Origin of the sequence: Salinispora pacifica CNR114, from assembly GCF_000514775.1 — a bacterium.
Lineage (GTDB): Bacteria > Actinomycetota > Actinomycetes > Mycobacteriales > Micromonosporaceae > Micromonospora > Micromonospora pacifica.
Genome location: NZ_AZWO01000001.1, coordinates 227827 through 284109, shown reverse-complemented (window position 1 = coordinate 284109; position 56283 = coordinate 227827). Strand labels below are relative to the sequence as shown.

Annotated in this window: 56 protein-coding genes and 2 tRNA genes (2 of these 58 cut by a window edge); 25 read left to right on the top strand and 33 right to left on the bottom strand. The window is 70.4% G+C overall.

All coding sequences use genetic code 11. From position 1 onward, the window contains the following. From B118_RS0101415 to B118_RS0101395, 5 genes are all read right to left on the bottom strand, one after another. On the bottom strand, window positions 1-311 hold the beginning of the coding sequence (locus B118_RS0101415; protein ID WP_018222802.1) for a patatin-like phospholipase family protein. Its footprint begins 520 nt before the window's first position; 311 of the gene's 831 nt are visible here — the first part of the coding sequence; the start codon lies at window positions 309-311; its stop codon lies beyond the left edge, outside the window. Window positions 312-395: 84 nt separating this feature from the next. After that, a complete protein-coding gene (locus B118_RS0101410; protein ID WP_420329446.1) occupies window positions 396-1502 on the bottom strand; it encodes a glycosyltransferase family 4 protein in 1107 nt (368 codons plus the stop codon). A 256-nt stretch (window positions 1503-1758) separates the two neighbouring features. Next, entirely contained in the window at window positions 1759-3315 is a 1557-nt protein-coding gene (locus B118_RS0101405) for a S1C family serine protease (protein ID WP_018810080.1), read from the bottom strand. A 61-nt stretch (window positions 3316-3376) separates the two neighbouring features. Next, window positions 3377-4933: a sensor histidine kinase gene (locus B118_RS0101400; RefSeq protein ID WP_018810081.1), complete on the bottom strand. Its 1557-nt coding sequence runs from the start codon at window positions 4931-4933 to the stop codon at window positions 3377-3379. Continuing rightward, on the bottom strand, window positions 4930-5631 hold the full coding sequence (locus B118_RS0101395; protein WP_018222798.1) for a response regulator transcription factor: 702 nt from the start codon (window positions 5629-5631) through the stop codon (window positions 4930-4932). Before B118_RS0101395 ends, B118_RS0101400 begins: the two co-directional genes overlap by 4 nt. Before the next feature lie 157 nt (window positions 5632-5788). On the opposite strand from B118_RS0101395, the gene B118_RS0101390 reads away from it, so the two are divergent. From B118_RS0101390 to B118_RS0101360, 7 genes are all read left to right on the top strand, one after another. Continuing rightward, the gene (locus B118_RS0101390; protein WP_026270415.1) at window positions 5789-6475 is read left to right on the top strand and encodes a hypothetical protein; all 687 of its coding nucleotides are present in this window, start codon (window positions 5789-5791) and stop codon (window positions 6473-6475) included. A gap of 98 nt (window positions 6476-6573) precedes the next feature. Continuing rightward, window positions 6574-7509, top strand: coding sequence for an ATP-binding cassette domain-containing protein (locus tag B118_RS0101385; protein ID WP_018810083.1), 936 nt, complete (start codon window positions 6574-6576; stop codon window positions 7507-7509). Continuing rightward, window positions 7506-8330 carry an ABC transporter permease subunit gene (locus B118_RS0101380; RefSeq protein WP_028192276.1) on the top strand — a complete coding sequence of 275 codons (825 nt, stop codon included), beginning with the start codon at window positions 7506-7508 and terminating at the stop codon, window positions 8328-8330. The genes B118_RS0101385 and B118_RS0101380 overlap by 4 nt, the downstream gene beginning before the upstream one ends. A gap of 263 nt (window positions 8331-8593) precedes the next feature. Beyond that, window positions 8594-12319, top strand: a complete 3726-nt coding sequence (locus B118_RS0101375) for a multifunctional oxoglutarate decarboxylase/oxoglutarate dehydrogenase thiamine pyrophosphate-binding subunit/dihydrolipoyllysine-residue succinyltransferase subunit (RefSeq protein ID WP_018222794.1) — start codon at window positions 8594-8596, stop codon at window positions 12317-12319. A gap of 61 nt (window positions 12320-12380) precedes the next feature. Continuing rightward, entirely contained in the window at window positions 12381-12575 is a 195-nt protein-coding gene (locus B118_RS0101370) for a DUF6104 family protein (protein WP_018222793.1), read from the top strand. A gap of 171 nt (window positions 12576-12746) precedes the next feature. Further along, entirely contained in the window at window positions 12747-14822 is a 2076-nt protein-coding gene (gene pta / locus B118_RS0101365) for a phosphate acetyltransferase (protein WP_018810085.1), read from the top strand. Further along, window positions 14819-15934, top strand: a complete 1116-nt coding sequence (locus tag B118_RS0101360; RefSeq protein WP_018810086.1) for an acetate/propionate family kinase — start codon at window positions 14819-14821, stop codon at window positions 15932-15934. The genes pta and B118_RS0101360 overlap by 4 nt, the downstream gene beginning before the upstream one ends. Before the next feature lie 6 nt (window positions 15935-15940). Here the strand turns inward: B118_RS0101360 and B118_RS0101355 are convergent, their stop codons facing one another. From B118_RS0101355 to B118_RS0101345, 3 genes are all read right to left on the bottom strand, one after another. Continuing rightward, entirely contained in the window at window positions 15941-16903 is a 963-nt protein-coding gene (locus tag B118_RS0101355; RefSeq protein WP_018222790.1) for a zinc-binding dehydrogenase, read from the bottom strand. A gap of 151 nt (window positions 16904-17054) precedes the next feature. Beyond that, complete coding sequence (locus tag B118_RS0101350) at window positions 17055-18230, bottom strand: NAD(P)-dependent malic enzyme (protein WP_018222789.1); 1176 nt, start codon at window positions 18228-18230, stop codon at window positions 17055-17057. 142 nt (window positions 18231-18372) lie between these two features. Beyond that, window positions 18373-18774: a S24/S26 family peptidase gene (locus B118_RS0101345; RefSeq protein ID WP_018222788.1), complete on the bottom strand. Its 402-nt coding sequence runs from the start codon at window positions 18772-18774 to the stop codon at window positions 18373-18375. A 24-nt stretch (window positions 18775-18798) separates the two neighbouring features. On the opposite strand from B118_RS0101345, the gene sodN reads away from it, so the two are divergent. Together sodN and B118_RS0101335 are read left to right on the top strand one after the other, a co-directional pair. Continuing rightward, window positions 18799-19203, top strand: coding sequence for a superoxide dismutase, Ni (gene sodN, locus B118_RS0101340; RefSeq protein ID WP_018216841.1), 405 nt, complete (start codon window positions 18799-18801; stop codon window positions 19201-19203). 128 nt (window positions 19204-19331) lie between these two features. Then, window positions 19332-19733: an ATP-binding protein gene (locus B118_RS0101335; RefSeq protein WP_018222787.1), complete on the top strand. Its 402-nt coding sequence runs from the start codon at window positions 19332-19334 to the stop codon at window positions 19731-19733. Window positions 19734-19797: 64 nt separating this feature from the next. Here B118_RS0101335 and B118_RS0101330 read toward each other — a convergent pair whose 3' ends face one another. After that, window positions 19798-20187 carry a hypothetical protein gene (locus B118_RS0101330; RefSeq protein WP_018222786.1) on the bottom strand — a complete coding sequence of 130 codons (390 nt, stop codon included), beginning with the start codon at window positions 20185-20187 and terminating at the stop codon, window positions 19798-19800. Window positions 20188-20229: 42 nt separating this feature from the next. Here B118_RS0101330 and B118_RS0101325 point away from each other — a divergent pair, with 42 nt between their 5' ends. Beyond that, window positions 20230-21180: a diacylglycerol/lipid kinase family protein gene (locus B118_RS0101325; RefSeq protein WP_018222785.1), complete on the top strand. Its 951-nt coding sequence runs from the start codon at window positions 20230-20232 to the stop codon at window positions 21178-21180. A gap of 425 nt (window positions 21181-21605) precedes the next feature. Next, the gene (locus B118_RS0101320) at window positions 21606-21863 is read left to right on the top strand and encodes a WhiB family transcriptional regulator (protein WP_026185721.1); all 258 of its coding nucleotides are present in this window, start codon (window positions 21606-21608) and stop codon (window positions 21861-21863) included. 109 nt (window positions 21864-21972) lie between these two features. Here B118_RS0101320 and B118_RS0101315 read toward each other — a convergent pair whose 3' ends face one another. Genes B118_RS0101315 through B118_RS0101300 form a run of 4 tightly spaced genes read right to left on the bottom strand, consistent with a single transcriptional unit; the run spans window position 21973 to window position 25347 of the window. Then, entirely contained in the window at window positions 21973-22734 is a 762-nt protein-coding gene (locus tag B118_RS0101315) for a sirohydrochlorin chelatase (RefSeq protein WP_026185720.1), read from the bottom strand. Then, on the bottom strand, window positions 22716-23471 hold the full coding sequence (locus B118_RS0101310) for a phosphoadenylyl-sulfate reductase (RefSeq protein WP_018222783.1): 756 nt from the start codon (window positions 23469-23471) through the stop codon (window positions 22716-22718). The genes B118_RS0101315 and B118_RS0101310 overlap by 19 nt, the downstream gene beginning before the upstream one ends. Next, entirely contained in the window at window positions 23468-23626 is a 159-nt protein-coding gene (locus B118_RS32290) for a hypothetical protein (RefSeq protein WP_018222782.1), read from the bottom strand. The genes B118_RS0101310 and B118_RS32290 overlap by 4 nt, the downstream gene beginning before the upstream one ends. After that, entirely contained in the window at window positions 23623-25347 is a 1725-nt protein-coding gene (locus B118_RS0101300; RefSeq protein ID WP_018810089.1) for a nitrite/sulfite reductase, read from the bottom strand. The genes B118_RS32290 and B118_RS0101300 overlap by 4 nt, the downstream gene beginning before the upstream one ends. Window positions 25348-25669: 322 nt before the next feature. Here B118_RS0101300 and B118_RS0101295 point away from each other — a divergent pair, with 322 nt between their 5' ends. Then, complete coding sequence (locus B118_RS0101295) at window positions 25670-27118, top strand: glycosyltransferase family 39 protein (RefSeq protein ID WP_018810090.1); 1449 nt, start codon at window positions 25670-25672, stop codon at window positions 27116-27118. Window positions 27119-27206: 88 nt separating this feature from the next. Here B118_RS0101295 and B118_RS0101290 read toward each other — a convergent pair whose 3' ends face one another. Both B118_RS0101290 and B118_RS0101285 read right to left on the bottom strand, forming a co-directional pair. Further along, complete coding sequence (locus tag B118_RS0101290; protein ID WP_018222779.1) at window positions 27207-28733, bottom strand: sensor histidine kinase; 1527 nt, start codon at window positions 28731-28733, stop codon at window positions 27207-27209. Window positions 28734-28758: 25 nt separating this feature from the next. Beyond that, the gene (locus tag B118_RS0101285) at window positions 28759-29790 is read right to left on the bottom strand and encodes an SIS domain-containing protein (protein ID WP_018222778.1); all 1032 of its coding nucleotides are present in this window, start codon (window positions 29788-29790) and stop codon (window positions 28759-28761) included. A 185-nt stretch (window positions 29791-29975) separates the two neighbouring features. Between B118_RS0101285 and B118_RS0101280 the strand changes: the two genes are divergently transcribed. Beyond that, window positions 29976-31790 carry a tetratricopeptide repeat protein gene (locus B118_RS0101280; protein ID WP_018810091.1) on the top strand — a complete coding sequence of 605 codons (1815 nt, stop codon included), beginning with the start codon at window positions 29976-29978 and terminating at the stop codon, window positions 31788-31790. Window positions 31791-31811: 21 nt separating this feature from the next. On the opposite strand, the gene B118_RS0101275 is transcribed toward B118_RS0101280, so the two are convergent. Further along, a complete protein-coding gene (locus B118_RS0101275) occupies window positions 31812-33389 on the bottom strand; it encodes an MDR family MFS transporter (RefSeq protein ID WP_018222776.1) in 1578 nt (525 codons plus the stop codon). Window positions 33390-33492: 103 nt separating this feature from the next. Here B118_RS0101275 and B118_RS0101270 point away from each other — a divergent pair, with 103 nt between their 5' ends. Further along, window positions 33493-34083, top strand: coding sequence for a TetR/AcrR family transcriptional regulator (locus B118_RS0101270; RefSeq protein ID WP_018810093.1), 591 nt, complete (start codon window positions 33493-33495; stop codon window positions 34081-34083). 13 nt (window positions 34084-34096) lie between these two features. Here B118_RS0101270 and B118_RS0101265 read toward each other — a convergent pair whose 3' ends face one another. Both B118_RS0101265 and B118_RS0101260 read right to left on the bottom strand, forming a co-directional pair. Beyond that, entirely contained in the window at window positions 34097-34600 is a 504-nt protein-coding gene (locus B118_RS0101265) for a GNAT family N-acetyltransferase (protein ID WP_018222774.1), read from the bottom strand. Next, entirely contained in the window at window positions 34597-34818 is a 222-nt protein-coding gene (locus B118_RS0101260; protein WP_018216856.1) for a biotin/lipoyl-binding carrier protein, read from the bottom strand. Before B118_RS0101260 ends, B118_RS0101265 begins: the two co-directional genes overlap by 4 nt. A 264-nt stretch (window positions 34819-35082) precedes the next feature. On the opposite strand from B118_RS0101260, the gene B118_RS33805 reads away from it, so the two are divergent. Beyond that, window positions 35083-35157 (top strand): 50S ribosomal protein bL37, encoded by a 75-nt coding sequence (locus B118_RS33805; protein WP_372492465.1) that lies wholly within the window; start codon window positions 35083-35085, stop codon window positions 35155-35157. Between the two features lie 97 nt (window positions 35158-35254). On the opposite strand, the gene rsrA is transcribed toward B118_RS33805, so the two are convergent. From rsrA to B118_RS0101235, 5 genes are all read right to left on the bottom strand, one after another. Continuing rightward, window positions 35255-35542: a mycothiol system anti-sigma-R factor gene (rsrA, locus tag B118_RS0101255; protein ID WP_018810094.1), complete on the bottom strand. Its 288-nt coding sequence runs from the start codon at window positions 35540-35542 to the stop codon at window positions 35255-35257. 1 nt (window position 35543) lies between these two features. Continuing rightward, window positions 35544-36350, bottom strand: coding sequence for a sigma-70 family RNA polymerase sigma factor (locus B118_RS0101250; RefSeq protein WP_018810095.1), 807 nt, complete (start codon window positions 36348-36350; stop codon window positions 35544-35546). Between the two features lie 205 nt (window positions 36351-36555). Continuing rightward, on the bottom strand, window positions 36556-37224 hold the full coding sequence (locus B118_RS0101245; protein ID WP_018222771.1) for an alpha/beta hydrolase family protein: 669 nt from the start codon (window positions 37222-37224) through the stop codon (window positions 36556-36558). A 52-nt stretch (window positions 37225-37276) separates the two neighbouring features. Continuing rightward, on the bottom strand, window positions 37277-37666 hold the full coding sequence (locus B118_RS0101240) for a WhiB family transcriptional regulator (RefSeq protein ID WP_026185718.1): 390 nt from the start codon (window positions 37664-37666) through the stop codon (window positions 37277-37279). A 191-nt stretch (window positions 37667-37857) separates the two neighbouring features. Next, window positions 37858-38577, bottom strand: a complete 720-nt coding sequence (locus B118_RS0101235) for an SOS response-associated peptidase (RefSeq protein WP_196230317.1) — start codon at window positions 38575-38577, stop codon at window positions 37858-37860. Between the two features lie 105 nt (window positions 38578-38682). Here B118_RS0101235 and aroA point away from each other — a divergent pair, with 105 nt between their 5' ends. Genes aroA through B118_RS0101215 form a run of 4 tightly spaced genes read left to right on the top strand, consistent with a single transcriptional unit; the run spans window position 38683 to window position 42905 of the window. Next, window positions 38683-39984, top strand: coding sequence for a 3-phosphoshikimate 1-carboxyvinyltransferase (gene aroA, locus B118_RS0101230; protein ID WP_018810096.1), 1302 nt, complete (start codon window positions 38683-38685; stop codon window positions 39982-39984). After that, window positions 39954-41078, top strand: coding sequence for a ribosome small subunit-dependent GTPase A (gene rsgA / locus B118_RS0101225; protein WP_018222767.1), 1125 nt, complete (start codon window positions 39954-39956; stop codon window positions 41076-41078). The genes aroA and rsgA overlap by 31 nt, the downstream gene beginning before the upstream one ends. 25 nt (window positions 41079-41103) lie before the next feature. Beyond that, on the top strand, window positions 41104-41922 hold the full coding sequence (gene hisN / locus B118_RS0101220; RefSeq protein ID WP_018810097.1) for a histidinol-phosphatase: 819 nt from the start codon (window positions 41104-41106) through the stop codon (window positions 41920-41922). A 59-nt stretch (window positions 41923-41981) separates the two neighbouring features. Continuing rightward, on the top strand, window positions 41982-42905 hold the full coding sequence (locus tag B118_RS0101215; protein WP_018222765.1) for a hypothetical protein: 924 nt from the start codon (window positions 41982-41984) through the stop codon (window positions 42903-42905). Here B118_RS0101215 and B118_RS0101210 read toward each other — a convergent pair. Beyond that, complete coding sequence (locus tag B118_RS0101210; protein WP_026270418.1) at window positions 42860-44062, bottom strand: glycosyltransferase; 1203 nt, start codon at window positions 44060-44062, stop codon at window positions 42860-42862. The two genes, B118_RS0101215 and B118_RS0101210, sit on opposite strands and share 46 nt — an antisense overlap. Window positions 44063-44237: 175 nt before the next feature. Between B118_RS0101210 and B118_RS0101205 the strand changes: the two genes are divergently transcribed. Then, on the top strand, window positions 44238-44810 hold the full coding sequence (locus B118_RS0101205) for a DUF5709 domain-containing protein (RefSeq protein ID WP_018810099.1): 573 nt from the start codon (window positions 44238-44240) through the stop codon (window positions 44808-44810). Between the two features lie 94 nt (window positions 44811-44904). Continuing rightward, entirely contained in the window at window positions 44905-45360 is a 456-nt protein-coding gene (locus B118_RS0101200; protein WP_026185714.1) for an ATP-binding protein, read from the top strand. Between the two features lie 16 nt (window positions 45361-45376). Here B118_RS0101200 and B118_RS0101195 read toward each other — a convergent pair whose 3' ends face one another. From B118_RS0101195 to B118_RS0101180, 4 genes are all read right to left on the bottom strand, one after another. Beyond that, window positions 45377-46315 (bottom strand): ribose-phosphate diphosphokinase, encoded by a 939-nt coding sequence (locus B118_RS0101195; RefSeq protein WP_018222761.1) that lies wholly within the window; start codon window positions 46313-46315, stop codon window positions 45377-45379. Window positions 46316-46337: 22 nt separating this feature from the next. Further along, window positions 46338-47171 (bottom strand): phosphoribosylaminoimidazolesuccinocarboxamide synthase, encoded by an 834-nt coding sequence (locus B118_RS0101190; protein ID WP_018810100.1) that lies wholly within the window; start codon window positions 47169-47171, stop codon window positions 46338-46340. A gap of 134 nt (window positions 47172-47305) precedes the next feature. Then, window positions 47306-47548, bottom strand: coding sequence for a hypothetical protein (locus B118_RS0101185; protein ID WP_018222759.1), 243 nt, complete (start codon window positions 47546-47548; stop codon window positions 47306-47308). Between the two features lie 76 nt (window positions 47549-47624). Beyond that, window positions 47625-47698, bottom strand: a tRNA-Met gene (locus B118_RS0101180). A 118-nt stretch (window positions 47699-47816) separates the two neighbouring features. Here B118_RS0101180 and B118_RS0101175 point away from each other — a divergent pair. Then, window positions 47817-48431 (top strand): dihydrofolate reductase family protein, encoded by a 615-nt coding sequence (locus tag B118_RS0101175; RefSeq protein ID WP_027645151.1) that lies wholly within the window; start codon window positions 47817-47819, stop codon window positions 48429-48431. 83 nt (window positions 48432-48514) lie between these two features. On the opposite strand, the gene B118_RS0101170 is transcribed toward B118_RS0101175, so the two are convergent. The 3 genes from B118_RS0101170 to B118_RS0101160 all read right to left on the bottom strand — a co-directional run bounded on the left by B118_RS0101170 (window position 48515) and on the right by B118_RS0101160 (window position 52807). Further along, a tRNA-Met gene (locus tag B118_RS0101170) sits at window positions 48515-48588 on the bottom strand. A gap of 117 nt (window positions 48589-48705) precedes the next feature. Then, complete coding sequence (locus B118_RS0101165; RefSeq protein WP_080644967.1) at window positions 48706-51684, bottom strand: UPF0182 family membrane protein; 2979 nt, start codon at window positions 51682-51684, stop codon at window positions 48706-48708. 109 nt (window positions 51685-51793) lie between these two features. Beyond that, window positions 51794-52807 (bottom strand): YlbL family protein, encoded by a 1014-nt coding sequence (locus B118_RS0101160; RefSeq protein WP_026270419.1) that lies wholly within the window; start codon window positions 52805-52807, stop codon window positions 51794-51796. Between the two features lie 182 nt (window positions 52808-52989). Here B118_RS0101160 and B118_RS27775 point away from each other — a divergent pair, with 182 nt between their 5' ends. After that, entirely contained in the window at window positions 52990-54207 is a 1218-nt protein-coding gene (locus tag B118_RS27775; RefSeq protein ID WP_018222755.1) for a zinc-dependent metalloprotease, read from the top strand. A 41-nt stretch (window positions 54208-54248) separates the two neighbouring features. Here the strand turns inward: B118_RS27775 and B118_RS0101150 are convergent, their stop codons facing one another. Both B118_RS0101150 and B118_RS0101145 read right to left on the bottom strand, forming a co-directional pair. Next, on the bottom strand, window positions 54249-54911 hold the full coding sequence (locus B118_RS0101150; RefSeq protein ID WP_018222754.1) for a hypothetical protein: 663 nt from the start codon (window positions 54909-54911) through the stop codon (window positions 54249-54251). 29 nt (window positions 54912-54940) lie between these two features. After that, a complete protein-coding gene (locus B118_RS0101145; RefSeq protein WP_018222753.1) occupies window positions 54941-55459 on the bottom strand; it encodes a M48 metallopeptidase family protein in 519 nt (172 codons plus the stop codon). Window positions 55460-55936: 477 nt separating this feature from the next. Here B118_RS0101145 and B118_RS32285 point away from each other — a divergent pair, with 477 nt between their 5' ends. Both B118_RS32285 and B118_RS0101135 read left to right on the top strand, forming a co-directional pair. Next, window positions 55937-56104 carry a DUF5679 domain-containing protein gene (locus B118_RS32285; protein ID WP_012014940.1) on the top strand — a complete coding sequence of 56 codons (168 nt, stop codon included), beginning with the start codon at window positions 55937-55939 and terminating at the stop codon, window positions 56102-56104. A gap of 178 nt (window positions 56105-56282) precedes the next feature. Continuing rightward, window position 56283: a 1-nt sliver of a thiamine biosynthesis protein ThiF gene (locus tag B118_RS0101135; protein ID WP_027647241.1), read on the top strand. Its footprint extends 1052 nt past the window's final position; just 1 of its 1053 coding nucleotides falls inside the window; its start codon straddles the right edge of the window (only 1 of its three bases is visible, at window position 56283); its stop codon lies off the right edge, out of view.

Here is a 56283-nt window from a genome sequence, read left to right as displayed (position 1 = left end):
CGCTCCAACAGTTTGCGCAGTGGCCGCGGCGAGTGCAGATGGGTACGCGCGGCGAATCGGCGTAGCTGTCGGGCCACGGAGTCGCCGTACACCTCGCTCGCCTCGGGAGAGGCCCAGAGCCGGACCAGCCGGTCGGTGACCGTGGTGGACGGATCGGCGGCCACCAGCACCCCGTTGACCGCACCAATCGAGGTGCCGAACACCAGGTCGGGTCGAATGTCGGCGCGGAACAGCGCGCGCAGCATGCCGACCTCGACCGCACCGAGAACGCCGCCGCCACCGAGCACGAACGCCACCGGACCCCCAGCCATAGCTGCCATCCTGGCATGGGCTACGCCGCCGCCCCGGGGGCCCGTCACCGGCCTCCCCTGCGCGGACTGATCCGGCCGCCGCCCTCAACGGAAGGTGGTGGGGGCGGGTTCGCGCGCGGGGACCACCGCCGAGACGAACCGCTGCAGCACCGCCTCGTAGCCGTCAACCAGCCGGGCGATGGAGAAGTTCTCCGCCACATGCGCGACGCAGACCGCCGGGTCCAGTCCGCCCACCCTCCGCAGCGCCCCCGGCAACTCGTCCCCGCTCTCGCAGATCAGACCGGTTCGGCCCGACATGATCAACTCCGGCACGGCACCTCGACGTAGCGCCACCACCGGCGTCCCGGTGGCCATCGCCTCCAGCATGACGACACCGAACGGCTCCTCCCACTGGATCGGCAGCACCAGACAGCGGGCGTCGAGAAGCAGGCGGAACGAGTCCCGCCGATCGGCGTCGAGGATGACGGTGACATCATCGCCGAGCATCGGCCGGACGACCTCGTCGAAGTAGCGACGTTCGGCCGGTTCGTTGCACTTGCCGGCGAGGATCAGTGGCAGACCGGCCGCTCGGCAGGCACGAATGGCGAGGTCGGGTCCCTTGTCCGGACTGAACCGGGCCAGCCAGAGCACCGGCCCCCGACCCGGCGTCAGCTTGTGCGGGATATCTCCGATGTCCAGCCCGTTGTGCACGGTGCCGACCCAGGGCAGCCGCGGGTTGAGCCGCCGTTGGGCGTGGGAGATGGCCACCAGACCAACGCCTTGGTCGATATCCCCAAGAACGGTGCCGTACTCCCCGACCGGGTTGCCGTGCACGGTGGCGACGGTGGGCACGGACCGGCGTCCGGCCAACAGGGGTCCGATCGTGGTGTGGTCGTGGACCACGTCGAAGTGTTCCGGAGTGACGGACTGATTCACCTGAACGAGGTGGGCCAGCTCGGGCAGCGCCTCACCCATCCGGTGAAACTTCAGCTCGGCGTCGGTCGAGACGTAGCGGGCGGTCGTCCCGGTCTGCTCACCCGCCCCGAAGAGGGTCACCGGGTGGCCCCGGGCGGTCAGCCCGTCCACGAGGCCAGCGACGACGTGCTCCAAGCCGCCGTAGCCGGCTGGCGGCACCGACAGCCACGGCGGGACCACCATCGCGATCCGTAGTGGCCGCCCGGCCACGCTGCCGTCCCCGCGGTTGCGCGCCACGAGTCCCCCTCCGGGGCCGTTGGTGGGCACCGCCATGCCCGCCCCCAGCACGGCTGCCAGTCGGGGGCGGGTTCCCGGTTGCCACCCGACTAAACCGGACAAGCCGGGCGCATCCTCGCCGCTCCGGCCGGCCCTGGTTCACCCACCGCCAGCGGACGCGGCGGGTGGTGGAGCCAACCCCCTTGGCTCCACCACCCGCCGCAGGAGGGAGGAGGAAAGTCCCGATCGCAGTGACGCCCTGGATGGGCATCACTCCTTAGGACGCTTCAGCGAGCGTCACGGTTGCCGTCGCTTCAACATTGTTTCGCTTGTAGGTCACATCCACCCGGTCGCCCACCTTCCCGGCCTGGACCACGGCGACCAGATCTTCGGAGTCGCTGATCACCTTCTCGCCGAACCGGATGATGACGTCGCCCTGCTGGAAACCCGCCCGCTCGGCAGCGCCGCCGGGGAGAACCTCGGCCACCAGCGCGCCGCCGCCCTCAGCGGCGATGACGCTGACGCCGAGGGTGGGGTGGCTGACCTTCTCACCCCGTTGCAGCTTCTCGGCTACGTCCTCGGCCTTGTTGCTGGGGATGGCGAAGCCGACCCCGATGTTGCCGGTGCTGCCCTGGCCGCTGGTGGCGATCGCGGTGTTGATCCCGATCACCTCACCTCGGGTGTTGACCAACGCCCCACCGGAGTTGCCGGGGTTGATCGGCGCGTCGGTCTGCAACAGCCCCGAAATCGAGGTAACTCCCACCGTCGGGTCCTGCTCCGAACCGCCGGCCTGGATAGTGCGGTCCCGCGCGCTGAGGATGCCGGCGGTCACCGACCCCTGCAGGCCCAGTGGACTACCGAGGGCGAGGACCTGATCGCCGACCTGCATCGCGTCGCTGTCGCCGAACTCCGCCGGCGTCAGGTCGCTCACCCCGGCGGCCTTCACCACCGCCAGGTCGGTCTTGGGGTCGGTGCCGGTGATCTCCGCCGACACCGTCTCGCCGTCGGCGAGGGTCACCAGCACGGTGCCGCCGCTGGCGGTGGCGATCACGTGGTTGTTGGTCAGCACATATCCGTCGGCGGTGAGGATCACGCCCGAGCCCCCGCCGGTGTCGGTACCGATCGACACCACGCTGGGCTGCACCGCGGCGGCGATCCGCGGCAGGTCGGCGCTGTCGATGATCGGGGCCGCGGAGTAGGTGCGCGTGACGCCGGAACCATCGCTCAGGGCGAGTGCGAGCGCACCGCCGGCGACACCGGAGCCGAACATCAGGGCGAGCACCGCGACGCCCGCGCCGACGAATTTCGCGACCCGGCTGCCCGGATTCGGACCCGTTCGCGGCGCCACCCACGGTGGCATGGGCTGCCCGGCCAGTTGCGCTGGCTGACCCGGGTAGAACGGGGCTCCGTACCCGCCCGGCTGCCCCCCGCTCCCGGCGCTGGACTGCGGCCCGTACCAGACAGCGCCGGGATGTTGTGCCGAGTAGCCGGGTGGATAGGGGTGCCCACCGGGCGGCGCGGTGACGGGCGCGGCGCCGAGCCGGGGGGCGAGCGGCGCCGCGGGGCCGGCCGACGACGGAGCGTCCGGGGCCGAGGACGGCGACACCTCGGTGCGGTCGGCCGACGACGGAGCGTCCGGGGCCGAGGACGGCGACACCTCGGCACGGTCGGCCGGGGTGTCGGCGGACAGCGCGGCACTGCGGTCCGTACCGGGGGTAGCGGCCGAAGAGTCGGACTGGGTGCGCTCGGGGCGAGACAGATCGACAGTGGGATGCGACGGCTCGGCGTCCCCGGGGGTCTGCCGACGCTGCGGGTCGGACTCGTAGTCGGTCATGGAACCACCTTCTCCCCTACCACTTCGATCAGCCTGAAGCCCAGCTGTGGATTGGCTGAAATTACACCTCGTCACCGTCCGGTGCCGGCGCCAGGGGCAGCCGGACCCGAAAGGTCGCGCCTCCGCCCGGAGTCTGCGCCACCTCCACCGTGCCCTGATGGGCGGCGACCAGGGCGGCGACGATCGCCAGGCCCAGCCCGGTCCCGGTGTTGCCACCGGCCCGTCGGGTCCGGGCCGCGTCCACTCGGTAGAAGCGCTCGAACACCCGCTCGGCCTGCTCACCGGAGAGCCCCGGCCCGGTGTCGGCGACCTCCACCACCGCCAACTGATCGGGCTCGGAACGCAGCCGTAGCGTCACCGAAGCCCCCGGTGGGGTGTGCGTCAGGGCATTAGTCATCAGGTTGCCGATCACCTGCCGCAGTCGTGCGTCGTCGCCGTAGACCACCAGCGGCCCGGCGCCCGGGATGATGTCCAGTTCGATCCGCCGGTCCGGCGCCACCGCCCGGGCCGCCGCCACCGCGTCGGCAGCCAGCACCGGCAGCTCGACCGGGGCCGGCGACAGCGGACGCTCCCGGTCCAGCCGGGCGAGCAGCAGCAGATCCTCCACCAGCAGCCCCATCCGGGCCGCCTCGTCCTCGATCCGACGCAGCAGGTCGCCGGTCTGCTCAGGATCCCGCGCAGCGCCCTGCCGATACAGCTCGGCGAAGCCCCGGATGGTGGTCAGTGGGGTACGCAGCTCATGCGAGGCGTCCGCGACGAACTGCCGCATCCGCTCCTCGGATCGACGGGCGCGGGACTCGGACGCCTGGGCGTGCGCCGCGGCGTCCCGAGCGGTGGTTTCGGCGGCGCGGGCGGCGGTCTCCGAGGCGGCGCGGGCGGTGAAGGCCGCCTCGATCTGGGTGAGCATCATGTTGAGCGCCCGGGACAGCCGCCCCAGCTCCGAGGTCGGTTGTGGGTTACCCGCCTCGGGGTCCGGCACCCGGCGGGTCAGGTCGCCGCCGGCGATCGCGGCGGCGGTCTGCTCGATCTCGTCGAGGGGCTTCAGGCTGGCCCGGACGATGCCCGCGCCGATCGAGGCGAGCAGGAGCAGCACCGACGTGCCCACCAGCAGGTCGATCCAGACCAGCCGCTTGACGGCTCGATCCACGTCGGTCAGGTGCCGCCCAACGACCAGCCAATCTCCGCTCGGCAGCTCCGTGTACAGCATTCGCCAGTGCACATCGTTGCCCTCCGCGCGCACGGTGAACGGCTCACCGGCCAGGCGCCGAAACCCCGCGGCGTCCGCCGGCACCGGGGGCAGGTCCCGACTCTCGAACCGGTCTTGGTCGTACCCGCCGTTGGCCAGCCCGGTTCTGGCGCTCGTCACGACGATCAAATAGTCCGTCGGAAAGACGGTTAGACGATCCGACACGTTGAACTCGCCGCGGGTTTCGAGGTTCCTGGTGGTGACCCTCAACCCCTCGTCCACCTGATTGATGAGGTAGCTCCGGAGGAAGACAGCGGTCAACGTGCTGATCACCAGGAGCGCGACCGCCACCAGAGTGAGGACCGCGGCGATCAGCTTGACCCGGAGCGGGATCCGGCGCAGCCCGGCCTTCGCCTGCGAAACGGCGTTCACGCTGCCGGCTTGCGGAGCACGTACCCGACCCCGCGGAGGGTGTGGATCAACCGGGGCTGGGTGTTGTCGACCTTGCGCCGAAGATACGAGATGTACGACTCAACGATGTTGTCGTCGCCCCGGAAGTCGTAGTTCCAGACGTGATCGAGGATCTGCGCCTTGGAGAGCACCCGGTTGGCGTTCAGCATCAGATACCGCAGCAGCTTGAACTCCGTCGGGGAGAGCTGCACCCGCTGCCCCGCCCGGTGCACCTCGTGGGCCTCCTCGTCGAGTTCGAGGTCGGCGAAGGTGAGCCGGGCCGGGGCCTGCTCACCGCTGACGCTGCGGCGCAGTACCGCCCGGATCCGGGCGGTCAACTCCTCCAGGCTGAACGGCTTGGTCACGTAGTCGTCGCCGCCCAGGGTCAGGCCGCGGATCTTGTCGTCGGTGGCGTCCCGCGCGGTCAGGAAGACGACCGGGGTACGGGCGCCCCCCTCGCGCAGTAACCGGATGACCTCGAACCCGTCCAGGTCCGGCAGCATGATGTCCAGCACGACCAGATCGGGGCGGTGGGTCTTCGCCGTGCTCAGCGCGGCGCTACCACTTGTCGCGGTCGCCACGTCGAAACCAGCGAAGCGCAGGCTCGCGGAGAGCAGCTCCAGAATGTTCGGGTCGTCCTCGACGACGAGCAGTCGGGCCTCGGTCTGGGTAGCCGCCATACGACCATCATCCGCGCCCCGACTGCGACATGCCTGGGTAGTTCCTGAAAAGACGCTGTGAGTGGAGGCACCGGCCACCCTGGGCGGCCGCGGCAGGACCATGGGAGGCTGCCCGGCGGACCGGCGACCGGGCCGGCGCCAACCGGAGGTGGACAGCATGATCATCGGCTCGCGGTACAACGGCCCGTCGGGCTCGGGGAACGGCGGGTGGAGCGCGGGTACGTTCGCGGTGGCCGCCCAGAACGCTGCGCTACCGATGCCCGGCAGTCGCCCCCGACCCGACGCGGATCCGGTGGAGGTGACCCTGCGCCGGCCGCCACCGCTGGAGACGCCGTTGACCCTCGACGCGGGCGAGGTCCGCGATCCAGCCGGCCACCTCATCGCCGAGATCGCGACGGTTGCCGCCTTCGACCCGGTGGCGGAACCGGTGGATCTGGCGACCGCCCGGGCTGCCGCAGCCGACTACCCCGGGCTGGTCAACCACCCGTTTCCCAGCTGCTATGTGTGCGGCCCGGAGCACGCCGACGGGCTGCGGATCTTTCCCGGTCCGCTGGCTGCCGGGCGCACCGCCGCCCCGTTCCGGGTTCCGGCGGGAGCGGACGTGGTCACCGCCTGGGCGGCGCTGGACTGTCCCGGGGGCTGGTCGGTGATCGCCCCCGGCCGGCCTTACCTGCTGGGCCGGATCTCCGCGGTGGTGCTGGCCGCACCGCGCCCCGACGACGAGTGCGTGGTCACCGGGGTGCTGTCGCGCGCCCAGGGCCGCAAAGCCGAGGTGCACAGCAGCTTGTTCGCCCCGGACGGCAGCCTCCTCGGCTACGCCCGCGCCACCTGGATAAAGGGATAGCCGACCGGCACCGGTCCGGGCAGAATCCCAGGCCACGGTGAGTTTGCGCCGCCCGGTCAAACTGGCGACGGTGATCCTGACACAACGCTGGGAGAAGAATGACGGACGGACGGTCGAGCCCCGACACCACCGGCGAGATCCTGGTCTCCGGGCTGACAAAGATCTACGGCAGTGTTCGCGCGGTCAACGGCCTCTCCTTCCGGGTGGAGCCGGGTCGGGTCACCGGGTTCCTGGGCCCGAACGGCGCCGGCAAGACCACCACCCTGCGCATGCTGCTGAGCCTGGTCACCCCGACGGCTGGCCAGGCCACTATCGGCGGGCAACGGTATGCCGACCTGCCTGACCCGCTGCGGCACGTCGGCGCGGTGCTGGAGGCGTCCAGCGCGCACAAGGGGCGTACCGGCATCAACCACCTGCGGATGATCTGCACCGCCGCCGGGCTGCCCCGCTCCCGGGCTGACGAGGTGCTGGCCCAGGTCGGTCTGGCGCCAGCGGGCCGGCGCAAGTTCAAGGGCTACTCGCTGGGCATGAAGCAGCGCCTGGGCATCGCCGCGGCGATGCTCGGCGACCCCCGGGTGCTGATTCTGGACGAGCCGGCCAACGGGCTCGACCCGGAGGGCATCCGGTGGATGCGCGGCTTCCTGAAGGGCCTGGCCGCCGAGGGGCGTACCGTGCTGGTCTCCAGCCACCTGCTGTCGGAGATGCAGCTCCTCGCGGACGATGTCGTCATCATCGCAGCGGGCCAACTGGTCCGGCAGGGCCCGGTGGATCGGGTCATCGGCTCGATGGCGCAGACCACCCGGGTCCGGGTGCGCACCCCACAGGCCGAGACGCTACGCACCGCGTTGGAGCAGGCGTCGGCGACGGTGGAGGTGGATGACCAGGGAGCGCTGCTGGTCGTCGGCGCGGACGGGCCGACTGTCGGCCGGGCCGCCCTGGCCGCCGGCGTCGAACTACACGAACTCGCCACCGAACGCCCCGACCTGGAGGGCGTCTTCCTGGAGCTGACAGCCGGAAGGGCAGGCATCCGATGAGTAACCTGATCCGAGCCGAGCTGTTCAAGATCCGCACGACCAAGACGTGGTGGATCATGGCTCTGATCTACCTGCCGCTGTGGGGCATCGCGCTGCTTGTCAACTGGGGGCAGACCGAGGTGCTCGCCCGGGACCTGTTCGGCGACGTGCCGGCGGGACAGGCCGAGGCGGTGGGGGCGGTGTCCCAGCCGGATGCGCTGGCGGCCAACCTCTACACCAACGGCCAGTTCCTCGGCCTGCTGATGGTGATGCTGCTCGGCATCATCGTGGTAACCGGTGAGTTCTTCCACCAGACCGTGACCACCACCTTCCTGACCACTCCGCGGCGCAGCGCGGTCGTCCTGGCCAAGCTCGCCGCGACCGCCTGCCTGGCGCTGATTTTCTGGCTGGGGACGACCAGCGCGAACCTGCTCGCGGGGATGGCGATCCTGGAGCAGGTCGGGGTGGGCGCCCAATGGGGCGGCGCCGTCTGGGAGGCCGTTGCGCTCAACGGGCTGGCCTACCTGCTCTGGGCGTTTTTCGGGGTCGGCCTGGGGACGCTCATCCGCAGCCAGATCGGCGCCACCGTCACCGGGATTCTGCTGTATCTGGGGGGCACGATCGGGGCGCTGACCGTGCTCACCGTGGCGGCGAACAGACTCGGTGACTGGGTCAACAACCTGCAGGTGCTGGTGCCGTCGCTGGCCTCCGCACTCATGATCACCGGTGTCGACATCCCAGGGGAGCCGCCGCGCTGGGCCGGCGCCGCCGTACTCATCGGCTATGGGCTGGTCTTCGGGCTGATCGGCATCCTCACTATGCGCCGGCGGGACATCTCCTGACGGATCCATCAGGTGGACGGCGTACCTGCTCTTCGGGCGGGTACGTCCGTCCGCAGCCAACGGGCTCGGGCCGGGTACCAGGAGTCGGCGGGAGGCACCGCGACCGGCAACCGCCTGGCGTTTTCTGTGAAACCCCCCACGGAGCCGAGTCGGCAACTCCTATCGGTTTGGTACGGCGTAGCCTGGAACCTGACTCGTGTGTCCGGGGACCCCCGGCGTTCGGCGTAACCCACAAACTTGCGTGAAAGAGGCGATTACCGGCCGTGTCGACCCAGCAGACCTCGCAGGAGAACCCACTGGCGGGTTTCGGCCCGAACGAGTGGATCGTCGAAGAGATGTACCAGCGGTTCCTGACCGACCCCACCAGCGTCGACCCGGCCTGGCACGACTTCTTCGCCGACTACCGGCCCACCCCGGGCCCGGGAGAGACGCGGGATGGCGAACCGGCCGCGAAGCCGGAGCCCGACGGCCGGCCGGCACCCTCGGCCGCCCCGCCCGCTGCCACCCCGGAGCGCGGATCGACCAAGCCCGCCCCCAGCAAGCCCGCTCCCAGCAAGCCCGCCGCGAAGCCCGCCGCCGCGAAGCCGGCCGCCAAGCCCGCCCCCACGAAGCCGGCCACCACACCCACCGCATCCGGCCCGCAGACCGCACCGCTACGCGGGGTCGCCGCCAAAATCGTCCAGAACATGGACGCCTCGTTGAGCGTGCCGACCGCGACCAGCGTGCGCGCAGTTCCGGCCAAGCTGCTGGTGGACAACCGCATTGTGATCAACAACCACCTCGCCCGGGGCCGCGGCGGGAAGGTCAGCTTCACCCACCTGGTCGGATACGCGCTGGTCCGCGCGCTGGCGATGCACCCGGAGATGAACAACTCCTTCGCCGTCGTGGACGGCAAACCGGCGTTGGTCCGCCCCGAGCACATCAACCTCGGAATCGCGATCGACCTGGTCAAGCCGGACGGCAGCCGCAACCTGGTGGTGCCCTCCATCAAGGCCTGTGAACAGCTGGACTTCCGCCAGTTCTGGCAGGCGTACGAGGACGTGGTCCGGCGGGCTCGGAAGAACGAGCTGACCATGGAGGACTACAGCGGCACCACCATCTCGCTGACCAACCCCGGCGGCATCGGCACCGTGCACTCGATGCCACGACTCATGACCGGCCAGAGCGCGATCATCGGTGTCGGGGCGATGGAGTACCCGGCGCCGTACCAGGGCATGAGCGAGGGCACCCTCGCCGAGTTGGCGGTCAGTAAGGTCATCACGCTGACCAGCACCTACGACCACCGGATCATCCAGGGCGCGCAGTCCGGCGAGTTCCTCAAGGTGATGCACGAGGTACTCCTCGGCGAGCACGGCTTCTACGACGAGATCTTCACGTCGCTCCGCATCCCGTACGAGCCGGTGCGCTGGATGCGCGACGTCGCGATCGACGGCGAGGGTCAGATCAACAAGACTGCCCGGGTCCACGAGCTGATCCACGCCTACCGGGTGCGGGGCCATCTGATGGCCGACACCGACCCGCTGGAGTTCAAGATCCGCAAGCACCCGGACCTGGACGTCCTCCAGCACGGGCTCACCCTGTGGGACCTGGACCGCCAGTTCCCGGTGAACGGGTTCGCCAACCGGCAGCGGATGAAGTTGCGCGATGTCCTCGGCGTGCTCCGGGACACCTACTGCCGCCGGGTCGGCATCGAGTACATGCACATCCAGGACCCGGAGGAGCGGCGCTGGATCCAGCAGCGGGTCGAGCGCAAGTACGAGAAGCCGGCGGTCAACGAACAGAAGCACGTCCTCAACCGGCTGAACGCCGCGGAGGCCTTCGAAACCTTCCTGCAGACCAAGTACGTCGGCCAGAAGCGCTTCTCGTTGGAGGGGGGCGAGTCGCTGATTCCGCTGCTCGGCGAGGTGTTGGAGGCCTCCGCCGAAGGTGGGCTGGACGAGGTCGTCATCGGCATGGCGCACCGGGGCCGACTCAACGTGTTGGCCAACATCGTCGGCAAGCCGTACGAGAAGATCTTCTCCGAGTTCGAGGGACACCTGGACCCGCGCTCCACGCAGGGCTCCGGCGACGTGAAGTACCACCTCGGGCAGAACGGCAAGTTCACCACCCCGGACGGCGAACACTCGGTCAAGGTCTCGGTGGTGGCGAACCCGTCGCACCTGGAGGCCGTTGACCCGGTGCTGGAGGGCATCGTCCGGGCCAAGCAGGACCGGATCGACCTCAAGTTGGAGGGCTACACCGTACTGCCGCTGGCGGTGCACGGTGACGCGGCCTTCGCCGGCCAGGGAGTCGTCGCCGAGACGCTGAACCTGTCCCAGCTCCGCGGCTACCGCACCGGCGGCACGGTGCACGTGGTGGTCAACAACCAGGTCGGCTTCACCACCGCACCGGAGTACAGCCGCTCCAGCCTCTACAGCACCGACGTGGCCCGGATGATCCAGGCGCCGATCTTCCACGTCAACGGTGACGACCCGGAGGCCGTGGTGCGGGTCGCCCAGCTGGCCTTCGCGTACCGACAGACGTTCAACAAGGATGTCGTCATCGACCTGGTCTGCTACCGCCGACGCGGGCACAACGAGGGCGACGACCCGTCGATGTCGAACCCGGAGATGTACCGGATCATCGACTCGAAGCGGTCGGTTCGCAAGCTCTACACCGAGGAGCTGATCGGGCGGGGCGACATCACCGTGGAGGACGCGGAGGAGCTGCTGCGCGACTACCAGGCGCAGCTGGAGCGGGTCTTCAAGGCCACCCGAGACGCCGCCACCGCACCCCGTCAGCTCAGCCGCCCGCAGCGGAAGGACGAGCCCGAGCCACCGGTGGAGACCGCCACCGACGCCGATGTCATCCGGACGATCGGCGAGGCGCACCTCAACCTGCCGGAGGCCTTCACCCCGCACAAGCGGATCCAGCAGCTGCTCGACCGGCGGGCCAAGATGGCCAGCGAGGGCAACATCGACTGGGGCTTCGGCGAGATCATCGCCTTCGGTGCGTTGCTGCACGACGGGGTCACCATCCGGCTCGCCGGGCAGGACTCCCGCCGCGGCACCTTCGTGCAGCGGCACGCCTCCGTCGTGGACTCCGAGACCGGCGACGACCACCTGCCCCTGGAGGCACTCACCGTCGGCGGTGAACGGTCCCGGTTCTTCGTACACGACTCGCTCCTGTCCGAGTACGCGGCGATGGGCTTCGAGTACGGCTACTCGGTGGAGAACGTCAACGCGCTGGTCTGCTGGGAGGCCCAGTTCGGTGACTTCGTCAACGGCGCCCAGTCGGTGATCGACGAGTTCATCTCCTCCGGCGAGGTGAAGTGGGGTCAGCGCTCCGCGGTCACGCTGCTGCTGCCGCACGGCCACGAGGGCCAGGGCCCGGACCACACCTCCGGCCGCCCGGAACGGTTCCTCCAGCTCTGCGCCGAGGACAACATGCGGGTGGCGATCCCGACGACCCCGGCGAACTACTTCCACCTGCTGCGTCGCCAGGCCCTGTCGCCGAAGCGCAAGCCCCTCATCGTCTTCACGCCGAAGTCCCTGCTGCGGCACCGGCTCTGCGTCTCGCAGGTCGAGGACTTCACCAACGGCACCTTCCAGTCGGTGCTGTCCGACGGGGGCGCCCCCGCCCCGGAGCAGGTGCAGCGGGTGTTGCTCTGCTCGGGCAAGGTCTACTACGACCTGTTCCAGGCCCGGCAGGATCGCGGTATCACCGACACTGCGATCATCCGGGTCGAGCAGCTCTATCCGATGCCGATCGAGGAGATTCGGGCCGCGCTCGCGGCGTACCCGAACGCGGTGGACTTCGCCTGGGTCCAGGAGGAGCCGGCCAACCAGGGCGCCTGGTCGTTCGTCGCGCTCAACATGCTGGAGCACCTGGACGGGGTACGGCTGCGCCGCATCTCCCGCCCAGCGGCCGCCGCCCCGGCGGTCGGCTCGGCCAAGATGCACGACGTCGAGCTCTCCGCCCTGCTCGACGCAGCTCTCCCCCGCCCGTAGGCACCACCCAACCCGTACTGGTGGGGGCTGGGACGACCGTCCCGGCCCCCCACATCACGACGTGACCGAGGAACGCATGTACTTCACCGACCGAGGGATCGAGGAACTGACCGAGCGCCGCGGCGACGAGCAGGTCAGCTTCGAGTGGCTCGCCGAGCGCCTACGCGACTTCGTCGACCAGAACCCCGAATTCGAGACCCCGATCGAGCGCTTCGCCACCTACCTGGCTCGGCTGGACGACGAGGACGACGAGTAGGGCCGCAAGCACCCCCGGGAGCCGTCCCACAAGGCCCCGGGAGCCGCCCCACAACTCCCCGGGAACGGCACGAACTCCCCCGGGGAGTTTGTGGTGCACGACGAACACCCGGGCCCCGGGCCGGATGACCGGGCCGAAGGACCCAGGCGGACAGCCCGACGAGCTCCTAGAGTGGATCTCGTGGCGCGGAGTGTGTATCTGACCAGCGTGAGTTCCGGTGGCGGCAAGTCCACCGTCGCCCTGGGACTGGCGGAGCTGTTGTCCCGACAGGTTGGCCGAGTCGGAATCTTCCGGCCGTTGGTCCGAGGCGACCAGCCGGACCCGATCCTCGCCCTACTGAGCAAACGCTACCGGGTCGGCCTGCCGATCGAAGACCTCACCGGCACCACCTACACCGAGGCCACCGGGATGGTCGCCGAAGGACGGCGGGAGCAGCTCGTCTCCCGCATCCTCGAGCGGTACCGCGCGGTCGAGCGGCAGTTCCCGGCGGTGGTCGTGGTGGGCAGTGACTTCGCCGACGACGGCGACGGCGCCGGCCCACGGGAACTGGCCTTCAATGCCCGGCTCGCGACCGAGTTCGGCAGCGTCGTGGTCCCCGTGGTGGACGGGTACGAGCAGGAGACCGCCACCATCGCGGCAGCGGCCCGGGGCGCGTACCACGACCTCGCGGACCTCGGCGCGACGGTGCTGGCGGTCGTCGCGAACCGGGTGACCGGTCCGCTCACCCTGCCCGAGTTGCCGGTGCCCGCGTACCTGATCCCCGAGGTGCCCAGCGTGTCGGCGCCGACCGTTGCCGAGGTGGCGACGGCGCTCGGCGCCACCCAGCTCGTTGGGGATGACGCCGCGCTCAGCCGCGACGTGCTCGACTATGTCGTCGGCGCGGCCCACGTGCCCACGCTGCTCGACCACCTGACCGAAGGCGCCCTGGTGATCATGCCGGGGGATCGGGACGATCTCCTGGTCGCCACCAACGCCGCGCACGTCGCGGGACAGGTCGCGCTCTCCGGGCTGGTCCTCACCCTCGGTGAAACGCCGGACCCGCGCACAATGCAGCTGGTCGAGCTGCTACGGCCGGGCCTCTCCGTGCTCTCCGTGCCCAGTGACAGCTACGACACGGTGGCCGCCTGCAACCGGATCGAGGGCCGGCTCAGCGCCAGCAACCCCCGCAAGGTGGAGGCCGCGCTGGGCGCCTTCGAACGCTGCGTGGACACCGACGACCTGTCCCGCCGACTACGGGTCACCCGTTCGCAGCGGGTCACCCCGCTGATGTTCGAGTACGACCTGATCGACCGTGCCCGGGCACAGCGCCGGCATGTGGTGCTGCCGGAGGGCAGCGAGGAGCGGATCCTGCGGGCCGCCGAAATCCTGCTACGCCGGGATGTAGCCGAGCTGACCCTGCTCGGCCGGCCCGACGATATCGCCCGGCGGACCCGGGAGTTGGGCGTCGACATCGCCGGCGCACGGGTGATCGATCCGTTCACCAGCGAATGGCGCGACGAGTTCGCCGACGGGTACGCCCGGCTCCGCGCCCACCGGGGCGTGACCCCGGACCTCGCCCACGACATCGTGCCCCAGCCGAACTACTTCGGCACGATGATGGTGTGGGCCGGGTACGCCGACGGCATGGTCTCCGGCGCCACCCACACCACCGCTGCCACCATCCGCCCCGCCTTCGAGATCATCCGCAATCTGCCCGATGTCTCCATCGCCTCCAGCGTCTTCTTCATGCTGCTCGCCGACCGGGTACTCGTCTACGGCGACTGCGCGGTCAATCCCGACCCGGACGCCGCCCAGCTCGCCGACATCGCGATCTCGTCCGCCGACACCGCCGTCCGGTTCGGCATCGAGCCGCGGGTGGCGATGTTGTCGTACTCGACCGGCAGTTCGGGCGCCGGCGCCGATGTGGAGAAGGTCGCGGAGGCCACCCGACGGGTTCGGGAGCGCCGACCGGATCTGCTGGTCGAGGGGCCGATCCAGTACGACGCGGCGATCGACCCGACGGTGGCGGCGACGAAGCTGCCCGGCAGTACGGTCGCCGGGCGGGCGACGGTCTTCGTCTTCCCGGATCTGAACACGGGCAACAACACGTACAAGGCGGTGCAACGGTCTGCCCGGGCGGTGGCGGTCGGACCGGTCATGCAGGGGCTACGCCGGCCGGTGAACGACCTTTCCCGGGGTGCGACCGTCCCGGACATCGTCAACACGGTGGCGATCACCGCGATCCAGGCCGGAGAGGCAGGCAAATGAGCCGGGTGCTGGTACTCAACTGTGGGTCGTCGTCGGTCAAGTGGCGACTCTACGACGGCGACGAAGTCCTCGACCGGGGCGCCGTCGAGCGGATTGGTGAACCCGGGGGCGGGCCGGCGGACCACGGCACCGCCATCCGGGGGATCCTCGCCGAGCTCGACCTGACCGGGCTGGCCGCCATTGGCCACCGGGTGGTGCACGGCGGCCGCCGCTTCGGCGAGCCGGTCCTGATCGACGACGCGGTGCTCGCCGCGATCCGAGAGTTGGTGCCACTCGCCCCGTTACACAACCCGGCCAACCTGGCCGGCATCGAGGTCGCCCGGGCGACGCTGCCCGGAGTCCCCCAGGTCGCCGTCTTCGACACCGCCTTCCACACCACGCTGCCCGAGTCCGCCGCCACCTACGCGATCGACCGGGCGACGGCCGACCGGTACGGCATCCGGCGGTACGGCTTCCACGGCACCTCCCACGCGTACGTCTCCCGGCGCACGGCGGAGGTGCTGGGTCGTCCGTACGCCGACACCAACACCATCACCCTGCACCTGGGCAACGGCGCGAGCGCCGCCGCCGTGGCCGGCGGGCGCAGCGTGGCCACCTCGATGGGGATGTCCCCGCTTGAAGGGCTGGTCATGGGCACCCGGAGCGGCGACCTGGACCCAGCGGTGATCTTTCATCTGCGGCGGGAGGGCGGGCTGGGCGTAGCCGACATCGACGACCTGCTCAACCACCGCAGCGGCTTGTACGGGCTCACCGGCGCCAATGACATGCGCGAGGTGCTCGCCCGCCGGGCGGACGGCGACCAGGCCGCCTGCCTCGCCTTCGACGTGTACTGCCGCCGGATCACCAGCTACGTCGGGGCGTACTACGCGTTGCTCGGCCGGGTGGACGCGGTGACCTTTACCGCCGGCGTCGGTGAGCACGCCGCCCCGGTCCGCGCGGCGGCCCTGGCCGGACTGGAGCGCCTCGGGATCACGGTCGATCCGGAGCGCAACGCCGGCAGTGGCGACCGGGTCATCTCGCCGGACGGGGGCGAGGTGGCCGTCTGCGTCATCGGCACCGACGAGGAGCGGGAGATCGCCCGTTCCGCCCGGGAGGTGGCGGGCCGACGATGACGTCGCTCAGGCGGCGTGGTCGACGACCACCTTGCCGAAGACATCGCCGGAGTGCAGGCGGACGAAGGCCTCCTCGACCGCGGTGAACGGCACCACCCGGTCCACCACCGGGCGCAGCCCCCGCTCAGCGCAGAAGGCCAGCAGCGCGGCCAGCTCGTCCGGGGTGCCCATGGAGGTGCCGAGGATCTCCAGCTGCATGGCGAAGACACGGCGCAGGTTGACTTTGGGTTCGTGCCCGGCGGTAGCGCCGGAGACCACGATCCGGGCCATCGGCGCGGCTGACTTCAACGAGTGGTCGAAGGTCGCGGCACCGACTGTCTCGATCACCAGGTCCACCCGCTCCGGCAGCCGGGCGCCCGGTTCGACGGCGGTGGCGCCGAGCGCCGCGACCCGCTCCCGCTTGGCGGCGTCCCGGCTGGTCGCATAGACCCGCTTACCCATCGCGGCGGCGAGCGCGACGGCCGCGGTGGCCACGCCTCCCCCCGCTCCCTGCACCAGCACGGCGGCGGCCTCGTCCACCCGGCCGCGAGTGGTGAGCATCCGCCATGCGGTCAGCCAGGCGGTGGGCAGGCAGGCGGCATCAGTCGCCGCCAGGCCCGCCGGCAGCGGTAGCAGGTTCGCCCGGGGTACGGCGACCCGTTCGGCCAGCGTGCCCGGGAAGTGCTCGGAGAGGATCGAGACCCGGCGGGGGTCGCTCGGGGTGGGGAGCACCGGGTAGACGACCACCGGGTTGCCGTCCGGGTCAACGCCGGCCGCGTCGCAGCCCAGGATCATCGGCAGCTGCTCCGTGCGTAGTCCGACGCCGCGCAGCGACCATAGATCGTGGTGATTGAGCGAGCTGGCGGTGACCCGGATTGTCACCCAGTCGTCGCCGTGGTGCGCGGGTTCCGGCCGCTCGCCGACGGTGAGCGCGGCGAGCGGGTTGGCGTCGTCGAAGCGGGAGGCGAAGGCGGCACGCATGATCGGCACGGTAACAACCCGGGCGGGCGACCAGAAGGCCCATCGACGTGTGCGAGGCCACTCGTCGGGGCTACGCCCTCGCACCGCACGGATCCTGACCGCCACGCCGACCGGGTTACACCGCCACGCCGCGCGGATCCCGCCGGCGCGCCGCCCGCGGCTACCGGGTCACGCCGTCGCGCCGGGCGGCCTCCGCGACCGCCTCGGCCACTGCGGGGGCGACCCGCGGGTCGAGTGGTGACGGGACGATCGCCTCGGGTGTGAGCGAGTCGGCGACCACCCCGGCAATCGCGTCCGCCGCTGCCACCTTCATGCCATCGGTGACCCGGGTGGCCCGGGCGTCCAGCGCGCCGCGGAAGACACCGGGGAAGGCGAGCACATTGTTGATCTGGTTGGGATGGTCGCTTCGACCGGTGGCGACCACCGCCACGTGCCGGGCGGCCACCTCCGGCTGCACCTCGGGGGTGGGGTTGGCCAACGCGAAGACGATCCCGCCCGGAGCCATGCCGGCCACCGCCGCCTCGGGGATCTGGCCCCCTGAGACCCCGATCAGCACATCGGCGCCGCGCAGCGCCGCGGCCACGTCGCCCCATCGGCCGTCACCGTTGGTCAGCTCCGCCAACTCGGCCTTGGCACTGGTGAGACCTTCGCGGTGCGGCCCGATGATGCCGCGGGAGTCACAGACCACCACCTGTTCCGGGTGCACTCCGCCGGCGACGAGCATCTTGGTCACCGCCACCCCGGCGGCACCCGCGCCACTGATCACCACCCGAAGGTCGCCGAGCTTTCGGCTGAGCAGCACCGCCGCGTTGCGGAGCGCGGCGAGCACGACGATCGCGGTGCCGTGCTGGTCATCGTGGAAGACCGGGATGTCCAGTGCCGCGTCGAGGCGCCGCTCGACCTCGAAGCAGCGCGGCGCGCTGATGTCCTCCAGGTTGATGCCGCCGAAGGAGGGGGCGAGGGCCCGTACCGCCGCCACGATCTCGTCCACGTCTTGCGTGTTCAGACAGATCGGCACCGCGTCCACCCCACCGAACTGCTTGAAGAGCACGGCCTTGCCCTCCATGACCGGCAGCGCGGCGTGTGGGCCGATGTTGCCGAGCCCCAACACGGCGGAACCGTCGGTGACGACCGCGACGGTGTGCCCGGCCCAGGTGTAGTCATCCGCGAGCCGGGGTTCGGCGGCGATGGCCGCACAGACTCGGGCCACCCCCGGGGTGTACGCCAGGGAGAGGTCCTCCCGGCTGGTCAGCGGGACGGTCGAGGCGACGGCCAGCTTCCCACCCTGATGCAGTCGGAAGACCGGGTCCGCAGGGTCCACAGTGGACGATGACATTGGTGACTCCAGGATCTGTCGATACAGCTGGACCGGCCGGTCCGGGCGCGAGGTGGGCGCTGACCGGCGGCGCGAGGTATGGGGGTCACCCGGGACACCTGCCGAGCATAGTGCGGCGCAGTCCACCCGGATGTGAGTAGGGTCATACTCTACGGCGGCGCAGCAGCCGAGGCCGCGGCCAGTAGCGTGCCACCACCCGCCCCCAGATGTCCGCCCCACCGTACGCCCGTGAGTCGTCATTGATCAACGGGTTGTCGCCCACGAGCCACCAGCCCTCCGCGGTCAGACCAACCGCTCGCTTGACCACCAGCAGGTCGGGGCGGCTCCGAAAGACCGCGACCACCACGTCACCGGCCCGGACACCACGTTCCCCACGGCGCACCAGCACCGCGTCGCCGTGCCGCAGGGTCGGCGCCATCGAGGGGCCTGTCACCAGGACGGCGGAGAGCGACCACCGGGCACCCGGCGTCGGGCGCGGCGGGGACGGGGGCATGCCGTTCACCTCCACCAGGCACGGCCTCCAAGTAATGTCGTGCTCGATCATCGCAAACTTCCCAGGAGGCTCCTGATGCGACTTCCACGCATCCTCACCCCCCGAGTGACCGCCAGCGCCCACTGCGACCTGCCCTGCGGCGTCTACGACCCGGCACAGGCCCGGATCGAGGCCGAGTCGGTGAAAATGATCTGCGAGAAGTACCAGGCCAACACCGACCCGGAGTTCCGCACCCGGGCCATCCTGATCAAGGAGCAGCGGGCCGAGTTGGTGAAGCACCACCTGTGGGTGCTGTGGACCGACTACTTCAAGCCGGCCCACTTCGAGAAGTACCCGCACCTGCACCAGCTCTTCAACGAGGCCACCAAGCTGGCCGGCGCGGCCGGCGCCAAGGGCGCGACCGACCCGGCGAAGGCTGACGAGTTGCTGCAGAAGATCGACGAGATCTCGAAGATCTTCTGGGAGACCAAGAAGGCCTAGGTGAAGCGTCAACGGCGACGGCCGGCGCGCCGGCCGTCGCCGTGGTACCCGCGTCGGGGTACCGGGTAGAGTTCCCTGGCGGGCCGCCATCCCCGATCCGGGTAACGGGCGTCCCGGGGGGATGACGCGTGACTCCGACGACCGGCCAACCCGCCAGCGACGACGTGGTGCACCTGACCGTGCCCGCGGACGGCGGCTACCTGAGCGTGCTCCGCACGGCCACGGCCGGGCTCGCGGCCCGGCTGCAGTTCGCCCTCGACGAGATCGAGGATCTCCGCATCGCGGTGGACGAGGCGTGCGCCATGCTGCTTTCGATCGCCACCCAGCACGCCGAGCTGGAGTGCCGGTTCTCCGTAACCGACGACGCACTCGCCGTCGAGGTCACGGTGCCGACCTCCCGCGGTGCGCGACTGCCGGCCGAGTCCTCCTTTGCCTGGAAGGTGCTCACCGCACTGACCACCTCGGCCGCCGCGACCGCTGACAACGACCGCGCAACCATCTCCCTGCTGACCCGTCGCGTCGCCGGCTAGGTCGCACCGGTCGCGTCGCTTCCGCCAGGACCGAAGGCTGCCAGCGCCCGCACTCGAAGACGCCTCACTCGAAGCCCAGGGCACGGGTCGTCGGGGTACTGAGCAGCAGGGCGGTGACGCCGAGGCCCAGTGCCATCAGTGGCCCGCCCAGCCAACCAAGCCCACCCTGGATCATGAACCATCCGATCGGCAACAGCATGAGCTGAAGCACGATCGCCGGCGCTCGGGCACCCGCCCGACACCGGGCGAGCGCCCCGCCCAGCGCCCAGAGCACGGCTGCCGCACCAGCGGCGAACACCGTCAACAGCAGCGCCGAGGCCAGGTCAACACTGGGCGCCGTGAGGTTTGCCCAGAGCAGCCAGCCAGCGATCAGACCGACGGCGCCTGCCTCACCACGTAGCGTCAGGACGGCCCACCGGAGCGGGCCGGGTATCTGGTTGGCGGCGATCGTCACGCGACCACGATACCGATGTCGTCACGCGGTACAGTGCCGCCCATGCGGGCCGTCCTGGTGGTCAACCCCAAGGCCACCACCACCAGCGAGCGCAGCCGGGATGTCCTGGTCCGGGCGCTGCGCAGTGAAGTCGACCTGTCGGTGCGCTACACCCGACGCCGGGGGCACGCCACCACCCTGGCCCGCCAGGCGGCCGAGGAGGGCGTCGACCTGGTCGTCACGCTCGGCGGTGACGGCACGGTCAACGAGGTCGTCAACGGGCTGATGTCCGCGCTGCCGACGACGGGGCCGACCGGGAACGCGCCGGCCGAGCAGCTGCCCGCCCTGGCAACCGTGCCGGGCGGTTCGACGAACGTCTTCGCCCGCGCTCTCGGCCTACCCCGGGAGTGGCCGGACAGCACCAGCATGATCCTGGAAGGGCTGCGGCTGAACCGGCACCGCACGATCGGCCTGGGACGGGCGGACGAGCGCTACTTCACCTTCTGCGCCGGCTTCGGAGTTGACGCCGCGGTGATCCACCGCGTGGAACGGTCCCGCCGACGCGGAGAGATCTCCACGCCCAGCCTGTACCTCCGATCAACCCTTGCCCAGTACTTCCTCGCCTCGGACCGCCGGCACCCCGCTATCGCCCTCCAGCGGCCGGACCAACCCACCGAGGAGCAGCTCGCCACAGTTATCGTCCAGAACACCGCGCCCTGGACGTACCTCGGCGACCGGGAGGTGAACCCGAATCCGGAGGCATCGTTCGACCTCGGCCTGGACGCTTTCGCACTGCGGCAGCTCCGAGTGACCAGCACGACACGGACGATCACTCAATTCTTCGGCCGCACGCCGGGTCCGCGCGGCAAACAGGTACTCCGCCTCCACGACCTGACCGAGTTCACCTTGATCGCCCGTCACCCACAGGCGTTCCAGCTCGACGGTGAGTACCTGGGGGAGCGCGAAAAAGTCGAATTCACCGCCGCACCCGCAGCGGTGCGAGTAATCTGCTAGTCCTCGGGTACTCCCCTCGGTTGAGCCGGCCCGTCCGATGACGATTGGCGCCACGTTGGGGTGAGTGACGGAAATGTCAGCGAAATCAGTGCCGCCGTACTATATTGATCCCCGACTGTGGTACTCCGAGTATCCGGAGCCTCGGGCAAATCAGGACAAACGGGTTGTGGGCTTGCTCACCGCGTGAAGTTTTCCGGAGCGTCACCCTTGACATCGCGAGCGTTCGTGAAAGTATTCACAAGCGACTTGAGTTTCCGGAACATCGCCTGGATTCGCTCAGCAGAATGAGTGGATCCAGTAGGTCGACGGAGCCAACAGCCTGCTCACGCACTGCCAGCAAGCCGGGCGCGAACCGTTACGGCCGGCGCTGCGGATGCATATAGCAAGCCATCTGCCACCCATCCAGAATGAGGAGTGTTGCCGCCATGGACTGGCGTCACCATGCTGTCTGCCGCGACGAGGACCCCGAGCTGTTCTTCCCGATCGGGACGTCCGGTCCGGCCCTCCTGCAGGTGGAGCAGGCCAAAGCCGTCTGCCGGCGCTGCCCGGTGACGGACCAGTGCCTGCAGTGGGCCCTCGAGTCCGGCCAGGACGCAGGCGTCTGGGGCGGGATGAGCGAGGAGGAGCGGCGCGCCGTCAAGCGTCGCGGCGGCCTCCGGATGCTGCGCGCTCACACCGCCTGACCACCAACCGAAAGCGAAACGCCCCGGTCGGCTCGACCACCGGGGTGTTTCGCTGCCCGGTCGGTGTCAACCGAGACCCGCCACCAGCGGGGCGACACCACAACAGGGCCTAGTCCAACACCGCGTCAACCCGACGAAGGACCAGGTCAACCAGCTCGGGAGCATCGGAGAGCGGAGCCGCCACCGCCACCGCACCGGCCTGCCGGGCCGAGACGGTCACCGCGTCATGGAACAACCCGGGCGCCAGAAAATACGCGGCCACTGCCACCCGTCGCGCGCCCCGTACGCGCAGGCGGTGCACCGCCACGCCAGCGGCGGGCGGAGCAGCCGAGGCATAGGAAACCCGGGTCGGAACAGCCAAGGCTGCCCGCAGCGATGCCGCCACCCGTCCCACCGAGGCACGGGCGACCGGATCCCGGGTGCCCGCAGCGGCCAGCACCAGCCCGTCGTAGCCACCGGGCTCGGCCTCGGCCAGCCGACGGCGCAGCCCAGCCAACAACGCCGGATCGACCCCCCGGACAGCGGGACCGAGCACGTCGGTCACCCGTACCCCCAGCTCGGGAACCGCCTGGCGGACCGCCGCGACGGCCGCCGGGATGTCCACCCGCCGGTGATACGCGGCGGTCAGCAGCAGCGGCACCAGCACCACCCGGGAGAAACCCGCGCCAGCCAACTCCCGTAGCGCCTCCGTGGGCCCGGGACGGGTGTGGTCCAGCCAGCTCGGCACCACCCGCCGGCCAGGCCGAGCAGCGGACACCGCCGCGGCGAGCGCCCGTGTCGCCGCGGCGGCCCGCGGGTCCCGGCTGCCGTGCGCGACCAGGAGCACCGGGGCCCCGTGGCCCCCGGCCCCGCTCAACCGTGCAGGCCGCACTCGGCCTTCTCGAACATCGCCCACCGGCCGGCCCGCGGATCCTCCCCAGCCTTCGTCCGCCGGGTACAGGGCCAACAGCCGACCGAGCTGTAGGACCGGCCGAACAGCTCGTTGACCGGCACCTCCCAGCGGGAGATGTAGGTCTCCACATCAGCCTGCGTCCACGCCGCGATCGGGTTGACCTTCACCTTGCCCCGACCCTCGTCGAAGGTCACCACCGGGGTGTTCGCCCGGGACGGCGACTCGTCCCGGCGCAGCCCCGCGGCCCACGCGTCGTACCCCACCAGGGCCCGCTCCAGCGACTCCACCTTGCGCAGCTGACAGCAGTCATCCGGGGAGCGGTGGAACAGCCGCGGCCCGTACTCGCCGTCCTGCTGGCCGACGGTCAGCCGGGGTCGGATCGAACGGACGTTCACCGGCATCGTGCGGGCGACCTGGTCCCGAACCTTGAGCGTCTCCGGGAAGTGCAGCCCGGTGTCCAGGAAGACCACGTCAACGCCGGGTGCGACCCGGGAGAACAGGTGGACGAGCACCGCGTCGGCCATCGAACTGGTGACGCAGAACCGGTCCCCGAACGTCTCGGTCGCCCACCGGGCCACCTCCAGCGCGGGGGCGTCCGCCAGGTCCCGGCCGGCCGCCTCCGCCAACGTGCGCAACTCCCGCCGGCTTGTTTCGGCGGCGGCCGGTTCGCCGGCCCCGACCAGGCCGAGATCGGCCGCCCAGCGCGGCCCACTCACCGGAGCACCGCCTTCGCCAACAGGCCGTGCAGCCGTACGGTGAAGACCCGGGCGCAGGCGTGGCACTCCCAACCGCCGTGCCCCGCCTCGTTCGGCCGCAGGTCCTCCTCCCCGCAGTACGGGCAGTACAGCGGGGCGGAACGGGTGTCACTCATCGCAGCTCCCCCTCGTCTGCCCGGATCACCCAGCTGGCGAACGTCTCGCCGTCGGTACGGCCAGCCAGGTAGCGCCGAGCCAGCTGCTCCACGTACTCCGGAAGTTCCGCCGCCGTGACCCTCAGGCCCCGCGGCTTGCGGCCGAACCCCGCGGCCCGGTCCTGCGCCATACCCAGACCACCGCCGAGATGCACCTGGAAGCCCTCCACCTGACGGCCGTCCGCGCCGACCATCAGCTGGCCTCGGAGCCCGATGTCGGCAACCTGGGTACGGGCGCACGCGTTTGGGCAGCCGTTGAGGTGGATGGTGATGTCGGCGTCGAAGTCCCGCAGCCGCTCCTCCAGCCGCGCCACCAACTCCGCGCCCCGCGCCTTGGTCTCGACGATGGCCAGCTTGCAGAACTCGAGGCCGGTGCAGGCCATGGCGCCACGCCGCCACGCCGATGGCCGAGCCGACAGACCGATCTCACCCAGCGCCTCGACCAGGGACTCCGTCCGGTCCGGCGGCACGTCCAACACCAACAGCTTCTGGTACGGAGTCAGCCGAACGCGATCGCTGCCGTGCGCCTCGGCCACGTCGGCGAGCCGGGTGAGCTGGCTACCCGAGACCCGGCCGACCGTCGCAGCGGCCCCAACGTAGTTACGCCCGTCATGCTGCTCGTGCACCCCGATGTGGTCGATCTGCTGTGCCGGCAGCTCGGCCGACGGTCCGTCCAACAGGGCCCGACCCAGATACTCCCGCTCCAGCACCTCCCGAAACTTCGCCACCCCCCAGTCGGCGACCAGGAACTTCAGCCGGGCGCGGTGGCGCAGCCGTCGGTACCCGTAGTCGCGGAAGATGCCCACCACCCCCGCCCAGACGTCCGGCACCTCGTGCAGCGGCACCCAGACACCCAGCCGCTGGGCGAGCATCGGGTTCGTGGACAGGCCGCCACCGACCCAGAGATCGAAGCCGGGTCCGTGCTCGGGGTGTACCACCCCGAGCAGGGCGATGTCGTTCGTCTCGTACGGCGTGTCCACCAGCCAGGAGATCGAGGACTTGAACTTGCGGGGCAGATTGGCGTACTGCTTGTCACCGACGTAGCGGCGGACGATCTCGTCGATCGCCGGCGTCGGATCGATCACTTCGTCCTGGGCCACGCCAGCGACCGGGCTACCGAGCACGATCCGGGGGCAGTCCCCGCAGGCCTCGGTGGTCTGCAGGCCGACCGACTCCAGTCGATGCCAGATCTCCGGCATGTCCTCGACCCGGATCCAGTGGTACTGGATGTTCTGCCGGTCGGTGAGGTCGGCGGTGTCCCGGGCGAACTCGCGGGAGATCTCGGCCACCACCCGGAGCTGGGCCACGGAGAGCTGCCCGCCGTCGATCCGCACCCGGAGCATGAAGAACTCGTCTTCAAGCTCGTGCGGCTCCAGCACGGCGGTACGCCCACCGTCGATACCGGCCTTGCGTTGCGTGTACAGGCCCCACCAACGGAACCGACCGCGCAGGTCCTGTGGGTCGATCGAGGCGAAGCCCTGGTGGGCGTAGATGTTCTCGATCCGGGCCCGGACGTTGAGTGGGTCGTCGTCCTTCTTGATCCGCTCGTTGCCGTTGAGCGGCTCATGGTGACCGAGGGCCCACTGGCCCTCCCCGCGGGGGCGGCGGGGGGGCCGGGCCGATTGGGTCGTCGAATCCTCGGGCCGGGTTGGGTTGCGCAGCGCCATCGTGGCGTCCTCCATTGTCTGCGGTGCCTCGTGGCCGCTGCGCCGAGCGCGGTGGCCGACCCCGGCACGACAGTTGGGCTGGGGCGGAGTAGCCGGCGCGGAGCGCCCGAGACAGCTGGGTCGGGCGTCGTCAGTGGGCCGGACAGATCGCGCTGCGCGTGCGGCCGAAGTCGACGTGGCGACGGGCCACGAAGTAGCGAACAACGGCGGCAGCCATGACGTTATGCTGCCACGGCGTCACCGAAGCAGCCAAGGTTCGCGTGCGGCATCCCACATCACGGTCGGCGGTGTTCCGGTCCGGCCCCGGTGGGCTCGCCGCTGTGCGAGGCTCAGCGGCATGGGCACGCGAACCGTGCCGCAGCTGCCGGTGTGGCTGCCGCCGGCGCTGCTGACGCTCGCGGTCACCCTCACCGACGTGGCCGGGGCACAGCTCTGGCGAGATGAGTTGGCGACGTGGAGCGCCGCCACCCGCCCGCTCGGCGACCTGGTCCGGCTCGCCGGCACTATCGACGCCGTTACCGGGCCGTACTACCTGCTGATGCACCTTTGGGTGGCCGGAGCGGGCGATTCGGTGGCCGCCCTGCGGCTGCCGGCCGTGCTCGCCATGACCGCCACCGCGGCGCTGACCGCGCTCCTCAGCGCCCGGCTGTATGGTCGGCCGGCCGGACTGCTCGCCGGCCTCCTCTTCGCGGTGCTGCCCAGCACCTCCCGGTACGGGCAGGAGGCCCGCCCGTACGCGCTGGCCACCGCCCTCGCGGTCCTGGCGACGCTACTGCTGGTCACTGCCGTGCACCCGCGGCCGACGGGACAACGGGCCCGACGTCGGCTTCGCTGGGCCGGCTACGCCGTCGCGCTGGCCGCGCTGGGCCTGACCCACCTGGTCGCTCTCACCCTGCTCCCGGCCCACGCGGTGGTGGTGCTCGCCGCCCGGCGGCGGCACCCCGACAAGCACCTCGTCGGGTCCTGGCTGCTGGCGCTCATGCCCGTGGTGCTGTTGGTCGGTCCGCTGCTCTGGGTCGCCCACGGCCAGCACGCCCGCCAACTCGACTGGGTGGACCCGGCCCGCCCCGCCGATCTCGCCGCGTTGGCGGGCGGGGTGACGCAGAGCGGGGTGGTCGGTGGCCTGCTGGTCGGGCTCGCCGCACTCGGTGCCGCAGCGCTGGGGCGCGCGGCGCTACTGCCCGGGTTGGCCGTGCTCCTGCCGGTGCTGCTGGTCTTCGCCGTCGGCGCGGTTGTCCCCCTCTGGGTACCCCGATACCTGGTCTTCGTGGTGCCGTTCGGCTGCCTGCTGGCCGGTGTCGCCCTGACCCGGGTGCCGTTTCTACCGGCGCTGACCATCGTGGCCCTGGCCGGAGCGCTCGGCCTGCCGGCCCAGACGGCGCTGCGGCGGACCCACGAGTGGCCCCGTTCGGCGCTGGTCGACTACGCCGGGGCGGCCCAGATCGTGGCGGATGGGCAGCGCCCCACCGACGCGGTCGTCTACTCGCCCCGGGAGGGCTGGCTCTTCCTCGACCTGGGCCTGGCCTATCACCTGGGCGAGCATCGCCCCCAGGACGTGCTGCTCTCCGCCAGCGCCGCCCGCCGGGGTGACCTGTGGGCCGCCGAGTGTGCCCGACCGGCCCAGTGCCTGGCCGACGCGGATCGGGTCTGGCTGGTGCTGGCCGGTCGGCACCACGACCCGCTGGCCGCCGTACCCGGGGCGAAGGGGGCGGCGCTGCGCGACGGGCGGATGGTCGAGCAGGTCTGGCACCCCCCTGGCCTGACCGTCGCCCTGGTACGCCGTTAGCCGCCGCATCGCCGGCCGGCACCCCGCGGTTGGCCGGCGCCGCAGCACCCAGGTCACGCCGTCAGCCGACACGGAGCTCCCCGGGTGGTCACAGCCGGTTGAGGGGAAGGACGAGCAGCGCCTCAGTGCCGCCGCTGGCGCCCGTCCGCAGTTCGATCGTGCCGCGCAGTTCCCCGGTGACCAGCGCACGGACGATCTGCAGACCGAGGCTGCCGCCGCGCTCAGCGTCGAAGCCCGGCGGCAGTCCACCACCGTTGTCGGCCACCGACACATACAGGATCTTGCGAAACCGATGCGTCGAGACCACCACCTCGGGGGAGAAGCCGGCGGCTCCGGACTGCTCACCAGCCTCGTCATCGGCGGGGAACCCGTGCTCGACGGCGTTCAGCAGGAGCTCGTTGAGCACCATCACCAGCGACGTGGCGAGTTCGGCGGTGAGCACGCCGAAGCTGCCCTGACGGCGCATCCGGACGGTCGACTCGGTCGCCGCCACCTCGGTCGCCGCGCTCGCCACCCGGTCCACGATCCCGTCGAACTCGACCACCTCATCGTTGGACATGGAGAGCGTCTCGTGTACCAACGCGATTGAGGCGACCCGGCGCACCGACTCCTCCAGCGCGATCCGCGCCTCCGGCATGGCTACCCGGCGGGCCTGCAGCCGCAACAGGGCGGCGACCGTCTGGAGGTTGTTCTTCACCCGGTGATGGATCTCCCGAATGGTCGCGTCCTTGGTCATCAACGCCCGGTCCCGACGCCGGACCTCGGTGACATCGCGGACCAACACCAGCGCGCCGATCGGCACTCCGGCGGGGATCAGCGGTAGCGCCCGGGTCAGCATGGTCGCCCCGCGCGCATTGATCTCACGGCGGGGCGGCGCCTCGCCCCGAAGCGCGGCAAGCACCGCGTTGGCCGCGTCGGTCCCCTCCAACGGGTCGTCGGCGAGGCGGCGGTGCAGCGCCGCGAGGTCCTCCCCCACCAGGTCCGATGCGTAGCCGACCCGCCGGTATGCCGACTGCGCGTTCGGGCTCGAATACGTCACCCTGCCGCCCGCGTCCAGCCGCACCAACCCATCGCCGACCCGGGGAGCCGAGGTGGTCTCCCCCGGGTGCCGGGGCGGCGGAAAGGTGCCGTCGGCGAGCATCTGCGCCAGGTCGTCCGCCGTGGTCAGGTAGTTCAGCTCCAGCTGGCTGGGGGTCCGGGCGGTCGACAGGTTGGTGTCCCGGCCGACCACGGCGATCACCTCGGCCTGCTCACCGTCGTCGGTCCGCAGCCGTACCGGGATCGCCTCGTGCCGCGCGGGCACGTCCCCGTACCAGACCGGATCGCCCTCCCGCCAGATCCGGCCCCGCCGGTAGGCGACCTCCAGGTGGTCCACCTCCGGCCCACCGGTGATTCGACCTACCTGATCATCCTGGTATGCGGTGGGCGCGGTGGTCGGTCGAACCTGGGCCACGCAGAGGAATGTTCCGTCCTCGCCCACCGGTACCCAGAGCAGCAGGTCGGCAAAGGACATGTCAGAGAGCAGCTGCCAGTCGCCCGCGATCCGGTGCAGGTGGTCGATGTCGGCGGGACGCAGCTGGGTGTGCTCGTCGGCGAGGTCGCGCAGCGTGGACACGCCGCCCAGCCTGCCACGCCGGGGCTCACATCGTCGCGGTGACCTTCTTCAGGCCCCGGGGCGCGTCCGGGTCCTCGCCTCGGGCCAACGCGAGCGCCAGGGCCAGGCGCTGCAGCGGCAGGATGTCCAGCAGCGGTGCGTACCGCTCGTCAACCTCGGGAACGGCGATCCGCGTCGCGGTGGGCACCTCCGCCGAGCCGACCACCACCACATCGGCGCGGCGCTCGCCGAGCCGTGGCAGCACCTCCCCCATTGCCTGGCCGCCGGGGCCGGATCCGACCACCGCGAGCACCGGCACGTCCGGATCGGTCATGGCGAGCGGACCGTGCAGCAGATCGGCACCGGAGAACGCGAGCGTCGGTAGGTACGAGGTCTCCATCAGCTTCAGCGCGGCCTCGCGCGCGGTGGGGTACGCGTACCCCCGGCCGGTCGTGACCAACTGTGCGGCGAAGCGGTAGCGGGGGGCGAGCTGGGCAGGCGTCGGATCGGCGAGGGTGTGCGCGGCGAGTTCGGGCAGCATGTTGAGGACGGTCTGTTCGGCGGCCGGCAGTACGCCGTCGCCAGCCCGGATGCCCTCCACCAACATGAGCAGGGCGAGCAGCTCAGCCGTGTACGTCTTGGTGGCGGCCACTGCTCGTTCATGCCCGGCGGCGATGTCCACGCTCAGCTCCGCCGCCTGGGCCAGCGGCGAGTCGGGCGCATTGGTGACCGCGAGGGTGAGCGCGCCGGAGTCCCGGGCGGCCTGCAGCACCGCGGTGAGGTCCGGGGAGCCGCCGCTCTGGCTGACACCGACCACGAGCGCGGCGGAGAGGTCCGGCCGGGCGCCGTACGCGGTGATGGAGCTGGGCGAGGCGAGCCCGGCGGGCAGACCCAACCGGATCTCGGTCAGGTAGGTGCCGTAGAGCGCGGCGTGGTCTGAGGTGCCGCGGGCGGTGAACACCACATGCCGCGGTCGGTGCGCGGCGATGGCGGCGGCGACCCGGGCGATCGGCCCGGCATGCTCGGCGGAGAGCAGGCGGGCGTACGTGGCCGGCTGCTCGTCAATGTCGGCGGCCATGCCGGCCCCTGGACGCGTCACAGAAACTCCTCCTGGTGCGCGATTCCCGCGCGCTTATGTTCAGTCTTGCACTTTTTAGCGCCGAAGCGCAACACAACGAACAGCAGCCCGCAGTCATCCCTAAAAATCCTCACTATCACCTACGCTGACCGACCGGAGCGCATACCACCACGGCGGGAGAAAAGGTGTCCCCGGACAAGCGAGACCTGCCGGCGGCGGAGGAACTGACCCTGGCCCGACTAGCCCTCACCGAGGGCGATCTGGCGCACGCCGCCGCCCACATCGCGGGGGCGCTGGCGCAGGCGCCGACCCTCCCCGAGGCCCACGAGTTGCTCGCCCGGCTCGCTGCCGTTTCTGGCGACGGACTCGCCCTCTTTCCCCTGCACCAGAACGTCTTCGTCGGGACCGTCGTCGCCCGGGCCCACCTACTCGCCGCCGCCGGCCGGCCCGCCGAAGGGTTGGACCTGCTCGTTGCGGCCACTGGCCACGCGCCGGCCGAGCCGTGGGCCGAGGTGCCCTGGGTGACCGCGCCGGACCTGGCCGAACGCCTCGGACCCGAGCGCACCGCCCAGATTCTCATGCAGATCTGCGCCGCGACCGCCGACCCGGTTCCCCGAGCCGGCCGAGCCGCCCTCACTCCATACCTCGCCCTGGCCCGCCACGCGGTGACCGCCCACCAGGGACACGCGCTGCTGTTCGGGGCCGCCTCCGCACTGGCCCGCCGGCTCGGCGAGGTGGCGCTCGCCGTCCAGTGGGCATCCCAGGGGTTACGCACCAAGCCGTCGAAGATCGGCGAGGTGTGGCTCGGGTACGCCTATCGAAGCGCGGGGCGGATCCCAGACGCTCTCGCGGCGCTGGAACGTGCCGTCGCGCACGACCCGGACGACCTCGCCGTCTATGCCGACATCGCCGGCACCCTCGGCGACCACGGACGGCTGGACGAAGCACTCGACTGGATCAACCGGGCACTCGCCCGGGACCCGACGTTCGACTGTGCGGTGCACACCGCGCAGCGGCTGCGCTTCCGGCGCGACGGCGATGTCGCCCACCTGGTCGCACTGGCGGATTTCATCCGGGAACACCCCGAGGATTCCCACGAGCACACCGACCTCGCCGAATCCTGCGCCGGCCAGCCCTGGCTCGGGCAGATCACGCCGGCAGTCGGCCCCGCTGTTGACGCGCTCCGGGCCAACCATGCCGGCGGGCAGCTGAGAGCCACCATCCGGCTCGGGTCGCCGGTGCCGCCGAGCGCCCTACATACCCTCACCCGGGCCGCGCCCGGCCTGCGCGTCCAGCTGACGCGGGGTCCGGGACCGGACCCGCGCGAGCCCCGACGAGCGGTGGACTGGCGCCTGTGGCGACACGACGGCACACCCGCCATCGAAGCCCCCTCGCCGCTGGCCGCGGACCACCTCCGGCAGTTCGTGCATCCGGCGTGGCCCCACCCACCGGCGGCGTACGACGCCGGCGTCGCCCTGGCCACCCTGGACCTGACCGACCTGCTCGGTCTGCTGGCCCATCCGCCGGCCACCCCACCGACCACGCTGGGCCGGGTCCTCGACGAGCAGGACCCCTCTCTCTGGGTCCGCAGCGTTCAGGTATGGGCCTGCCTCGGGCTGCTGCACCACCGCACCGACGAGCCGTGGCCGACCTCCACCCGCCGGTCGGTCCTGCTGGACCTGGCCTGGGGCGTCGAGGACTGGGCCACCGAAGCCGCACTCTTCGCCCTGGTCACCGTCGCCTGGGTCGACCCGACAGTCCGCCCCGAGGTCGCCGCGGTGGTCGCCGAACGACTCACCGATGTGGTTGAGGTGATGCGAACCCGCCCGGTCCCGATCGCCCGGTCCCTGGCGCACCTGGCCCTGGCCACCCCGGACCTGGCCCCGGAGTCCCGAGCGCTGGCCCAGGCCCTGGCCGGTGGCCGGCCACCAACTCCAGCAGCGACCGGACGGCTACGCCGTCTCTGGCGAGGCCTTACGACGATCTTCCGCCGCCGCTGACCTCGCCGGGCCGAGGCTGGGTCAGCGGTGGGTGTCCGGACGCTGGCGCTCCGCCTCGCCGGCCGGCACCGGGATGTTCTCGGTGCGCAGCGGAATCTCCCGGATGAGCCAGGCGAGCATCGGTACGACGACGGTGAACAGCAGGGCCCACAGGAACACGTGCGAGATCGCGTCGGCGAGGCCACCGAGGACCAGTTCCCGGACCGCCTCCGGTAGCTCCCGAAGCTTCGCGAGGTCCATCGCCGCCCCGGCCTCACCGCCACCGAACATCCCGCCGGCGGGGGAGCTGGCCAACCGGCTGGCGAAGACGGCCCCGAAGAGCGAGATGCCGAACGAGCCGCCGATTGACCGGAAGAAGGTCGCCGCACCGCTGGCCGCGCCCAGATCACGCTGCTCAACGCTGTTCTGCGCGATCAGCATCGTCGTCTGCATGAGAAAGCCCATGCCGACGCCGAGCACGAGTAGGTAGAGCGAGGACTCCGCCACCTCGGTCTGCGCGTCGAGCCGCGTCAGCAGGACCATGCCAACACTCATCACCGCACCGCCGATGATCGGGAAGACCCGGTACCGACCGGTCCTGGTGATCGTCCGTCCCACCACCAACGACACCACCAGCATGCCGAACATCAGCGGCAGCAGAAGCAACCCGGATTCGGTGGCTGAGGCGCCCTGCACGGTCTGCTGGTAGAGCGGCAGAAAGCTCATCGCCCCGTACATCGCGAAGCCGAGCAGGAAGCCGATCACCGAGATCAGCGCGAAGTTGCGGTTCGCGAAGAGCGACAGCGGCAGGACCGGCTCGGTGGCCCGCCGCTCGACGACCGCGAAGAAGGCGAGCGAAGCCACCGCGAGAACCACCAGGCCAACGATCTGTGGCGAACGCCAGGCGTACTCGTTGCCGCCCCAGGTGGTGATCAGCACGATCGCGGTGATCCCGACCGCGAGGAGTGCGGCACCGAGCCAGTCGATCCGGTGCTCGGTGCGGTGCCGGGGCAGACGCAGGGTGGCGACGAGCAGTACCAGCGCGGCCCCGCCGAGGGGCAGGTTGACATAGAAGGCCCAGCGCCAGGAGAGATGGTCGGTGATGAAACCGCCGACCAGCGGGCCAGCTACCAGGGCGATCGCCATGATCCCGGCGATCATCCCCTGGTAGCGGCCCCGCTCACGGGGCGGCACCAGATCGCCGATGATCGCCAACACACCGACCATCAGGCCACCCGCGCCGAGGCCCTGCACCGCACGGAAGGCGATCAGCTCCATCATCCCGTCATCCGGCCCGCCGAGCAGCTCGGAGCCCGCCATTCCGCAGAGCGCGGACCCGACCAGGAAGATCACCACCGAGGTGAGGAAGATCGGCTTCCGGCCGAAGAGGTCACCGAGCTTGCCCCAGATCGGAGTGGAGACGGTGGTCCCGAGGACATAGGCGGTAACGACCCAGGTGAAGTGGTCCAGCCCGCCGAACTCACCCACGATCCTCGGCAGGGCGGTGCTGACGATCATGTTGTCCAACATCGCCAGCATCATGGCGATCATCAGGCCGAAGAGCACGATCCGAATATTCGGTCGCCTCAGCGCCGGGGCTGCCTGGGTTGCCTGGGTCATACGTCGTTCCCCTCGGGGTGGTGAGCTTACTTGCCGACCGGCTAGCCACCTTACTAGCCGTACGGTAAGTTGGGGTGCCGACGACAGTCAAGCGGATCAGGTGATGACAGTGCGGGAGAGCACCGGCAGCACGCGGGAACGAATCAAGACCGTCGCCCTGGAGCTCTTCACCGAGCAGGGCTACGAGAAGACCTCGCTCCGCGAGATCGCCGAACGGCTCGACGTGACGAAGGCAGCGCTCTATTACCACTTCAAGAGCAAAGACGAGATCGTCAACAGCTTCGTCGAGGACCGCCTCGATCAGCTGGATGACCTCGTCGCCTGGGCCAAGGCGCAACCCGCCACGCTGACCACCCGACGGAACATCATCGGTCGGTACGCGGACACCATGTGCGCCGGGCAACACTCGTCGGTGATGCGCTTCTTCGAGCAGAACCAGACCGCGTTACGGAGTCTCGCCGCCGGCCAGCAGATCCGGGAGCGGATGTTCCAGCTGGCCGACCTGCTCTGCGGCGACGACTCCTCCCCCGAGGCCCAACTCCGGGCCACCCTCGCGCTCTTCTCCGTACACAGCAGTTGGTTCGGGGTACGGGCGCCCGGCCTGACCGACCAGGAACGAAGGGGGGTCGCCCTGAAGGTGGCCGATGAACTCATCACCGCCATCGGCCCACCCACGACCGACGACCCCCGCTAACCCAGCCGCCAGCTCAGGCGGGCAGCGAGAGCCGCATTCCACGCAGGAGCACATCGGCCACCGGCGACCAGTCCAACTCCGGTGCCCGAATGAACCCCCGCCGCAGATAGAGCCGCTGTGCCGAGGCGGCGAGGCCATCCCGGATGCAGATCACCAGCGCCGAACAGCCCAACTCGGTCGCCCGCGCCACGCACGCCTCCACCAGAGCCGCGCCAACCCCCCGGCCCTGCGCTGCCGGGTCCACGGCGAGCATTCGGAACTCCGCCTCACCGGCTCCGGAGAGCTCGGCAAAACGAGTACCGGGCAGCACGAAGAGGACCGAACCGAGCACGGCTTCGGTGCCGGCGTCCACGGCAACCAGCACCTCACCGTGCTCCACCCGAGCCGGGACGTCGGCGAGCACAGCCGCGTACCCGTGCTCGCCCTTGAGCTGTCCGTCCGCCTCGTAGGCGGCGACTGTCAGCCGGGCGACCGCGGCATGGTCGGCCGGCTCGACGGGACGGACCAGGACACTCAACCGATCACCGCGATCAGGTCGCCGTCCTGCACCACGTCCCCCTCGTTGACCGCCAGCTCCTGCACGACGCCGTCGGACTCGCTGACGACCGGGATCTCCATCTTCATCGACTCCAGGATCACCAGCGTGTCCCCCTCGGACACGGTGTCCCCGGCCGACGCGACGACCTTCCAGACGTTCGCCACCATCTCGGCGCGGATCTCCTCGGCCATCTCCACAGCCCTTTCTCTCGCGACTGTCCTGCCGACGTATCCAATCATGAGCCGGGCCGGGACGGGTGGCCACGCCAAGACCCGATCCACAGCCAGTTTCGCGCCGGGACGCCCGAGCACCCCCGAGAAGCAGCGCGCGTGCCCTCGCCACGGCGGCGCCGCGGGGCGGGCCCGCCGGCCGACGGCAGCAGCACTAGGGTCGGACGCGTCCGGTTTTCCCGTCGCGGCGGTCGTGCTGCCGCGGCGCCCACGAACCACGAGGAGGTCACCATGGCCAAGAGGGCCCGGAAGAAGAAAGCCCGTAAGAAGGGCGCGGCCAACCACGGCAAGCGCCCCAACTCCTGAGTCGCCGCCACGACCAGGCCCAGCCGGCTCGGCCAGCGGGGACAACGGTGGCCCGGACCGAGGTCGGTCCGGGCCACCGCGGCGTCACCCCGGTCGGTCAGTCAGCCAACTCTCGCGACTCGCTACTGCCGAAGACCACGAGTTCGGCGATCTTGCTGCGAAGCCGCTCGCGAAGCTGGTCCGGAGCGGTCTCGTTACCGCAGCAACGGGCCACGAGCGCCTGAACCTCCTGCTCGATGCCGTATTCGCGCAGGCATGGCCCGCACTCGTCGAGATGGTGTCGGATCAGCTTCCGCCGCTCCTCGGCGCACTCCAGGTCCAGGTAGAGATAGACCTCCGCCAACACCTCGCGGCAGTCCGTCTCGTGCGGCTCTCCACAGCTCACGTCACACCCCCCGGCCGGTCGAGCCCTTGGCCGACGACGCAGAGCTGAAGCCCCGCTCGGCCGCGTACTGCTCCAGCAGCTTGCGCAGATTACGACGACCGCGGTGCAGGCGTGACATCACCGTGCCGATCGGCGTACCCATGATCTCGGCTACCTCCTTGTAGGAGAAGCCCTCGACGTCGGTGAGGTAGACCGCCAGCCGGAACTCCTCGGGTAGCTGCTGGAGGGCCTGCTTGATGTCGCTGTCCGGCAACCGATCCAGTGCCTCCGTCTCCGCGGAGCGCAGCCCGCTGGAGGTGTGCGACTCGGCCTCGGCAAGCTGCCAGTCGGTGATCTCCTCGGTCGGCGCCTGAATCGGCTGCCGCTGCCGCCGCCGGTAGGAGTTGATATAGGTATTGGTCAGGATTCGATACAGCCAGGCCTTCAGGTTGGTGCCCTGCTCGAACTGGTGAAAGGCCGCGTACGCCTTCAGATACGTCTCCTGGACCAGGTCCTCGGCATCTGCCGGGTTGCGGGTCATCCGTAGGCCGGCTGCGTAGAGCTGGTCAACGAAGGGCATCGCATCCCGCTCGAAGCGGGCCCTGCGCTCGTCCGTCTTCTCGGTGGTCAACCGCACATCCCCTCGCGTCGGCTGTTTCCTCGCCGAGGATACGTGTACCCGCTCGCCGACAGATTCACTTCCGCCCAGGTGCCCGACCGAGACCCCGGCTACCGACGGCACCGCTGCCCAGTCCGGCCCCTCCAGCACACGGTGTAGCCGCCGCGTGTCCCGATCGTCCAGCTCCCGGGCCTGCGTCTCGACCGGCATCGGCCACCCCCTCGTCGGAAAAGTCGTCCGCGGGGTGTAACGCAGGTCGGCGGGGCGGGAATTCCAGCCATCGGCCCCCTTTCCTGGTCCCGGCCCGACCTCGGCGGGGACCGGAACTGGGACCAGGAAGGGCCCGGGAGGACCGGCGCCGCCGCCGGGCTGGGCGGGCGGCGCCATCCAAAGCAACGAGAGTCTCCCACCGCGGTCACGCCTCATCGGTGCGGTCAGGCGGTGCGGCCCCACGCGACGACCCATCCGGGGGGCGGGTCCAGCCACCGGCTCGTAGCCAGTCGAGGACCACCGTCGCCGTGCCCAGCGGATCCCTGCGCAGCTCATGCCGCTCCCCCGGCCGGGTGATGACGTGCACCGTCGACACCGCGGCGACCGGTATCCCGAACGGATCCCGGTCGCCGTTCACCACCACCGTCGGCACGTTGGCCGGCAGCTCGGCGGCGCGAGAACGCTCCGGTCGGCCCGGTGGGTGCAACGGAAACGCCAGGGCCACCACGCCGGCTGCCCCCACCGCGTCGGCGGTACGGCAGGCCACCCGGGCGCCACTGGAGCGGCCGCCCACCACCAGCGGAACCTTGGGACACCGCGCCCGAAGTGCGGACAACACCACCGTCCAGGCCGCGTCGAGCTGCCGCGCGGGCGCGGGCGCGCGCCGCCCCGCGAGCCGGTAGGGCTGAGTCACCCGGGCAACGACCAGACCGGCGGCCAGCGCGGCGTCCCGCAGCGCGAGCAGGTCCGGCGCATCCACCCCGCCGCCCGCCCCATGACCGAGCACCAGCAGGGCGGACGGCGAACCGACGGGCCGGTCGAGGTCCACCCCGGCCGGCCCGTGCGGGGTGTTGATCTCCTCGGTCGGCGACACACCACCATTCTGACCGTCGCAACACTGCTCCGGGCACGCGGCGCACCGACCCCTAACCGCCGAGCGGCACCGGGGTCAGCCGCCGGCCCCGGACCAGCGGCCGGGCGGCGTCCGTGAGCGCGGGCTGACCCTCGCCACGCCAGGCGACGAGCATGGCCCGGCGCTCGCGCGGGGTGGTGCCACCCCACACGCCGTAGCAGTCACCGACCTCCAGCGCCCAGGCGAGACAAGCCCCCTGGACATCGCAGGTGTGACAGAGCGCGATAGCGGCGTCCGCCGGCTCGTTTGGCGCCGGAAAGAAAGTTTCCGGGTCAACGCTCTGGCACAGGCCTCTGGTACGCCATGCCTCGTCTTGCTGGCGCTCGTGCAGCGCCCGCAACAGGCGCGTGTCACGTCGTGCCGCAGCAACCTCGTGTGGACGGGGCATACGTGCCCTGGTCATCCACCCACCTCCCCCGTGGGACCGGAAATCTCGGGCGCAACTCGCCGCATGTGAATCGACGCCCACCACCGGCGATCTGGTGTATCGCACTTTTTGACGTCGATACAAGGGGTAGCGGGAAAAAGCTAAAAAAAACAAGAAAGTTTTGCTCTTAAAACCGACAAATCACCTGACCCTAAGTCACGGATACGTCAGAAAAGTGTCTCCTCTCCGAGCCCGCCGCCACGCCGGTGCGGCACCGACGCGGTGACCCGTTCGACGAGGCCCGGGCCGTCGTTACGGACATTGCCAACCGCCGGCCCGACCGGACGGATCTCCAACCCGGCCAGCCACTCCAGCGACGGCGGGGCGAGCAGATCCACCGGCCCGTCCATGGGCCCCAGCCAGGCACCCCACCGCTCGGTGGGCAGCAACAGCGGCATCCGGTCATGCACCTCGGACAGGTCACCACGGGCGGCGGTGGTCACGATGCCGCAGGTGAGCAACGGACCGTCGGGGCCCTCCCACACCGACCAGATGCCGGCGAAGACGACCGCCGAGCCGTCCCGGGGAGTCAGGTAGTACGCCTGTTTGCCACCCGGGTGACGGACCCACTCGTACCAACCGTCCGCCGGCAGCAGACAACGGTGACGGGCGAAGGCACGGGCGTACGCCCGACTGGTGGCCACCGTCTCAGCCCGAGCGTTGATCATGCGAGCAGCGCCGGCCCGGGAGCGCGACCAGGCCGGGACGAAGCCCCAGCGCCCCAGGGAGAGTGTCCGCTGGCCGGCCGCGGTGGCCCGAACCAACGGCACCGGATCGGTGGGGGCGACGTTGTAGGCTGCGCTGAGCCGACCGCCCGTTTCGTCGTACGCCTCGAACATCGCGCTCAGGTCCCCCGCGGACCGGGTCGTCGCGTATCTCCCGCACACACCCGACACGCTAGCGCCCCAACCGGTCGCCCGCCGTCCCGCGAACCGAGCGAACAACCGGGGGTAGCCGTCAGTAACGGTTCGTGCAGGCGGCAGAATGTAATCGTGGGACATCTGACCGCTACCCGGCCGCTGCGGCCGTGGACCGCGCCGACCGCCTCGGATCCGGTCTCGACGGCGCTGCGCCTACCCGGCTCCAAGTCACTGACCGCGCGTGCCCTGGTGCTCAGCGGCCTGGCTACCGGCCCATCGACGCTTGCCCGGCCCCTACGGGCCCGGGATACCGAGTTAATGGCCAACGGGTTACGGGCGATGGGTGCGCACGTCTCGATCAGCGACGACGAACGCTGGCTGATCCGGCCGCACCCGCTGGCCGGACCGGCACACATCGATGTCGGACTCGCCGGCACGGTGATGCGCTTCCTGCCCCCGGTGGGGGGCCTCGCCGACGGTCGAATCACCTTCGACGGCGACCCGCAGGCCCGCCAACGTCCGCTCGGACCGCTCCTGGACGCACTGCGCCACCTCGGCGTCCGGATCACCTCGCCGGCCTCCGGGAGTCTGCCGCTGACCGTGCTCGGTGCCGGAAGCATTCGCGGCGGCGAGGTCGTGATCGACGCCAGCGCCTCCAGTCAGCTCGTCTCCGGGCTGCTATTGGCGGCGCCCCGCTTCGACCGGGGGGTGGTCGTTCGACACGTCGGCCCACCGGTGCCCTCCGCGCCCCACCTGCGGATGACGGTGCAGATGCTGCGAGCCGCCGGTGCCGCCATCGACGACACCATCCCCGACGTCTGGACGGTCGAACCGGGCCCACTGACCGGCCGGGGCTGGAAGATCGAACCGGACCTCTCCGGCGCGGTCCCCTTCTTCGCCGCCGCACTGGTCACCGGTGGTGAGGTAACCGTGACCGGCTGGCCGGGCGGCAGCGTCCAACCAGTCGAGCGGCTCCGCGGGCTGTTACAGGAGATGGGGGGCGAAGTGTCGCTCTCCACCGCCGGGCTGACCGTGCGGGGCACCGGCAGCGTGCACGGCCTGACTGCCGACCTCTCCGACGTGAGTGAGCTGACCCCGGCGTTGACCGCGCTGGCGATGCTCGCCGACTCCCCCTCCCGGTTTACCGGGATCGCCCACATCCGGGGGCACGAGACCGATCGAATCTCGGCACTCGCCCGCGAGTTCACCGCGCTCGGCGCCGACCTGACCGAATCCCAGGACGGGCTGGCGATCCGACCCCGGCCGCTCCGCGGCGGAGTATTCGAGACCTACCACGACCATCGAATGGCGCACGCCGCCGCGATCGCCGGGCTGGCCGTGCCCGGCATCGAGCTGAGCGACGTTTCCTGCACCTCGAAGACGATGCCGGAATTCCCGGCGCTATGGTCGGCGATGGTAACCGGCAAGAGCTGAGGGGAGCTGTCCTGGCGACGAGGCGGCGGGAGTACGACGAGGACGACGTCCGGATTCGGCCCGGCAGGTCGTCACGCCCGCGTACCCGAAAGCGTCCGCGCCACGCGGACGCGGTCGAGGGGTTCGTCATCGCCGTGGACCGCGGCCGCTACACCTGCGTGCTGGCGAACGTCGACCCGAGGCAGGCACCGGTGACCGCGATGCGGGCCCGGGAGTTGGGTCGCAAATCCGTCGTGGTGGGCGACCGGGTCGGGCTGGTTGGCGACACGTCCGGCGCGCCCGGGGCGCTGGCCCGGATCGTGCGCATAGCCGGCCGCAGTTCGGTGCTGCGACGTACCGCCGAGGATGACGCGACCACCGCCGAAGGGCGACTGGAACGGGTCGTCGTCGCCAACGCCGACCAGCTCGTGATCGTCAGCGCACTGGCCGATCCGCCACCCCGGACCGGCTTCATCGACCGCTGCCTGGTGGCCGCGTACGACGCCGACATCGAACCGCTGCTCTGCCTCACCAAGGCCGACCTCGCCGGACCGGAGGAGGTGCTCGGGTACTACGCCGAGTTGGCGCTGCCCTCCGTCCTGATCTGCCCCGACTCGACCCTGGACGCGCTACGCGGTCTCCTGGCCGGACGGATCTCGGTACTGGTGGGGCACTCCGGCGTCGGCAAGTCGACACTGGTCAACCGCCTGGTCCCCGCGGCCACCCGGGCAGTCGGCCAGGTCAGCGCGATCGGTCGGGGCCGGCACACGTCAACCAGTGTGGTGGCGCTCCGGCTGCCACCGGTCGCCGACGCCGCCGAGGGCTGGATCATCGACACCCCGGGGATCCGCAGCTTCGGGTTGGCCCACGTCTCCGCCGAGAGCCTCCTACACGGCTTCCCCGACCTCGCCGAGGGGGCAGCCGACTGCCCGGCGAACTGCCCACACACCGCCGGTGAGCCGCTCTGCGGGCTGGGCGCCCGGGTCGCCGTCGGCCAGGCCGACCCACGCCGGCTGGCCTCGTACCGGCGGCTCCTCGCCTCGCGCACGGGCGAGAGCGAGCCACGCACCAAGCCGGGTTCCCGAGACCCGGGTAGCCCGCCGGCGGAGAGTTGACCAGACCGGCACTACTGTTCCCAGGATGAAGGGTTACGCCGCCGACATCACCCTCGCCCACCGCCTCGCGGACGCCGCCGACGCGGTCTCCACCGCCCGGTTTCGCGCCGTGGACCTGCGAGTGGACACGAAACCAGATCTCACCCCGGTCTCCGACGCCGACACCGCGGTCGAGCAGGAGATTCGGGCTCTACTCGGCGCCGAGCGCCCCGACGACGGCCTACTCGGCGAGGAGTACGGCGAGCAGCCCACCGGCCGACCAGGCGGGCGGCAGTGGGTGATCGACCCGATCGACGGGACGAAGAACTTCGTTCGCGGCGTACCGGTGTGGGCCACGCTCATCGCCCTACTCGAGGGGGACCAACCGGTCGCCGGTCTGGTCTCCGCACCGGCCCTGGGGCGGCGCTGGTGGGGGGCGCTCGGCGAGGGGGCGTACGCGGGCCCGGACCAGGCGTCCGGCGCGCCGATCCAGGTATCGGCGGTGGCCGAGCTGACCGACGCCAGCTTCTGCTACTCCTCGCTCGACGGCTGGGAGGAGCGCGGGCGGCTGCCGGCGGTCCTCCAGATCATGCGGGACGCGTGGCGCAGCCGGGCGTACGGCGACTTCTACGGATACATGCTGCTGGCCGAGGGCGCGCTGGACATCATGGTGGAGCCGGAGCTGTCGCTGTGGGACATCGCCGCGCTGGTACCGATCGTGACCGAGGCGGGCGGCGCCTTCACCGACCTGGCCGGCCAGCTCGCCCCGGGGGCCGCCGGCCCCGGCGGGATCAGCGCGGTCGCCACGAACGGTCCGCTGCACAGCGACGTCCTCGCCCGCCTGGAGCGAGCACCTGCGCGCTGATCTCGGTCAGCCTCTATCCTCGCGCTGTGGTTTCCTCCGGTTGGTGCTTCCTCGCGGCAATGATCATCGCGTACGGGCTCGCCAACCTACTCCAGTCGGTCGCGGCGGCCCGCACCACCGTGCACCACTCGTTCGACCCGGGGTTGCTGCTGCGACTGGCCGGACACCGCACCTACCTGCTCGGTCTGGGCTGCCAGGTCGGCGGTTTCGTGCTGGCCTTCCTGGCCCGACGGGATCTGCCGCTCTTCCTGGTGCAGGCCAGCATGGCGGCGGGGCTCGGCGTGACCGCCCTGCTCGGGGTACTCCTGCTGAGGTGGCGACTACCCAGGGCGGAGGTCGTCCTGCTGGTGCTGCTCGTCGCCGGGATCGCCGGACTGGTGCTCTCGGCCCGGCCGGCACCCTCGCGGCAACTCGGCACCGCCGGCCTGGTAATCCTGGCGGCGACCCTGGGCGTGATCGCCCTCCTGGGCTTCTTCGCGGTACGGCTGCACGGCGCGCCCGGATCGGTCGCGCTCGGCTCCCTCGCCGGCCTGGCCTTCTCCGCCGCGGCGGTGGCGGCCCGACCACTTGCCTCGACCCACTCGGCGGAGGAGTTCCTCGGCAATCCGCTGTTCTACCTGCTGGTGGCCCACTCGGTCATCGGCCAGCTGTTACTCGGCCTGGCGATGCAACGCGGGTCAACCACGGCCGCAGTGGCCGCGATGGACGCGGCCGGAGCGGTGCCGGCAGCCATCATCGGGCTACTGCTGCTCGGCGACCAGATCTGGCCGGGACGGGAGTGGCTGGCCGCAGCCGGCTTCCTGGTCACCCTCGCCGCCGTGCTCGGGCTGACCCGATACGCGGAGCCGCAGCACCAGCACGCCGCGACCGGTAGGCGGGAACGGGTCGTGGTCAGCGTTGGCCGGGCCAGCTCAGCGCCGCCGGGGCGGTTGAGCGCTCAGGCGGCCTCAACCGGGGCGCGACAACGGACCACCCGCTCGTAGAGCCGCTCCAGGGCAGCACCGGTCCGCTCCCACGTGTAGCTACACCGCACCCGGTCCACCGCGGCGTGCCCGTACGCGAACCGCCCGGCGCTGTCGGCCATCAGCTGACGCAGCGTCACCCCCAGGGCACGTACGTCCCCCGGCGGAACCAGCCGTCCGGTGACCTCGTCCACGACGGCGTCGGCGATCCCACCCATCGCGTACCCGACGACCGGCACGCCGCAGGCCATCGCCTCCAACGACACCCGGCCGGCCGACACGTAGCCCGACGTACACGCCACCACGTCCGCCGAGCGGTACCAGGTGGCCAGTTGCTCGTGCGGCACCGCCCCCACCAGAGTCACCTGGTCGGCCACCCCGTTGTGTTCGGCCAGTTCCAGGAGTTGGCGTGCCTCGGCGTGCCCAGCGAGCCGCTCGCCTGGCGGGCCGCCGACGATCACCAGTTCCGCGTCGCCGATCATCCGGATCACCCGGATCAAATCCTCCTGGCCGTGGCCAGGGTCGAGGGTGGTCACGGAGAGGATCCGCGGTCGCGCCGCACGCGGCGCCGCCTCCCCGTCCGGGTGGAACAGCTCCGCGTCCACCCCTGGTGGGACCAACGCCACGGAGGCACGTTGCAGACCCAGTCGGGCCAACTCGTCCACCTCGTCGTTGGACTGAGCCACCGCGATGTCCACCACGCGAACGAGTGCCCGCTCCAACGGAATTCGCTCCGGTGGCGCCCCGTAGCGCGTACCGAGACGGCGCAGCTGTTCCAACCCGAGCGAGTGGAACGTCTGCACGATCGGGATGTCGGTCTCGCGAACGGCGTGCGCGGCGGCGAGCCCACCGAGCCAGTAGTGCCCGTGCACCAGTTCCGGCACCCAGTCGTCCGCCCACCGACCGGTCAGCCAACGGCCGTACTCGGCGACGTGGCCAACCAACTCGCCGGTGGGCACCGCCGCGGCGGGACCGACCGGGACCCGCTCGACCAGGTAGCCGTCCGCCGTCGCCGTCGCCGCCTGGTCCGGGGCGTCGTGGCGCTCGTAGAGCCGGACGTCGTGCCCCCGCCCGGCGAGTTCGGCGGCGACCCGGGCGATGTGCTGATGGGTTCCGACTGACAGGCCACCGGCACGCCGGGACGGGTCGGCGTGCGCGCAGACGAGACCGACGCGCATGGTCACCTCCAGGCATCGTCACAGTGGCGGGTCCTCCCGGTCAGAGGGTCCCATTACCCCGGGGTCGGGGAGCCGAAACTGGCGGATCGGCGGCGGAGCGCCACCAGCACCACAGACTGACGACAGCGGCCGGAGCGACGGTTATGAGACGTGGGGCAGCGGGTAGAGCATCGGCATGCGCGACGACGAGTACCCGACTCCGGTGTCCGACCCGGAGGCGATGGGCCTGCCTGACACCGCCGACGACGACTCGACGGCGAAGGACGATGTCCGGACGGGACGGGAGGCAGACGGCCCGGACCCGGCTCAGCTACCCGGAGACCGGATACCGGTCGCGGTCGACCGGTTCGGGACCACCGCCGACGAACAGCTCGACGGCGAGTCGTTGGATGCCAAACTCGGCCGGGAGCGGTACGAGCGGCCGGCGGATGATCCGTTGTCCGGCCCGGTGGACCCGGACATCGCCGCCGAGGCGAACAGCCCAGAGCAGGCCGCCCAAGCCCAGCTCGACGCGGACGTGTTCGAACCGGGGCCCTCCTCCGATCCGAGCTCCCCGGTCTCCCTCTACGACCACGGCCTGCTCGGTACCGGGGCCGACGCCCAGGTGGGTCGGCTGGTTGAGCCGGACGAGGGCATCCATCCCGACCAGGAGACCGACTCGGTCGCGTACGACGCGGGTTCGGCGGGAGGCGGTGCGAGCGCGGAGGAACTGGCGGTCCACGAGACCCGCCCGCCGCCGGCGGTCTAATCCCGCGGCAGTCGGCCATCGATCCGGGTAGCGACCCTGGCGTACGGTGAAAATTGCCACTATTCCGCACCGTGACCCCCTGCCGGGAAGGGCCATGACGAACGTAGACCCGGACCTACCGCGCACGGCTACGCCCCCGGAATCCTGCCTGTTGATCGCCGTCACCTTCGACCAGGGAGAGGTGACCCGGCTCCGCCACTCGGCCGCCGCGTGCGCGCACGCGGCGGGCCTACGGGGCCAGCGGCTCAACGACTTCGTGTTGGCGGTCAACGAGCTGACCACCAACGCGGTTCGCCACGGCGGCGGCCGCGGGTCGCTACGGATGTGGCAGCAGGCCGGGAGCCTGGTCTGCGAGGTCTCCGATCATGGGGACGGGGTCAGCAGCCGGCTCCTCGGAGTCCACCACCGCCCGGCCCCGGAATCGGTCGGTGGCTGGGGGCTCTGGCTGGCCCGCGAGCTGAGCGACACCATGGACGTGGCGTCCGACCGGGCCGGCACGGTCGTCCGCATCACGACCCTCCTGCCGATCCCACACGCCGCTCCCGACTAGCCGGGGGCAGGGTGGCTCAGCCGAAGAGCGCGCTCACCGACTCACCGTTGTGAATCCGGCGAATCGCCTCAGCCAACGCAGGGGCCACCGACAGTACGGTCAGCATGGGGATCCGCTTCTCGGTGGGGATGGGAACCGTGTTGGTGCAGACGATCTCCCGCACCTCCTCCTGCTCGCTCAACCGCTGCACGGCTCCGTCCACGAGGAGACCGTGGGTACAGGCCAGTCGGATCGAGCGGACCCCCAACTCGCGCAGGTGGCCCATCAGCTCGACCACCGTGCTGCCCTTGACAATCTCGTCGTCCACCACGATCACGTCTCGGCCCTGGACCTCGCCGATGATCGTGCTGATCTCCACCCGGTCGCCCCCGAAGCGCTGCTTGGCACCGGCGGCGACCGGCGTGCCGAGCTGCCGGGCGAAGACCGCCGCCTCCTTGACGTAGCCCAAGTCGGGCGAGACCACCACGGTGTTGCTCAGATCATGCGCCTGGAAGTGGGCGGCTAGTTCGCGTAACGCGTGCAGGTGATCGACCGGGATGCCGAAGAAGCCGTAGACCTGCGGCGAATGCAGGGTCATCGTGAGCACCCGATCGGCGCCGGCCGCGGTGAGCAGGTCCGCGACCAACCGGCCACCGATCGAGATTCGCGGCGCGTCCTTCTTGTCGGAGCGGGCGTACGCGTAGTGCGGTAGCACCACGCTGATCCGACCGGCGGAGGCTCCTCGGGCCGCGTTGACCATGAACAGCAACTCGACCAGATGCTCCTGCACCGGCGGGACCAGTGGCTGGATCAGGAAGACGTCCCGCTCCCGGCAGTTGGCCTGTAACTGCACCTCCAGGCAGTCGTTGGCGAACCGGGACACCCGGGTGGGGTACAGGGGCACCCCCAGGTGGGTGCAGATCTCCGCACCGAGGTCAGGGTGGGCGCTTCCACTGAAAACGGCGAGTTGGCGCACAGCCACCGATTCTACGACCCGATCAGCTCCAGCGCTCGCCAGTGAGTTTCTCGTAGACATCGACGTAGCGGGCACGGGTGGCGGCAACGACCTCACCCGGCACCTCCGGCGCCGGGCTCTGCTTGTCCCACCCGCTCCTGGTGGCCCAATCCCGCACATACTGCTTGTCGTACGAGAACTGGGCGCGCCCCGGCTGGTACGACTCGGCCGGCCAGAACCGGGACGAGTCCGAGGTCAGCAGCTCATCGCCGATCGTCAGCGTGCCATCGGTAGCCCAACCCAACTCAATCTTGGTATCGGCGATCAGAATTCCGCGGTCGGCGGCGAGCTCGGCTCCCCGTCGGTACACGTCGAGGGTGACCTGACGCAGCCGCTCGGCGGTCTCCGCGCCAACCTTGTCCACCACCTCACCGAAGGTCATCGGCTGGTCGTGCTCTCCTACCGGCGCCTTGGTGGAGGGAGTGAAAATCGGCTCCGGCAGGGCGGCCGCCTCGACCAATCCGCGCGGCAGTTCGATCCCGGAGACCGTTCCGGTGCGCTGGTACTCGGCGAAGCCGCCACCGACCAGATAGCCCCGGGCGACGCACTCCACCGGAACCATCTCCAGTCGCCGGCACCGAATCGCCCGACCGGCGAACTCCGGCGGCACGTCGGTCGCCGAGAGCACGTGGTTCGGCACCAGCTCGGCGAGCTGGTCGAACCACCACAGCGAGAGCGCCGTGAGAAGTTTGCCCTTCTCCGGGATCGGCGTCGGCAGCACGACGTCGTAGACAGAGACGCGGTCCGAGGCGACCAGGATCAGGTCGTCGCCGTCAGCGTAGACATCCCGGACCTTGCCCGAATGCAGAAGTTCCACGCGAGCTAGTACATCACGCGGCCCAGACCGGCCCGCGCCGGCGGAGCGCGGTCCGCAAGACTGACCGAAACGCGCGTCGGGGCGCCGCGGCCGCTGGTGGACTCAGCGCCGGGGCGCCGAAGCCACTGGTCGACTCAGCGCCGGGGACCGCGCCGACCACGGAGGAGCCGCAGGGCGAGCAACACGATCACGACGACCACAACCAGGCAACAAAGGAACCCGAGGAAACCAAAGCCCCCGCGGCGGCGCCGGGCGGCCTCGATCACCAGCTCACCCGGGCCACTGGCCGCCCAAGCCGCCACCGGGACAAAGACCGCCAGTACGACCGCACCGAGGACCGTGCTGAGCCGGCTCCACCACTTCGCGAATGCAGACATGACCCCATCCTGGCCGACCCGCGCAAGCCGGGTACGGCGAAGGCCCTGGAGGAAACCTCCAGGGCCTTCGAACGAGTAGCGGGGACAGGATTTGAACCTGCGACCTCTGGGTTATGAGCCCAGCGAGCTACCGAGCTGCTCCACCCCGCGTCGGCTTCACTACTGTAGCCCATCCGATCCGGCCATGATCCGCACCCCCCCTGCCCAGTATTTACCCAGTACATCCACGACCGGTGTTGTAGATTCGCGTCGATCCACGACCACCTCTGTGGACCGTCCGAACATCGGAGTCGCTTTGCGTAAGCTCGTCTACTTCGTCGCCGTCACGCTCGACGGCTTCATCGCCGCGCCCGACGGATCGTTCGACTTCTTCCCCCTGGAGCCCGATCTAGCGTCCTACCTGGTGGCCGAGTGGCCCCAGACGCTGCCCACCTTCACCCACGCCCAGCTCGGTGTCGCATCCCCGGCCACCGGTCGCTTCGACACCGTGCTGATGGGCCGCGTCACCTACGAGCCGGGCCTCAAGCACGGACACACCAGCCCCTACGACCACCTGAAGCAGTACGTCTTCAGCCGCTCGCTGGCCCCGGCCAGCTATCCGGACGTGGAGATCCTCTCCGGCGACCCGAGCTCCTTCGTCCGCCAGCTCAAGGCACGGCCCGGCCGGGACATCTGGCTCTGCGGTGGCGGACAGCTCGCCGGCCAGCTCCTCGACGAACTCGACGAACTGGTGCTCAAACTCAACCCGATCGTCGCCGGCAGCGGTATCCCACTGATTGACCGGGGCTTCGACCCGCACCGCTTCACGCTCACCTCGACGCGACCCCTTGCCGGTGGTGTGGTCGTTGCGCACTACACCCGACAAGCCGGCGGCCCTGCCTGACAAACCTCATCAGGATCGGCCCGCCGGACCGGTCCACCAATACGCGAAAGCCCCGGAGGATCCCTCCGGGGCTTTCGAATGAGTAGCGGGGACAGGATTTGAACCTGCGACCTCTGGGTTATGAGCCCAGCGAGCTACCGAGCTGCTCCACCCCGCGTCGGCTCGTAAACGTTAGCGCACTACCCCGGGCCAACGCAAAACGGCCTCCATCGAGCACCCACAACGACGCCCCCCGGGATTCCCGGGGGGCGTCGTTGTGGCCTACGTGCTGGGGTCAGCCGCCCGGCGACGGTGCCGTGGTCGGCGTGGCGGCGGGCGGCGACCCAGCTGCCTGCTCGAAGGCCGCGGTCGCCTCATCCAGCGCCTGCAGCGCCCGGCCGTAGCGCTCGAAGTCGCCGGATTCCTGCGCGGCCCGGAGTTCCACGATCGCCGCCTGAACTTGCTGGGCTGCCTCCGCCAAGTCGCCCGTGAGCGGGGGCGGGGTTGCGCTCGGAGTCGTCGGAGTCGCGGTCGGTGTCGGTTCCGGGCTCGGAGGCGTCTCGTCGTCGGAGGGCGGAGGCGACGGTGCGCCGGCCTGTTCGCCCTGCTCGACGAGCTGTTTGATGCCGTCGGTGAGGTTGTCGGCCAGGACGACGAACGATCCACCGTCGCCGTAGGAGAGGAGCACCTTCTGCAACAGGGGATAGGCCTGCTGTTGGTTGCTCTTCACATAAACCGGCTCGACGTAGAGCATGCCGTTGCCGAACGGCAGGGAGAGCAGGTTGCCGTACTGGACCTGCGCCTGGTTCGACGAGAGCAGGTTCAGCTGCTGCCGGATCTGGGCGTTGTTGGTCATCTGCTGGTGCACCTGCACCGGGCCGGAGATCCGCGTGTCTTCCGGTAGCTCGTACACCTCAAGCCGCGGCTTGCCGTCCACGTACGAGCCAGACATCAGCGCCGCGAGGTTCTGCCGTCGGTTCGGCGTCACCGCCGAGGTGAGCTGGAACCGCGGCTCGTCCTGCCCCGGCATCTGGGTGAAGAGGTAGTACGGGGGCTGCTTCTGACCGCTGTCCGGCGCGTCCGGCACGTTCGGCACCTGCCAGAAGTCCTGCCCGGAGTAGAAGTCACCGGGGCTGGTCACGTGGAACCGGGTGTATACGTTCCGCTGCACCTTGAACAGGTCAGCCGGGTAGCGGAAGTGGGCGCTCAGCTCGGTCGGAATCTCCGTCTTCGGCTTGATCAGGTCGCCGCCGAAGGCCTTGTTCCACGCCCGGAGTACCGGGTCACCATCGTCGAACTCGTAGAGGGTGACCGTGCCGTCGTACGCGTCAACCGTCGCCTTGACCGAGTTCCGGATGTAGTTGATGTTTTCCCGGGCCTGCTGGAAGGTGCCCCGGTTGGTGAGTTCGTCGGTGGTCTCGGTCTGGAGGTTGATCCGCTCAGCGTAGGGGTAGGTCGCGGCGGTGGTGTAGCCGTCGATGATCCACGTCACCCGGCCATCGATCACCGCCGGGTACGGGTCGCCGTCCACGGTGAGGAACGGGGCGACCTTCTCCACCCGCTCCCGGGGGTTACGAACGTAGAGCAGCTTCGAGTTCTCGTTGACCGCCTCGGAGAGCAGGAAGTTCGACTCCTGCTCTTTGATCGCGTAGAGCAGCCGGCGACCGAACGAGCCGACGTCAACACCGCCGGAGCCGGTGTAGGTGTAGTAGGACTCGGATCCGTCCTCGCCGACCGGCCGGTCGAACTCGGCGGGGTTGGCCTCCGGGTTCGCCTTACCGACGATGGCGTAGTCGCCGGCCTCCATCCGCTCGCCGTAATAGATCCGCGGCTGGCTGGCCGGGATCTGGTCAACCTGTGCGGCACACCCCTCCTGCGACCGCTCCCCGAGGAAGCCGGAGACGAAGTACGGCTGGCCACCGCAGACCACCCGGTTCGCCGGGGCCGCGACCAAGCCATAGCCATGGGTGTAGACGGTGTGTCGGTTGATCCAGTTGCTCTGCTGCGTGGTCAGCTCGCCATAGTTGATCTCACGGACCCCGACCACGTAGTCCTGGGTCTCCCCGTCGACGGTGTAGCGGTCGATGTCGAGCTTGGGACCGAAATCGTAGAAGCCACGGACCTGCTGAAGCTGGGTGTAAGTCTCGCTGACCAGCTGCGGATCCAGCAGTCGGGCATTCGGCACCACCGCGGTGTCGGTGGCGAGACTCGCCGGTGGTTGCAGGTTGCTCGCCGCGTATCGCGAGGTATCGGCCTCGCCCAGACTGAAGGCCGCCCGAGTCGCCTCGATGCTGCGCTCGATGTATCGCGCCTCCTTGTCTCGGGCACTCGGCTTGACCTCGAAGGTCTGCACCGCCCACGGATAGATGCCACCGATGGCGACCGCGGAGACGCCGAGCAGGGCCAGCGAGATGCCCGGCCAGACCAGGTTCCGCATCCAGGCGTTGGAGAAGACGAGGACCGCGATCGCCACGACGACCGAGATGTAGGCGAGGATCTCCTTCGCCGGAAGCAACGCGTTGATGTCGGCGTAACCGGCACCGTAGACGTTGGCGCCGTCGTTGTACTCCAGCAGCATCGTTCGCCGGTCGAGCACGTACGCGACGGCCTTGAGCAGCACGAAGAGCGCGATCAACGTGCTCAGGTGAGCCCGCGCCGCGGTGCTCATCCGGTCCCCCACGCCCTGGAGCCGGATCCCGCCGAAGACATAGTGCACCGCGAGCGCCCCGAGCAGGGCCAACACCACGGCGGTGAAGGCGACGCCGAGCAGATAGCGCCAGAACGGCAGGTCGAAGACGTAGAAGCCGATGTCCACCCCGAACTCCGGGTCCTTGACTCCGAAGTTCCCACCGTTACGGAACAGCAGCCACTCGCTCCACCTGCCCTGCGCCGACAGCCCCGCGAAGAGGCCGACCACGACGGCGGCCACCGTGAACCAGATGCCGAGCCGAGGGCTGAGCAGCATCCGGTATCGCTCCAGGGTGGCCTGCTCCGGCGACTGCGGTCGCAGCCGGGGCCGCAGTCGGTGCGCCAGCCAGAGGTTGCCACCGACGATGGCCGCCATGGCCAGGCCGACCACGAGGAAGAGCAGCAGCCGGGTGACGAGCACCCCGCTGAAGACCGCGGTGTAGTCGACCTCGCCGAACCAGAGCCAGTCGGTCCACGCCTGCACCCCCCAGCCGAGCAGGGTGAACAGTACGAACACCCCGACCAGGACACCAATCGTGACGCGTCCGCGTCGGCTCATCCTCGGCATGGGGGCGCTGCTACGCATAACCACTGTTGGCTCCGCACGTTCGATTGATCGGCTCCGACCAGGTCACCAGAGTACGGGGTCTTCCCAAAACTGTCGTCCGCGGTCACGCCGAGTGCCGGCGGTTGGGTCAGCAGCGGGTCGGTTCGCCCCCTGATCGCAGCTCCCCGAGGGCGGTCAACGCGTCATCCAACGTCGCCACCCTGAGCAGCGGCAGGTCGGGCTGGCGGTTGCGGACCGCCTCGGCGCAGTTTTCGGCCGGGACCAGGAAGGCGGTGGCGCCGGCCTCCTTGGCACCGACCAGTTTCTGGGGGATACCGCCAATCGGGCCGACCTGGCCCACGTCATTGATCGTGCCGGTGCCCGCAATGATCTGCCCACCGGTCAGATCCTCCGGGGTCAGCTTGTCGATGATGCCGAGGGCGAACATGAGCCCGGCGCTCGGGCCACCGATGTCCGCCAGGTCGATCGAAAGTGTGAACGGGTGCGGTTGCTGCTGCTCGATCCCGATCCCGATCCGGGGCCTGCCGTCCTGCTCCTGGGTCGTGATCCGCGCCGTCCCGGGTGTCCCGTCGCGGGTGTAACCGATCTCCAGGACGGTGCCGGCCGGCTCGGCCTGGATCAACTCGGTCAGCCGGACGGCCACCGGGACCGGCTGACCGTCAACCGAGGTCACCACGTCGCCGGGACGGAGCAGACCGGCCGAGGGCCCGTCCGCGGCCACCGTCTTGACCTGGACCGTCACCGGGAATCCGAGCTCGCGCAGCGCGACCGTCTCCGCGCTGGACTGAGAGGCCTCGAAGTCCTCCGCATTGCGCTCCTCGACCTCCTCGCGGCTCTCCCCCGGCGGGTACACCAGTTCCCGCGGCACCACCGCCTCGTCGTCGGAGAACCAACCCTGGATCGCCCCGCGCAGCTTGACCGAGGGCTGCACCCCCACCGTGGTCAACCGCAGCTCCCCCGCCGAAGTGAAGGTCTCCCGGTCCTTGACCTGGATGACCTCCTTGCCGTCCTCGGTGCCCAGCGTGTTGACGGTGGGGCCGGGGCCCAGCACCACGTACGGAATGGGCGCCGCGAGCACGCCGATGCCAAGCAGGGCGACAAAGACGGCACCGAGCAGGACGGTCATGCCACGACGTCTCATGCGGCAGAGCGTACCGACCGGGTGCGCTGGCCCCAGCGGACCTGCCAGGACTTCACCGTTGACGCGACGCCAGCCGACGCGACCTGGGGCGCGGCGCGCGTACCGTAGACCCCGTGCCTGATATTCCGTTCGGTTTCGCGCTCCCCGGTGGCCAGCCACCAGACCCCAACGACCCCGCGCAGATGCAGCAGTTCATGTCCCAGCTGCAGCACCTGCTCGCCGCGCCCGGCAGTGGACCGGTGAACTGGGACCTGGCCCGCCAGGTGGCGGCGAGCCAGCTCAGCGCCGGTGGTGATCCGGCTGTCTCGCCGTACGAGCGCAACGCGGTGGAGGAGGCGCTGCGGCTGGCCGACCTCTGGTTGGAGTCGGGCTCGGCGCTCCCGTCGGGCATCCGCGCGTCGGTGGCGTGGAACCGGAATGAGTGGATCTACAAGACCCTGGACGTGTGGCGCAAGTTGTGTGACCCGGTGGCCAGCCGGATGGTCGGCGCCATGGGTGACCTGGTGCCGCCGGAGGCGCGGGCCCAGCTCGGCCCGATGCAGTCGATGGTGGCCACCCTCGGCGGGGCCCTCTTCGGGGGCCAGCTGGGCCAGGCCCTCGGCTCGCTCGCGGCCGAGGTGCTCTCCGCCGGCGACATCGGGTTGCCGCTCGGCCCCGCCGGCACGGCGGCACTCGTCCCGGCCAACATCCGGGACTACGGTGCCGGGCTGGAACTGCCGGAGGACGAGGTACGCCTCTACGTGGCCCTGCGCGAGGCCGCCCATCAGCGCCTCTTCGAGCACGTACCGTGGCTGCGCGGACACGTACTCAACGCGGTGGAGATGTACGCCTCGGGCATCCGGGTCAACCGGGAGGCGATTGAGGAGGCGATGGGCCGCGTCGACCCGACCGACCCGGAGTCGATGCAGGCGATCGCGCTGGAGGGGATCTTCACCCCGGAGGACAACCCGGCCCAGAAGGCGTCGCTGGCCCGGCTGGAGACGGCCCTCGCGCTCGTCGAGGGCTGGGTCTGTCACGTGGTTGACAGCGCGGCCGGGGAGCGGCTGCCCAACGTCGTCCGGCTCGGGGAGGCGTTCCGGCGGCGGCGGGCCGCCGGAGGTCCGGCCGAGCAGACCTTCGCCGCCCTGGTCGGCCTGGAGCTTCGGCCGCGGCGGCTACGCGAGGCGGCGGCGCTCTGGGCGGCTCTCACCGAGCACCGGGGGATCGCCGGGCGGGATGCGCTCTGGGGTCACCCCGACCTGCTGCCCTCCGACGACGACTTCGCCGACCCGGTTGCCTTCGCCCAGGCCCGGCTCGATGCGGACGAGCTGGAGAGCTTCGACTTCAGCGCACCGGGTGGCCCGCCGGAGAAGGCCCCCGGCGAGCCCGACGGGGAGGACCCACCCACCGCCACCAGCTGACGCTCCGGCCCCGCCGGGGTCAGCGCAGGATGCCGGCACGGTCAGCGCAGGATGCCGGCGCCGGCGAGCAGGGTGCGGGTGGCATCCCAGCCGGCCAGGGCCGGGTCAAGTCGGGCCAGGTCGGCCGGGCCGCGCAGCCGATGCCACCCCGCGGTGACGGCGAGCTCGGCGGGGTGTGGCGCCGCCGCACGTACCGCTGCGGGCACCGCCCGATCCAGGTCCAGCGCCGGTAGCCACGCCGGTAGGGGCAGTCGGGCCGCCGCACCGAGCAGGCCGGTGTCGGCACCCACCACCGGGGCCACGGCCATCGGTCGGGTGGTGAGCGGCCGGAGCAGCTTGCCGATGGTCAGCCCCGGCAGGTCCGGGGCGTCCCCGGCGACAACGGCCACCTGGTCGTATCCGTGCCCGGCCTCGGCCCGGTTGACGCCGGCCGACTGGCTCGGCTGGGCGGTCCGCCCGCAGCTGGCGAGGACGGCCGCAACGGTGGGACGCGGGAGCTGGTAGACGGTGGTGCCGGGCCAGACCACGGCGTCGGCCAGCCACCGGTCGGCCTCGGCCACGGCAACGGCGGTCTCCACCTCGTTCAGGGTGGCGAGTAGGTCAACCACGTCCTCGGCGAGCGCCGTCCGCCAGTCAGTCGGGTCAATCTCCGGCGGCGTCCAGGAGACCGGCGCGAGCAGGGCAACCACCAACCGTCGTACCACGCACCGACCCTACGCCCCGCCGACAGGGCTCAGGAGGAGGAGACGGCCGCGACGCCCTCCAGGTAGCCACGGGCCCGCTCGGTCTTCGGGTACCGGCCGACGAGCTGCCAGAACCGGGCGTTGTGACTCGGGACGATCAGGTGGGCCAGCTCATGCAACAGGACATAGTCGATCACCCAGTCCGGCATGTCCTGCAGCCGGTGGGAGATGCGAATCGTCCGATCGGCTGGGGTGCACGAGCCCCAACGGCCGGTCTGATTGGTCACCCAGCGGACGCTTGCCGGGATCGCGTCACGCCCATGGTCGGCCAGGTAGAGGGCGATCAGTCGAGTGGCACGGGCGAGTAGTTCGTCGTCGGATCGGACCAGCCGGCCCTCCCGGGCGGCGAGCCGAGCAAGCATCCGGTCCACCCACTCGCTCTCCTCGGCTCGGGAGAACTGGTCTGGGATCAGGACCACGACCCGCTCGCCGTCGCGGTACGCGGACACTGTGCGTCGGCGGCGCGGGCTGCGCCGCACCTCGACCACCGGCTTCCGCGGTGCTGCCATCAGCCGGCCGCGCCGCCTCGGATTCCTGCCACGAGGAAAAGTTACTTCGTGGTGGCCCGGGGTCCGCAAGGGTCAACCCGCGACACGCGCCCGAAAAATAAGCGTTGGTCGCCAGGAGTCCCGAAAATTTTCCGCGTTAGGGTCCTCGGGAAATAGCTCGAAGGCAAGCCCCACACCAGGTGATCACGTTGGCTCCCGTCACCTGTGGGCACCCTGCGCCGTTTTTCAGGGCATCCGTCCGGCGTGTCCCCACCAAACTCACTTATCCAAGCTTATTCGCCGTGCACACTCTCGTCGTCAACTTGCTCACAGTGTCGATGAGGAGTTGACATGGAACCCCCCAGCCCTGGGTAGGGTCCGCGGACCAGTGGTCACGCCTGTGACCACGACGGAAGGCCCAGCGCCGGCGCCCTCATGGCCCGCCGCTGGAACCCCGCCGGATGAGCGTTCGCCGGTGGACGAGACGAGGAGGCACCCGTGGCCGACCAGGCCCAGACTTACAACGGCTACTGCGTCAAGTGCAAGGAGAAGCGAGACTTCGAGGGGCGCGTCGAGGTTTCCAAGACCGGGATGAACATGGCCAAGGGCAAGTGTCCGGTGTGCGGCACAACAGTGAACCGCATTCTGGGTAAAGCGAAGGTCTAACGCCTTTTATGGGTGGTGGAAGGATCCCTTCCACCACCCAGCCAATGTCGGTTGCCGGACAGGCGGGTCCACGGCCTGTGGAGAACCAGGCACTTCCTGTGGAAAACCCCGGGCCAGGCTCCGCGCACCTGTGGACAACGTTCGACGGAAAGCTCAGACACGATCACTATTCGTACTCA

Excerpts from the sequence above, each read along its gene's own strand:
- B118_RS0101405 (WP_018810080.1), bottom strand. The coding sequence starts at position 3,315 with ATGACCGACTACGAGTCCGACCCGCAGCGTCGGCAGACCCCCGGGGAC.
- B118_RS0101395 (WP_018222798.1), bottom strand. The coding sequence starts at position 5,631 with ATGGCGGCTACCCAGACCGAGGCCCGACTGCTCGTCGTCGAGGACGAC.
- B118_RS0101390 (WP_026270415.1), top strand. The coding sequence starts at position 5,789 with ATGATCATCGGCTCGCGGTACAACGGCCCGTCGGGCTCGGGGAACGGC.
- B118_RS0101385 (WP_018810083.1), top strand. The coding sequence starts at position 6,574 with ATGACGGACGGACGGTCGAGCCCCGACACCACCGGCGAGATCCTGGTC.
- B118_RS0101380 (WP_028192276.1), top strand. The coding sequence starts at position 7,506 with ATGAGTAACCTGATCCGAGCCGAGCTGTTCAAGATCCGCACGACCAAG.
- B118_RS0101360 (WP_018810086.1), top strand. The coding sequence starts at position 14,819 with ATGAGCCGGGTGCTGGTACTCAACTGTGGGTCGTCGTCGGTCAAGTGG.
- B118_RS0101350 (WP_018222789.1), bottom strand. The coding sequence starts at position 18,230 with ATGTCATCGTCCACTGTGGACCCTGCGGACCCGGTCTTCCGACTGCAT.
- B118_RS0101345 (WP_018222788.1), bottom strand. The coding sequence starts at position 18,774 with ATGATCGAGCACGACATTACTTGGAGGCCGTGCCTGGTGGAGGTGAAC.
- sodN (WP_018216841.1), top strand. The coding sequence starts at position 18,799 with ATGCGACTTCCACGCATCCTCACCCCCCGAGTGACCGCCAGCGCCCAC.
- B118_RS0101325 (WP_018222785.1), top strand. The coding sequence starts at position 20,230 with ATGCGGGCCGTCCTGGTGGTCAACCCCAAGGCCACCACCACCAGCGAG.
- B118_RS0101320 (WP_026185721.1), top strand. The coding sequence starts at position 21,606 with ATGGACTGGCGTCACCATGCTGTCTGCCGCGACGAGGACCCCGAGCTG.
- B118_RS32290 (WP_018222782.1), bottom strand. The coding sequence starts at position 23,626 with ATGAGTGACACCCGTTCCGCCCCGCTGTACTGCCCGTACTGCGGGGAG.
- B118_RS0101300 (WP_018810089.1), bottom strand. The coding sequence starts at position 25,347 with ATGGAGGACGCCACGATGGCGCTGCGCAACCCAACCCGGCCCGAGGAT.
- B118_RS0101295 (WP_018810090.1), top strand. The coding sequence starts at position 25,670 with ATGGGCACGCGAACCGTGCCGCAGCTGCCGGTGTGGCTGCCGCCGGCG.
- B118_RS0101285 (WP_018222778.1), bottom strand. The coding sequence starts at position 29,790 with ATGGCCGCCGACATTGACGAGCAGCCGGCCACGTACGCCCGCCTGCTC.
- B118_RS0101275 (WP_018222776.1), bottom strand. The coding sequence starts at position 33,389 with ATGACCCAGGCAACCCAGGCAGCCCCGGCGCTGAGGCGACCGAATATT.
- B118_RS0101270 (WP_018810093.1), top strand. The coding sequence starts at position 33,493 with ATGACAGTGCGGGAGAGCACCGGCAGCACGCGGGAACGAATCAAGACC.
- B118_RS0101250 (WP_018810095.1), bottom strand. The coding sequence starts at position 36,350 with ATGCCGGTCGAGACGCAGGCCCGGGAGCTGGACGATCGGGACACGCGG.
- B118_RS0101240 (WP_026185718.1), bottom strand. The coding sequence starts at position 37,666 with ATGACCAGGGCACGTATGCCCCGTCCACACGAGGTTGCTGCGGCACGA.
- rsgA (WP_018222767.1), top strand. The coding sequence starts at position 39,954 with ATGGTCGGCGATGGTAACCGGCAAGAGCTGAGGGGAGCTGTCCTGGCG.
- hisN (WP_018810097.1), top strand. The coding sequence starts at position 41,104 with ATGAAGGGTTACGCCGCCGACATCACCCTCGCCCACCGCCTCGCGGAC.
- B118_RS0101215 (WP_018222765.1), top strand. The coding sequence starts at position 41,982 with ATGATCATCGCGTACGGGCTCGCCAACCTACTCCAGTCGGTCGCGGCG.
- B118_RS0101210 (WP_026270418.1), bottom strand. The coding sequence starts at position 44,062 with ATGCGCGTCGGTCTCGTCTGCGCGCACGCCGACCCGTCCCGGCGTGCC.
- B118_RS0101205 (WP_018810099.1), top strand. The coding sequence starts at position 44,238 with ATGCGCGACGACGAGTACCCGACTCCGGTGTCCGACCCGGAGGCGATG.
- B118_RS0101200 (WP_026185714.1), top strand. The coding sequence starts at position 44,905 with ATGACGAACGTAGACCCGGACCTACCGCGCACGGCTACGCCCCCGGAA.
- B118_RS0101185 (WP_018222759.1), bottom strand. The coding sequence starts at position 47,548 with ATGTCTGCATTCGCGAAGTGGTGGAGCCGGCTCAGCACGGTCCTCGGT.
- B118_RS0101165 (WP_080644967.1), bottom strand. The coding sequence starts at position 51,684 with ATGCGTAGCAGCGCCCCCATGCCGAGGATGAGCCGACGCGGACGCGTC.
- B118_RS0101160 (WP_026270419.1), bottom strand. The coding sequence starts at position 52,807 with ATGAGACGTCGTGGCATGACCGTCCTGCTCGGTGCCGTCTTTGTCGCC.
- B118_RS27775 (WP_018222755.1), top strand. The coding sequence starts at position 52,990 with ATGCAGCAGTTCATGTCCCAGCTGCAGCACCTGCTCGCCGCGCCCGGC.
- B118_RS0101145 (WP_018222753.1), bottom strand. The coding sequence starts at position 55,459 with ATGGCAGCACCGCGGAAGCCGGTGGTCGAGGTGCGGCGCAGCCCGCGC.